49 protein-coding genes, 3 tRNA genes and 1 other RNA gene (1 of these 53 running past the window's edge) are annotated in these 57,671 nt (G+C 33.3%); 15 read left to right on the forward strand and 38 right to left on the reverse strand.

Annotated features, from left to right (window positions below):
- Positions 1-153 precede the first annotated feature (153 nt).
- The 9 genes from asnS to ftsH are packed head-to-tail and all read right to left on the reverse strand — an operon-like array spanning position 154 to position 11,253.
- Complete coding sequence (gene asnS / locus BLP60_RS07385; protein WP_092065593.1) at positions 154-1,527, reverse strand: asparagine--tRNA ligase; 1,374 nt, start codon at positions 1,525-1,527, stop codon at positions 154-156.
- Positions 1,528-1,541: 14 nt separating this feature from the next.
- The gene (gene priA, locus BLP60_RS07390) at positions 1,542-3,848 is read right to left on the reverse strand and encodes a replication restart helicase PriA (RefSeq protein WP_092065595.1); all 2,307 of its coding nucleotides are present in this window, start codon (positions 3,846-3,848) and stop codon (positions 1,542-1,544) included.
- Positions 3,849-3,907: 59 nt separating this feature from the next.
- A complete protein-coding gene (locus BLP60_RS07395; RefSeq protein ID WP_092065597.1) occupies positions 3,908-4,621 on the reverse strand; it encodes a hypothetical protein in 714 nt (237 codons plus the stop codon).
- A gap of 1 nt (position 4,622) precedes the next feature.
- Entirely contained in the window at positions 4,623-5,489 is an 867-nt protein-coding gene (gene galU / locus BLP60_RS07400) for a UTP--glucose-1-phosphate uridylyltransferase GalU (protein WP_092065599.1), read from the reverse strand.
- A 23-nt stretch (positions 5,490-5,512) separates the two neighbouring features.
- Entirely contained in the window at positions 5,513-6,862 is a 1,350-nt protein-coding gene (glmM, locus tag BLP60_RS07405; protein WP_092065601.1) for a phosphoglucosamine mutase, read from the reverse strand.
- A 10-nt stretch (positions 6,863-6,872) separates the two neighbouring features.
- Positions 6,873-7,775, reverse strand: coding sequence for a CdaR family protein (locus tag BLP60_RS07410; RefSeq protein WP_092065603.1), 903 nt, complete (start codon positions 7,773-7,775; stop codon positions 6,873-6,875).
- Between the two features lie 3 nt (positions 7,776-7,778).
- Positions 7,779-8,534, reverse strand: a complete 756-nt coding sequence (gene cdaA, locus BLP60_RS07415) for a diadenylate cyclase CdaA (RefSeq protein WP_092065605.1) — start codon at positions 8,532-8,534, stop codon at positions 7,779-7,781.
- The gene (gene folP / locus BLP60_RS07420) at positions 8,525-9,370 is read right to left on the reverse strand and encodes a dihydropteroate synthase (protein ID WP_092065607.1); all 846 of its coding nucleotides are present in this window, start codon (positions 9,368-9,370) and stop codon (positions 8,525-8,527) included. Before folP ends, cdaA begins: the two co-directional genes overlap by 10 nt.
- Before the next feature lie 14 nt (positions 9,371-9,384).
- Positions 9,385-11,253 carry an ATP-dependent zinc metalloprotease FtsH gene (gene ftsH, locus BLP60_RS07425; protein ID WP_092065609.1) on the reverse strand — a complete coding sequence of 623 codons (1,869 nt, stop codon included), beginning with the start codon at positions 11,251-11,253 and terminating at the stop codon, positions 9,385-9,387.
- A gap of 245 nt (positions 11,254-11,498) precedes the next feature.
- Here ftsH and BLP60_RS07430 point away from each other — a divergent pair.
- A tRNA-Sec gene (locus tag BLP60_RS07430) sits at positions 11,499-11,592 on the forward strand.
- Here BLP60_RS07430 and argH read toward each other — a convergent pair.
- From argH to BLP60_RS07455, 5 genes are all read right to left on the reverse strand, one after another.
- Positions 11,577-12,980 carry an argininosuccinate lyase gene (gene argH / locus BLP60_RS07435; protein WP_092065611.1) on the reverse strand — a complete coding sequence of 468 codons (1,404 nt, stop codon included), beginning with the start codon at positions 12,978-12,980 and terminating at the stop codon, positions 11,577-11,579. The genes BLP60_RS07430 and argH overlap by 16 nt on opposite strands.
- The gene (locus BLP60_RS07440) at positions 12,973-14,169 is read right to left on the reverse strand and encodes an argininosuccinate synthase (protein ID WP_092065613.1); all 1,197 of its coding nucleotides are present in this window, start codon (positions 14,167-14,169) and stop codon (positions 12,973-12,975) included. The genes argH and BLP60_RS07440 overlap by 8 nt, the downstream gene beginning before the upstream one ends.
- Before the next feature lie 65 nt (positions 14,170-14,234).
- Positions 14,235-15,134, reverse strand: coding sequence for an ornithine carbamoyltransferase (argF, locus tag BLP60_RS07445; protein ID WP_092065615.1), 900 nt, complete (start codon positions 15,132-15,134; stop codon positions 14,235-14,237).
- A 9-nt stretch (positions 15,135-15,143) separates the two neighbouring features.
- Positions 15,144-17,735, reverse strand: coding sequence for a M16 family metallopeptidase (locus BLP60_RS07450; RefSeq protein ID WP_159427707.1), 2,592 nt, complete (start codon positions 17,733-17,735; stop codon positions 15,144-15,146).
- Between the two features lie 116 nt (positions 17,736-17,851).
- Positions 17,852-18,232 (reverse strand): PilZ domain-containing protein, encoded by a 381-nt coding sequence (locus tag BLP60_RS07455; protein WP_092065619.1) that lies wholly within the window; start codon positions 18,230-18,232, stop codon positions 17,852-17,854.
- Between the two features lie 267 nt (positions 18,233-18,499).
- Between BLP60_RS07455 and BLP60_RS07460 the strand changes: the two genes are divergently transcribed.
- Positions 18,500-18,988, forward strand: coding sequence for a flavodoxin family protein (locus BLP60_RS07460; protein ID WP_092065621.1), 489 nt, complete (start codon positions 18,500-18,502; stop codon positions 18,986-18,988).
- 137 nt (positions 18,989-19,125) lie between these two features.
- Here the strand turns inward: BLP60_RS07460 and BLP60_RS07465 are convergent, their stop codons facing one another.
- From BLP60_RS07465 to BLP60_RS07505, 9 genes are all read right to left on the reverse strand, one after another.
- Positions 19,126-19,866 carry an amino acid ABC transporter ATP-binding protein gene (locus tag BLP60_RS07465; protein ID WP_092065710.1) on the reverse strand — a complete coding sequence of 247 codons (741 nt, stop codon included), beginning with the start codon at positions 19,864-19,866 and terminating at the stop codon, positions 19,126-19,128.
- Between the two features lie 9 nt (positions 19,867-19,875).
- Positions 19,876-20,880: an amino acid ABC transporter permease gene (locus BLP60_RS07470; protein ID WP_092065623.1), complete on the reverse strand. Its 1,005-nt coding sequence runs from the start codon at positions 20,878-20,880 to the stop codon at positions 19,876-19,878.
- Positions 20,881-20,948: 68 nt separating this feature from the next.
- Positions 20,949-21,764, reverse strand: coding sequence for a transporter substrate-binding domain-containing protein (locus BLP60_RS07475; protein WP_092065625.1), 816 nt, complete (start codon positions 21,762-21,764; stop codon positions 20,949-20,951).
- A gap of 16 nt (positions 21,765-21,780) precedes the next feature.
- Positions 21,781-21,951: a hypothetical protein gene (locus tag BLP60_RS10660; protein ID WP_092065627.1), complete on the reverse strand. Its 171-nt coding sequence runs from the start codon at positions 21,949-21,951 to the stop codon at positions 21,781-21,783.
- Positions 21,952-22,129: 178 nt separating this feature from the next.
- Positions 22,130-22,492: a transfer-messenger RNA gene (gene ssrA, locus BLP60_RS07485) on the reverse strand.
- 118 nt (positions 22,493-22,610) lie between these two features.
- Positions 22,611-22,687, reverse strand: a tRNA-Met gene (locus BLP60_RS07490).
- 58 nt (positions 22,688-22,745) lie between these two features.
- Positions 22,746-23,810, reverse strand: a complete 1,065-nt coding sequence (locus tag BLP60_RS07495; RefSeq protein WP_092065629.1) for a BMP family ABC transporter substrate-binding protein — start codon at positions 23,808-23,810, stop codon at positions 22,746-22,748.
- A 153-nt stretch (positions 23,811-23,963) separates the two neighbouring features.
- Positions 23,964-25,883, reverse strand: a complete 1,920-nt coding sequence (gene acs / locus BLP60_RS07500; protein ID WP_092065631.1) for an acetate--CoA ligase — start codon at positions 25,881-25,883, stop codon at positions 23,964-23,966.
- A gap of 167 nt (positions 25,884-26,050) precedes the next feature.
- Positions 26,051-26,896, reverse strand: a complete 846-nt coding sequence (locus BLP60_RS07505) for a LytR/AlgR family response regulator transcription factor (RefSeq protein WP_092065633.1) — start codon at positions 26,894-26,896, stop codon at positions 26,051-26,053.
- 198 nt (positions 26,897-27,094) lie between these two features.
- Between BLP60_RS07505 and BLP60_RS07510 the strand changes: the two genes are divergently transcribed.
- The 12 genes from BLP60_RS07510 (at position 27,095) to BLP60_RS07565 (ending at position 38,758) form a co-directional block, all read left to right on the forward strand.
- Complete coding sequence (locus BLP60_RS07510; RefSeq protein WP_092065635.1) at positions 27,095-28,831, forward strand: aldehyde ferredoxin oxidoreductase family protein; 1,737 nt, start codon at positions 27,095-27,097, stop codon at positions 28,829-28,831.
- Between the two features lie 56 nt (positions 28,832-28,887).
- Positions 28,888-29,109, forward strand: a complete 222-nt coding sequence (locus tag BLP60_RS07515; RefSeq protein ID WP_092065637.1) for a MoaD/ThiS family protein — start codon at positions 28,888-28,890, stop codon at positions 29,107-29,109.
- A gap of 4 nt (positions 29,110-29,113) precedes the next feature.
- Positions 29,114-29,881: a HesA/MoeB/ThiF family protein gene (locus BLP60_RS07520; RefSeq protein WP_159427708.1), complete on the forward strand. Its 768-nt coding sequence runs from the start codon at positions 29,114-29,116 to the stop codon at positions 29,879-29,881.
- 203 nt (positions 29,882-30,084) lie between these two features.
- Positions 30,085-30,690: an XTP/dITP diphosphatase gene (locus BLP60_RS07525; protein ID WP_092065640.1), complete on the forward strand. Its 606-nt coding sequence runs from the start codon at positions 30,085-30,087 to the stop codon at positions 30,688-30,690.
- Positions 30,691-32,514: a glutamine--fructose-6-phosphate transaminase (isomerizing) gene (gene glmS / locus BLP60_RS07530; RefSeq protein WP_092065642.1), complete on the forward strand. Its 1,824-nt coding sequence runs from the start codon at positions 30,691-30,693 to the stop codon at positions 32,512-32,514.
- Positions 32,514-34,235: an N-acetylmuramoyl-L-alanine amidase gene (locus BLP60_RS07535; RefSeq protein WP_092065644.1), complete on the forward strand. Its 1,722-nt coding sequence runs from the start codon at positions 32,514-32,516 to the stop codon at positions 34,233-34,235. The genes glmS and BLP60_RS07535 overlap by 1 nt, the downstream gene beginning before the upstream one ends.
- 110 nt (positions 34,236-34,345) lie before the next feature.
- A tRNA-Arg gene (locus tag BLP60_RS07540) sits at positions 34,346-34,422 on the forward strand.
- A 77-nt stretch (positions 34,423-34,499) separates the two neighbouring features.
- The gene (locus tag BLP60_RS07545; protein ID WP_092065646.1) at positions 34,500-35,084 is read left to right on the forward strand and encodes a YkgJ family cysteine cluster protein; all 585 of its coding nucleotides are present in this window, start codon (positions 34,500-34,502) and stop codon (positions 35,082-35,084) included.
- Between the two features lie 176 nt (positions 35,085-35,260).
- Entirely contained in the window at positions 35,261-36,538 is a 1,278-nt protein-coding gene (locus tag BLP60_RS07550) for a double-cubane-cluster-containing anaerobic reductase (protein WP_092065648.1), read from the forward strand.
- 15 nt (positions 36,539-36,553) lie between these two features.
- On the forward strand, positions 36,554-37,351 hold the full coding sequence (locus tag BLP60_RS07555; RefSeq protein ID WP_092065650.1) for an acyl-CoA dehydratase activase: 798 nt from the start codon (positions 36,554-36,556) through the stop codon (positions 37,349-37,351).
- A gap of 106 nt (positions 37,352-37,457) precedes the next feature.
- A complete protein-coding gene (locus BLP60_RS07560) occupies positions 37,458-38,285 on the forward strand; it encodes a molybdate ABC transporter substrate-binding protein (protein WP_092065652.1) in 828 nt (275 codons plus the stop codon).
- A 2-nt stretch (positions 38,286-38,287) separates the two neighbouring features.
- Positions 38,288-38,758, forward strand: a complete 471-nt coding sequence (locus BLP60_RS07565) for an HAD family hydrolase (protein WP_092065654.1) — start codon at positions 38,288-38,290, stop codon at positions 38,756-38,758.
- A 48-nt stretch (positions 38,759-38,806) separates the two neighbouring features.
- Here the strand turns inward: BLP60_RS07565 and porB are convergent, their stop codons facing one another.
- The 6 genes from porB to BLP60_RS07595 form a co-directional block, all read right to left on the reverse strand.
- Complete coding sequence (gene porB / locus BLP60_RS07570; RefSeq protein WP_092065656.1) at positions 38,807-39,739, reverse strand: pyruvate synthase subunit PorB; 933 nt, start codon at positions 39,737-39,739, stop codon at positions 38,807-38,809.
- On the reverse strand, positions 39,732-40,904 hold the full coding sequence (gene porA / locus BLP60_RS07575) for a pyruvate ferredoxin oxidoreductase (RefSeq protein ID WP_092065658.1): 1,173 nt from the start codon (positions 40,902-40,904) through the stop codon (positions 39,732-39,734). The genes porB and porA overlap by 8 nt, the downstream gene beginning before the upstream one ends.
- Positions 40,904-41,185 carry a 4Fe-4S binding protein gene (locus BLP60_RS07580; protein WP_092065660.1) on the reverse strand — a complete coding sequence of 94 codons (282 nt, stop codon included), beginning with the start codon at positions 41,183-41,185 and terminating at the stop codon, positions 40,904-40,906. Before BLP60_RS07580 ends, porA begins: the two co-directional genes overlap by 1 nt.
- Before the next feature lie 183 nt (positions 41,186-41,368).
- Positions 41,369-42,406: a hypothetical protein gene (locus tag BLP60_RS07585; RefSeq protein WP_092065662.1), complete on the reverse strand. Its 1,038-nt coding sequence runs from the start codon at positions 42,404-42,406 to the stop codon at positions 41,369-41,371.
- Positions 42,407-42,418: 12 nt separating this feature from the next.
- Positions 42,419-43,369, reverse strand: coding sequence for a tRNA lysidine(34) synthetase TilS (gene tilS, locus BLP60_RS07590; RefSeq protein WP_159427709.1), 951 nt, complete (start codon positions 43,367-43,369; stop codon positions 42,419-42,421).
- A gap of 57 nt (positions 43,370-43,426) precedes the next feature.
- Complete coding sequence (locus BLP60_RS07595) at positions 43,427-45,010, reverse strand: peptide-binding protein (protein WP_092065666.1); 1,584 nt, start codon at positions 45,008-45,010, stop codon at positions 43,427-43,429.
- Between the two features lie 130 nt (positions 45,011-45,140).
- Between BLP60_RS07595 and BLP60_RS07600 the strand changes: the two genes are divergently transcribed.
- Entirely contained in the window at positions 45,141-48,344 is a 3,204-nt protein-coding gene (locus BLP60_RS07600) for a DEAD/DEAH box helicase (protein ID WP_092065668.1), read from the forward strand.
- A 131-nt stretch (positions 48,345-48,475) separates the two neighbouring features.
- On the opposite strand, the gene BLP60_RS07605 is transcribed toward BLP60_RS07600, so the two are convergent.
- The 9 genes from BLP60_RS07605 to BLP60_RS07645 form a co-directional block, all read right to left on the reverse strand.
- On the reverse strand, positions 48,476-49,705 hold the full coding sequence (locus BLP60_RS07605) for an EAL and HDOD domain-containing protein (RefSeq protein WP_092065670.1): 1,230 nt from the start codon (positions 49,703-49,705) through the stop codon (positions 48,476-48,478).
- Between the two features lie 39 nt (positions 49,706-49,744).
- A complete protein-coding gene (argC, locus tag BLP60_RS07610; protein WP_092065672.1) occupies positions 49,745-50,791 on the reverse strand; it encodes an N-acetyl-gamma-glutamyl-phosphate reductase in 1,047 nt (348 codons plus the stop codon).
- Positions 50,792-50,793: 2 nt separating this feature from the next.
- Positions 50,794-51,189, reverse strand: a complete 396-nt coding sequence (locus tag BLP60_RS07615; protein ID WP_092065674.1) for a DUF1844 domain-containing protein — start codon at positions 51,187-51,189, stop codon at positions 50,794-50,796.
- Positions 51,190-51,243: 54 nt separating this feature from the next.
- On the reverse strand, positions 51,244-52,395 hold the full coding sequence (locus BLP60_RS07620; RefSeq protein WP_092065676.1) for a pyridoxal-phosphate-dependent aminotransferase family protein: 1,152 nt from the start codon (positions 52,393-52,395) through the stop codon (positions 51,244-51,246).
- A gap of 90 nt (positions 52,396-52,485) precedes the next feature.
- Positions 52,486-55,056, reverse strand: coding sequence for a DNA polymerase I (gene polA / locus BLP60_RS07625; RefSeq protein ID WP_092065678.1), 2,571 nt, complete (start codon positions 55,054-55,056; stop codon positions 52,486-52,488).
- Complete coding sequence (locus tag BLP60_RS07630) at positions 55,049-56,074, reverse strand: DHH family phosphoesterase (protein ID WP_092065680.1); 1,026 nt, start codon at positions 56,072-56,074, stop codon at positions 55,049-55,051. Before BLP60_RS07630 ends, polA begins: the two co-directional genes overlap by 8 nt.
- Positions 56,061-56,585, reverse strand: coding sequence for a bifunctional adenosylcobinamide kinase/adenosylcobinamide-phosphate guanylyltransferase (locus tag BLP60_RS07635; protein WP_159427710.1), 525 nt, complete (start codon positions 56,583-56,585; stop codon positions 56,061-56,063). Before BLP60_RS07635 ends, BLP60_RS07630 begins: the two co-directional genes overlap by 14 nt.
- Entirely contained in the window at positions 56,578-57,309 is a 732-nt protein-coding gene (cbiR, locus tag BLP60_RS07640) for a cobamide remodeling phosphodiesterase CbiR (protein WP_092065684.1), read from the reverse strand. Before cbiR ends, BLP60_RS07635 begins: the two co-directional genes overlap by 8 nt.
- Before the next feature lie 25 nt (positions 57,310-57,334).
- Positions 57,335-57,671, reverse strand: the final stretch of a protein-coding gene (locus tag BLP60_RS07645; RefSeq protein WP_092065686.1) for a UvrD-helicase domain-containing protein. It continues 2,744 nt past the right edge of the window; the window shows 337 of its 3,081 coding nt (coding positions 2,745-3,081); its start codon lies off the right edge, out of view; its stop codon occupies positions 57,335-57,337.

The raw sequence follows: 57,671 nt of genomic DNA on the forward strand, positions 1-57,671 counted from the left end.
AACTTGTCAATAACTTTTTTTCCACAACCCCAATCACCACTCCAACTCCAAAACAACTCTCTCCAACCCAACTCCATCCCCTCGTGGCGAAGGAGAGAAGATAAACTTTTTTTTATTTTTGTCAAGAAGAAAAAAAGTTTTTTTAAAATTTTTCTAAAACTCCAAACTTTTCGGTGTCCTAGGAAAAGGGATCACATCTCTAATATTACTTACTCCTGTTACAAACATAATAAGTCTCTCAAAACCTAAACCAAAACCAGCATGAGGTACGCTACCAAATCTTCTCAAATCCAAATACCACCAATATTCTTCTTTATCCAAACCAACTTCATCCATTCTAGTCTCTAGCACGTCTAGTCTTTCTTCTCTTTGACTACCCCCAACTAACTCACCCACTTTTGGAACCAACAAATCCATTGCTGCTACTGTTTTCTGATCCTCATTAAGACGCATATAAAACGCTTTAATCTCTTTGGGATAATCAAAAACAAACACAGGCTTTTTAAAATAGTCTTCTGTCAAATATCGCTCATGCTCAGTTTGAAGATCTAACCCATACTTAACAGGGAACTCAAAACTTCTTTTAGATTTTTGCAAAATATGAATAGCTTCACCATAACTAACTCTCTCAAAAGAAGAATTTAACACTAGATCTAATCTATTCTTAAGTTCTTTATCAAGGAATTTTGCAAACAACCCTATATCATCTTCACAGCTATTCATTATATATTCTACTAACCATTTTACCAAATCTTCGGCCAAGTCCATATCATCCTCAAGATCTGCAAATGCCATTTCTGGTTCTAACATCCAAAATTCAGCCGCATGTCTAGGAGTATTAGAATTTTCTGCTCTAAAAGTGGGACCAAAAGTATATACATCACCTAAAGCACAAGCTAAAATTTCTGCTTCTAATTGTCCTGAAACTGTAAGATGAGCTTTTTTACCAAAAAAATCTTGAGTAAAATCAATTTGCTTGTTTATCTTTTGTAAATCTAACGCTGTAACAGTAAACATTTCTCCTGCGCCTTCACAATCCGACCCAGTTAATATGGGAGAGTGAACATAAAAGAAGCCACGCTCATTAAAAAATTTATGAATTCCAAAGGCTAAAGCAGAGCGGACTCTATTAATAGCCCCATATTTATTTGTCCTAGGCCTAAGATGAGCTATTGTTCTCAAAAATTCATCACTATGTCTCTTTTTCTGAAGTGGATATTTATCTGCTGGAGCTTCGCCTAACAATTTAATTTCATTTACTTGAATCTCCCATTTTTGTCCTTTTCCTGGAGATTCAACCAAATCACCTTTAACACTTACAGCAGCACCTGTAGTAAACTTCGACAAACTATCTTTAGATATCACATCCCAGGACAATATCGCCTGAATATTCTTTAAGCAAGAACCATCGTTTATCTCCAAAAAAGAAAATCCTTTTGAGTCTCTTCTAGTTCTTATCCATCCCTTTATTACAATATCCTTTTGAGCATTTTCTGATCTTAAAGCCTGCAATACCTTGAGTCTCATCTTTTCCTCCTAAATTATAAAATGCTTACAGGATCTAAGTCCAAAATTAATTGGACTTGTCTTTTTTTACTTAATACTCTCTTGTCTAAAAGATTTGTTTTTAAATTTAGGAAAAAAGTCCTAATATTACTCCACTGTAAACTTTTAAGTAAAATATGATATCTATACTTAGAGTGCAAATAATAAATAGGAGCAGGAACTGGTCCTAAAACTTTGCCTTCAAAATTTTTAGCAAAAATCAAACACTGTTTAGTTAACTCATCCAAAAAAACATCTTTTTCTTCCCAATCACGAGCAAAACTCACCCTAATAAGCCCTAAATTAACAAAGGGAGGATAATCAAAGAGTTTTCTCTTTTTTAACTCTTGCTTACAAAAACCGATATAGTCTCCATTTTCCACAAAATTCCAAAAATCTAAGGCTTTATTTCTTGTTTGAATATAAACTTCTCCTCTTTTATCCCTCCTTCCTACACGTCCACAAAGCTGAACCAAAAGCTGAAACAATCTCTCTCTAGCCCTATAGTCAGGAAAATTCAAACCCAAATCACCATCTAAAACAATACCCAGAGTTACATTCGCAAAATCATGTCCTTTACTTAACATCTGCGTACCTATTAAAACTTGCCCCTCACCTCGCTCAAAAGATTGTAATATCTCTTTAAATTTATGCCGAGATTGAACTATATCTTTATCTAATCTCAAAATTGTTATATTAGGGAACTTTTTTTTCAAAAACTCTTCTATTTTTTCTGTTCCTTCTCCATAAAAAGAAAAATTAGAAGATTCACATACAGAACAAATAGGAGGAAATTTTATTTTAAATCCACAATAATGGCACATAAGACTATTATTTTTTTTATGATAGGTAAGACTTATATCACAAGAAGGACACTTGATTGTATTTCCACAAGAACTACAGTATAAAATAGGACAATATCCTCTCCTATTATGGAGAATTATTACTTGTTCTCCTTTTGTAATAACATCAGATAGTTTATCAAAAATCTTTTGAGAAAAAATATCTTTATTTTGCTTATTTTTTAAGTCAATAACAATAATTTTTGGTGGCAAACTTAGACCAAATCTCTTGTCTAGAGTATGTTTAAAAATATTACCTTGATTCGCAGAATAAAAAGTTTTTATATCTGGAGTAGCCGAACCTAAAAGTAATAATGCATTATTTTGCTTTGCTAAAAAATACACAATTTCTTTGGTTTGATAGTATATTCCTTGCTCTTGCTTATAACTTTCGACATGCTCTTCATCTACTATAATCAAACCCAATTTATAAAAAGGCAAAAAAATACTTGATCGTGTTCCAATTATCAAAGTAGGAGTATGAGAAGAAATATAAAAAATTCTCTGTTTCTCTAAATCAGGCAAGTTGCCAGTATAAAAATAAATATGTTTATAAGATAAAAGTTTTTTTAATCGCTGGAACATCCCCCAAGCAAGAGCAACTTCTGGCAAAAGTAAAATCGCACTTTTCCCTTGTTCTAGACATTTCTTTAACAAATGAAGATAAACAAAAGTTTTTCCACTCCCAGTGATACCATGTAATAAATGGGTTTCAAATTTATGTGTAGTTAAAACCTGCTCCATCTCTTTTGCAATATTATATTGAGAATTATTTAATTTATATTCAACAGAAGATAATCTATTTTGTAGTGTTTTCTCCTTAAAAATTACAATTAATCCTTCTCTTTCCAGTTTATCGAGAGATGAATATATATTTTTTTTTGCCAAAAAAGATTTAATTTCTGATATAGATAAGACATTATTCTCTTTTAATAAATCTATAATAGCTTGTTTTATTTTTCCTCTTATTTTTTTTACACTTTTATTTTTTAATTTTACCAAAAAATTATCACTATCTTTAAAAAAATAAACTTTTTTCTCCCGCCAATAAGTAATATATCGTGTATAATCAACATCTGAAGATAGTATTTTATCTACAGAATATACTTTTGAACCTATCCATATTTTCCGTGGTATTTTTTTAAAGATACTAGGTAAAACATTGGACAAAATTTGAGCAAAATTTCCTGCATAACGTTTAGACATATCTTCGATTAACTTAAAATATGTTTCAGAAATTAATGGATTCTCTAAAGGTAAAACAATCCTTTTTAAGTTAAATTCACAATCGCTATCTAGAAAACAAATACTTTGCACAATCCCAACACATATCCTTTTTTTACCAAGAGGTACAACCACTCTTGAACCTATCTTTAGGTCCGAAACTTGAACTTCTAAAGGAGGTAAGTAATCTAATTTTAAATAAGGAGAGTTTAAAAGAAATACTTTAACTACATCCATATGCCTTCAATTAAAAATATAACTGTTGATAATTAAAAAGGACCTTACAAATCTAGGATTTAAGGCAGCGAACGTAGAAGATTCAATAAAGGTTTACAAGATATAGGTAGAAAGCTACCCACTGCTGAGTATCTTGCATCAAACCATTCTCTAGAGAATTGAATATTCTGAGATCTTGTATTTATACGTCCCCATTTTATTTGAAACTTCCTAGAAAACGACAAATTAGTAATCCACCCCGAGGTAGGCAGATAATAATTACCTAAATATACAAAATCTCCCCACCCTAAAGAAACCGTTCCTAATCTCGCACCAAGAGGATAAAATCTCTCATTTGCTAAATAAAGACAAAAAACATCTTCTCCTATTTTAAGAGCCAACTGATCATTCCAACATACATATCGTTTCTTATTCCAACTCACTCCCAAGGACTTCCAAATTGTAGGAGAATAGAAAAAACAGTCTATTATACTCTGACTGGGGGCATTAGCAAAAGTGCTTGCTATTACCTTATGTCCATTTCTAAGACAAGCCCCCACCACCTGTAGTATACCATTTTTTAGTTCCACCCACTCTTCTAAAGATCTCTCTTGACTCTTCCAAATCCTTATACTCAGTGCAGGATTTTCCCACTTAATTTCACACTCTAGATACTTTAATTTTGAATATTGTTCTTGCCATTGTTTACTTATATCTTCAAATTTCGGGAAAAAAGCCTCTCCTTTTCCAAGGTTTAAAAATAAAATAACTATTAATAATAATATTTTTTTCATCTTAACAACTTAATAATTCTTTTAAACTATTTAATAATTCACTTTTTAATTCTTCATCTTTGAGTCCAAAGTAAATATTTGCGGTTAAATAGTCGACCCAGTCGCCAATATCAAATCTTTTCCCCGATACTTTTACAGCAAGTAAACGATTTTCTTTAGCTAAAAAATGAAGTGCGTCTGTAAGTTGATACTCTCCCTGACTATCTGGTTTAACCTGTTCTAAATATTCAAAAATATCTGGAGTTAAAACATATCTGCCCACTACTGCCAATCTAGATGGTGCATTCTCTGGTAAAGGTTTTTCATGAAGTTTTTTCACCCTAAATAAACCTGGACTAATCTCTTCTCCACCAATAATTCCATAATTGGATACCCTTTCTAAAGGCACCTCCATCACTCCCACTACAGGCATTTGTTCTGTCTTTGCAACTTCTATCAGTTGTTCAATGGCAGGAGAAGGACTAAAAATTAAATCATCACCCACTAAAACTGCAAAAGGTTCTTTTTTGACCACTTCTCTAGCACATAATACTGCATGTCCAAGACCGAGTTGCTCTTTTTGACGAACAGAAATAATATTAACCATCTCTGCTACTTTAATCACTTGATCAAGCAAGTCTTGTTTTCCTGCTCTTTTTAACACCATTTCCAAAGAAAGATTCCTATCAAAATGATCTTCCAATGCTCTTTTATTTTTATTAGTAACAAATACAACATCAGTAAGTCCTGCCATCATAGCTTCTTCAACCACGTATTGAACAGCTGGTTTTCGATAAACAGGTAACATTTCTTTTGGTATATTTTTAGTTGCTGGCAAGGAACGAGTACCCCATCCAGCCACAGGTATGACTACTTTTTCTATTTTCATTGTATCCCCCTTATGCTTTTATACTAAAGCAATTCTTTTTCTGCTATATCTACTAAATAATCCATCCATTTGTCCACTAGATTTAAATTTTCTGCTTCTACCATTATCCTTAAAACAGGTTCAGTACCTGAATATCTTAACAAAACCCTTCCTTTACCCTGCAATGATTTTTCAGCTTGTTGCAGAGCTTTACATATTTGTCTGCATTCACCTAAAGGCACTTTATTTTTTACATGTATGTTCTTAAGCTTTTGAGGAAAGGGGGTAAGAAGTTTCCTCCAATAAGATAATGGTTTGCCTGTTTTCAACATAATTTTTAAAAGTTGCAAAGCTGTTACTAAACCATCACCTGTAGTAGTAAAGTTAAGAAACACCATATGTCCTGACTGTTCTCCTCCTAATATATATCCACTTCTACACATCTCTTCTACTACAAATCTATCTCCTACAGGAGTTCTAACTAATCTTCCTCCTTTCTGTTCCATAAAAATCTCTAAAGCCATATTACTCATTACTGTGGCGACCAATGTTCTTTGCGGCAAAGCATCTTTTTCTAATAAATAATTAGCACAAATTGCCATAATCTGATCACCATCTAAAATGTAGCCCTCATCATCAACAGCAATAAGCCTATCTCCATCTCCATCCAGACAAAATCCAACATCAGCCCCAGTCTCTTGCACTAAAGAGGCTGTTACATCAGGATATAGTGATCCACATTTTTTATTTATATTGAGTCCATTAGGTTCTACTCCTATTTTTATAACCTTTGCTCCCAACTCCTCAAAGACCAAGGGAGCTACCTTATATGTAGCGCCATTAGCACAGTCTAAAACCACTTTTAAGCCATCTAAAGTTAAATCCTGAGAAAACGTATTTTTTAAAAAAACAATATACCGTCCAGGACTATCTTCTATCTTTATAGCCCTTCCTAGCAAATCTGATTTTGGAGTATTCCACTCTACATCTGGAGAAAGAACAAGTTCACTAATTCTATTTTCTATCTCATCAGACAATTTAAAACCTTTGGAGTCAAAAAATTTTATACCATTATCCATATAAGGATTATGCGAAGCTGAAATCACTACCCCTACATCTGCACGCATATTCCTGGTTAAAAAAGCAATAGCTGGAGTTGGCATAGGACCAACTAAAAAGACATCCATTCCTGAAGCACAAAAACCAGAAGTCAAAGCTGATTCAAAAATATATCCAGAAAGTCTTGTATCTTTCCCAATAACAACTCTATGTCTTTTCATTCCATTTCTAAAAATTTGTCCCACTGCCAACCCAACACGTAGAGCTATCTCTGGTAACATTGGGAATATATTTGCTTGTCCTCTAATTCCATCAGTACCAAAAAGTTTTCCCATTTATTCTCCCTTATTTTATGATTATCTTTGCACTCATTGGTTTTTTTTCTAAAATCAAAATATCTTTTGAACGCCTTACTTGTATAGGAAACTCATATTTACCTTTACCTTTATTTTGTAAATCAACAAATACTTTAAAGTCTTTTTTCCATTTATTTTCTTCCATTAAATAAAGTGGTACAGAAATATATAATCTACACTTCGATGGCTTAAGATAGATTTTCCTCTTTTTCAGTTTATTCTCAACAGAAATATTTCTTACTATCCAAAACTCCTTTCTCTTTGGAGATAACATAATTTTTACATCAACACTTCCTATTTCTGAGTTTATTTCTGGAAGCAAATCCAAAGGAACCATTTCCTCAAAAGAACACTTTTCAAAAGGATTAATTATTATTTTTTTCGTTTTTATTTTTTTAACATCATTTAAAATTTTACTTGGTCCTCTTACTAAAATTTTATTTGGAATAGATGAGACTTCTTCTACTTTAAAATATCTCTCAAAATGGCGAACAGAGGATTTCCAATCAACTACTACAGGTACATTTTTATGAGCTATTTTATCAATATTAATTTCTAAGCGAGGCGGAAGAAATGAAACAACTTCTACCGGTAAAGGTAGTTTAATAGCTTCTCCATCTAGCACTATTACGTTTTGTCCTATTTTAATTTTAGAAAGATCTAAACTATAACTATATTTACCTTGTTGTAATCTTTCTAAAACTGCCCTTGTTGCCCTTACCCTAACCTGAATTTTAGAAGGAAGACCTCCTGTTATAATATAATTGTTAGGTAAAGATTCAACTTCTAATGGCACTTCCATCCAATAATCGACTTTTTCTCTCCCACTTATTAAATACCAAACAAAAATAGCCAGTAAAAGAGCTAAAAGCTTATATTGCCAATTACGCATAACTTACCTTTCCAGTACAGTTTGAACGACTCTTCTTAGCCTAACCTCATCCAAAGCAGAAGTTAATTTGCCTCCTATAGCTACAGAAATTGTTCCTCTCTCTTCAGAAACAACAATAGAAACCGCATCACATTCTTCGGTAAGACCAATAGCAGCTCTATGTCTTGTGCCCAAATCTGACCTATGTTTAATACCCACAGCCAATGGCAACACACAACCAGCTGCCTCAATCTTACCTTTTCTTAAGATAACTGCTCCATCATGAAGAGGTGAACCAGGATAAAAAATACTCAACAATAATTCTTTAGATAACTTAGCCTTTACCTCAACTCCTCTTTCAATAATATCTCCCAAAGGGATATTCTTTTCTAATACTACAATAGCCCCTATTCTCTTTTCTGCCATTTTAACTAAAGCTAATACCAACTCGTCTAAAATTTTTTCCTCTATCTTCTCTTTAGAAAAAATTCTTTTGGCCCCTACTACAGCCAAAGCCCTTCTTATATCTTTTTGAAATAAGATAACAATAACCAAAAAAATATAACTTAAAAAATTACCCAAGAGCCAATGTAAAGTATAAAAACCAAACTCACCAGCTAAAAAATAGAATACTATAACAACTGCAAGGCCATAAATAACAGCAACAGCTCTTGTTCCTTTAACTAAAACTATAATCAAATAAAAAAGATAACTTACTATTAAAATATCTAATATATCTCGCCATGAAATAGTAATTCCACCAAAACTAATTACTGACATGTTAAAGCCTTTACAATTGTTAATGTATGTCTTGTTTCCTTAACTTCATGTACCCTATGAATATACACTCCCTTTTCAGCCATTAAAGCTGTAGCTACCTGAGTAGCCATTTGTCTCTTACCAACTTCAAGCCCTAACAATTTTTCCCACATAGATTTATTAGAAAGCCCCATAAAAATAGGTCTATCAAAGACAAAAAATTTTTCTATATTAGCTAGAATCGTTAAATTATGTTCTAGTAATTTACCAAAACCAATACCTGGGTCTAAGACAATATTCTCCTCTGGAACTCCTTGCTTGACCAATATATTTAGTTTTTTTTCAAAAAAAGCCTTAATTTCTTCTATAACATTCTTATAAAAAGGGCCATCTTGCATATTTTCTGGCCTACCTTTACTATGCATTAATACATATCCTGGTTTATACTCAACAATTACCTCTAAAAGTTCAGGATCAAATTCCCACGCAGAAACATCATTCACAATTTTTACTCCAAGTTCCAAGGCCTCTCTAGCTACCTGTGCTTTATAGGTATCAATAGAAATTATAGCCTCTGGATATTTTTCCATAGCAGCCTTAATCACAGGTAAAACCCTTTCTTTTTCTTCTTCAACAGAAACTCTTTTTGAATAAGGCCTAGTGCTTTCACCTCCTATATCAATAACATCTCCGCCTTCTTCAATAATTTGATCCACCCTTTTCATTGCCTTAGCAATATCCAAATATGCGCCACCATCATAAAAAGAATCTGGAGTGGCATTTAAAATACCCACAATTAAAAAAGGGGTAGTATCCAACCTACCCCCTCTAACTTTCCATATAGACTCTTTTCCCATACCTACCCCATGCCTTAGGAAATTTCAAAATCATCTTTTATTTTTTCCTCTTTTATCTCACTCTCCTTAGCAACATCTTCACTTTTATCCTGTAAAGGTTCTCCTTTTAATATCTTATCCACTTCCTCGCCAGTAAGAGTTTCCCGCTCTAAAAGAGCATTAGCTAAATCATGTAGTTTATTTAAATTCTCTTCTAATATTTTTCTAGCCCTCTGATATGCTTTTAAGACTACTCTCTTAACTTCTGCATCTATTTGCCTAGCAGTCTCTTCACTATAATCTTTATGATGTACAAGATCTCTTCCCAAAAAAATCTCTTGAGAATTATCGCCCCAAGCCAAAGGCCCTAAATTATCACTCATCCCCCATTCACAAACCATTCTTCTAGCCATTTTTGTAGCCCGTTCAATATCATTTCCTGCTCCAGTAGTAAGTTCTCCAAAAACAATCTCTTCTGCTACTCGACCGCCCATTAACACTGCCAAACTAGTTTCTAAATAAGTTTTAGAATATGTATGTCTATCATCAATAGGAAGTTGCATAGTAATCCCAAGTGCTCTTCCTCTAGGAATAATAGAAACTTTATGCACAGGATCTGCTTTGGGAGAAAACTTTGCCACCAAGGTATGACCAGCTTCGTGATAAGCTGTTGTCTTTTTTTCTTCTTCGCTTAAAATAATACTTCTTCTTTCCTTTCCCATTAAAACTTTATCTTTTGCTTGTTCAAAATCCTCCATATCCACCTTATCTTTTCCCAACTTAGCTGCATGTAAAGCTGCTTCATTAACTAGATTTTCTAAATCAGCACCTGAAAATCCTGGAGTACCTCTAGCTATAACTTCTAGATCAACATCATCTGCCAAAGGTGTTCTTCGCACATGAACCTCTAATATTTTTTTACGACCATTTAAATCTGGATTAGGGACCACTACCTGACGATCAAACCTACCAGGTCTAAGCAAAGCAGGATCTAATACATCAGGTCTATTAGTTGCTGCAATTAAAATAACCCCTTCATTTGCTTCAAATCCATCCATTTCTACTAAAAGCTGATTTAAAGTCTGTTCTCTTTCATCATGCCCGCCTCCCAGTCCAGCTCCTCTCTGTCTTCCTACAGCATCAATTTCATCAATAAAAATAAGACAAGGTGCATGTCTTTTAGCTTGAATAAACAAATCCCTAACTCTTGCAGCTCCCACACCTACAAACATTTCTACAAATTCTGAACCAGAAATGGAAAAAAACGGAACACCAGCTTCTCCAGCCACAGCTTTAGCTAAAAGAGTTTTACCTGTACCAGGAGGACCAACTAAAAGCACTCCCTTAGGAATCCTACCACCTAATCTTGTAAATTTTTTGGGATCACTTAAAAAATCAACGACCTCTTGAAGCTCTTCTTTTGCCTCTTCTACTCCTGCAACATCTTTAAAAGTAACCTTTATCTCTTCTTGAGTAATCATCTTAGCTCTTGATCTACCAAAAGAAAGAGCTTTACCACCTCCTCCTTGCATCTGACGCATAAAAAAGATCCACACCCCTATAAGAAGAATCATTGGAAACCAAGAAATAAATACCGAAATATACCATGGAGTCTCTTCTTGAGGCTGGGCTTCCACTTGGACCTTATTCTTTAATAGCAGCTGAATTAAATTGGGATCATTTGTTTTATACACATAAAAACGCTGGTTGTCCGTAAGTACGCCATTTATTTTTTCTCCCTGAATTTTGACTGCCAATACATCCCCATGCTTTACTTTTTCCACAAATTCAGAATAAGTAAGCTTTAATTGACCTGTTTGGGGCTGGTTAAAAAGATTAAACAAAACAACCATGACCAAGGAAATTACAATCCATAAGGCCAGGTTTTTAGAAAAACTATTCATTTATCCTCCATTAATAAAAAAATATTTTCTTAAATAATAAACACGTTATACCCAAAAATATCTATCTTCACCTTTCTTTAGGTCTTTTTTAAATAAAAATCTATTGCGTTTACTTTAAATTATTTCTACCATGTTGTCTATTTTAGAAAAAACGAGCCAAATCATCTCTTGGCACTATTTTTAAAAGACCTTAGAACAAACTCTTGCCAAAAAAAAAGTTTATCTTTATATTTATTTTTCTTGGTGGAAGCGTATCGTCACCGGTGTGGCGCCTGGACTTCAAATCCAGTGGACGGCCGAAAGGTCGTCGGTAGGTTCGACTCCTATACGCTTCCGCCATTTTTTTTTATCCATTCTTTAAGCAAATTAAGTTGAAATTCCACAGACTTAGGACCAGTTCCCCCTTTAATATTCCGTTTTTGTATCGCTTGTTTATAATCTAAAGCCTCAAAAACATCTTCTTCAATTTTAGAACATTCTTTTTTCATTTCTTCTAAAGATAGCTCTTCTAAACTTATATTTTTATTTTCTGCTAATTTTACTAACCGACCTGAAATATGATGAGCTTCTCTAAAAGGTACTCCCTTTAACACTAAATAATCAGCAAGTTCTGTGGCATTTAAAAAACCTTTTTTAATTGCTTTTAGCATATTTTGTTGTTGAAATTTTAACTTTAAAAACATCTCTTTCATTAAAATAAGAGACAATGAAATAGTTTTATGAGTATCTAAAAACGGCTCCTTATCTTCTTGCAAATCCCTATTATAGGTTAAAGGTAAACCTTTTATTACAGTAAGTAATGAAACCAAGTTACCATATACCCTTCCTGTTTTCCCTCGCATAATTTCAGCTACATCAGGATTTTTTTTCTGAGGCATAATGGAAGATCCTGTGGCAAATTCATCTGGAAGTAAAACAAAACCAAAACAAGGATTTGACCATAAAATAATTTCTTCACACAAACGACTTAAATGAGCCTGAATAACACTAGCAATAAAAAGACTTTCCAACACAAAATCTCTATCTGAAACAGCATCCATACTGTTATTAAAGGAAGCTCTAAATCCAATCTCTTTGGCTACAAAATCAGGATTTAAAGCATAGGCACTACCAGCCAATGCTGCTGCCCCCAACGGCGAAACCTCTATTCGCTTTAATGCATCTTGGATTCTTTCAAAATCACGTTTAAACATCCACGCATATGCTAAAAGATGTTGAGCTAAACTAATTGGTTGAGCAGGTTGCAAGTGAGTAAAACCAGGTAAAAGCGTATCTTTGTTTTTGGAAGCAACTTTGACTAAAGCTGTAATTAACTCTCTTAAATATTCTTGCCATTCTTTTACTGCCTTGGCTACATATAATCTAAAATCCAATGCCACCTGATCATTTCTACTTCTGCCTGTATGTAATTTTTTCCCCACATCACCAACTAATTCAATAAGTCTCTTTTCTATATTCATGTGAACATCTTCAAACTCTTTTTTCCACTCAAACACTCCAGTCTCAATCTCAGCCTTAATTTTCTCTAATCCTTGAATCAATAAATTAAGTTCTTGTGGAGTCAAAATCCCAATCTCTGCCAACATTTTAGCATGAGCAATAGAGCCCTGAATGTCCTCTTGGTAAAAATTAAAATCAAATTCCACAGATTGAGTATATTCCTCAACTAAAGGAGATTGATTGTTATCAAACCTACCCCCCCACAGTTTTTTCTCTTTTTTAGGCATTTTTCTTTGCTCCTAAAAACCTAAGTCCTTGTAAACGAATAAAGCCAGCAGCGTCTTTATGATTGTAAACTTCATCTTCTTCAAAAGTAGCTAAGTCTGACTGATATAAACTAAAAGGAGAACGTCTTCCCAATGGATAAACCCCACCTTTATATAGTTTTAACCTCACCTCTCCTGTTACTCTCTCCTGTGCTTTATCCATAAATTCCTGCAAAGCTTCCCTTTCAGGAGAATACCAAAAACCATTATAGACCATTTCTGCATATCGTGGGATTAGGCTATCTCTTAAATGCAAGAGCTCCCTATCTAAACAAATACCTTCTAAATCTTGATGAGCTATATAAATTATAGTTCCGCCAGGTGTTTCATACACTCCTCTAGACTTAATGCCCACAAATCTATTTTCTACCATATCAATTCTTCCAACTCCATGCTTTCCACCAAGTATATTTAAACGTTTTAATAAAGTAGCTGGTGATAAGTTTTCTCCGTTTAAACTTATAGGATTTCCTTTTTCAAAACCTAAGGTAATAATTTCTGGAGAATCTGGAGCCTTTTCTGGCGGAACAGTAAGCAAATAAGTACCTTCTCCTGCTTCCTGCCAAGGGTCTTCTAGTTCTCCACCCTCAAAAGAAATATGCAATAAATTTCTATCACAACTATACGGCTTTTCTTTACTAACAGGAATAGGGATACCATTCTCTTTGGCAAAAGTAATAAGTGCCTTACGCGAATTTAAATTCCATTCCCTCCAAGGGGCAATAGTTTTAATTTCTGGAGCTAGAGCCATAACAGTCAGTTCAAAACGGACCTGATCATTTCCTTTACCTGTAGCCCCATGTGCTATTGCTTGAGCTCCTTCCTTTTTAGCAATTTCCACTAAACGCTTAGCAATAAGCGGCCTTGCAATAGAAGTTCCCAACAAATATCTTCCCTCATAAATAGCTTTGGCTCGAAACATTGGAAACACAAAATCCCGCACAAATTCTTCTCTAAGATCTTCAATATAAACTTTACTTGCTCCTGTTTTTAAAGCCTTTTCTTCGAGCCCATCTAATTCTTCTTCCTGTCCTAAATCTGCAGTAAAAGTAATAACTTCACAATTATAAGTTTTTTTTATCCACTTTAAAATAACTGATGTGTCTAAACCACCAGAATAAGCCAAAACTACTTTTTTAATCTCTGACATATATCTTCCTCCACACAATTCTATAAAAAATCAAAGCTCCCTAATTGTCATGAACAAAAGTAATCTTACGAATAAACCCATTCTAAAATTGCCTTTTGCATATGCAATCTGTTTTCTGCCTGATCCCAAACTATAGAATTAGGTCCTTCTAAAACTTCTTCTGTAATTTCCTCTCCTCTATGAGCAGGAAGACAGTGCATAATTTTTACATCCTTTTTAGCTAACTTTAAAAGCTCTGAGTTAACCTGAAATGCACTAAATTTCTCTTGTCTAATCTCAGCTTCTTGTTCCTGTCCCATTGATGCCCATACATCTGTATTAATATAATCCACCCCTTCTACAGCTTCTTTAGGATCATTGGTACAAAATATTTTAGCTCCCATATTAAGAGCTCCACTTAAAATCTCAGGATCTGGTTCATAACCTTTAGGGCAAGCAATATTAAGTTGAAAAGGAAAATAAATTGCCGCATTTATCCAAGAATGAGCCATATTATTGCCATCACCTATCCAAGCAATTTTTAATTTAGAATAATCTGGTGTACGTTCAAAAATAGTCAAAAGATCACTCATTACTTGGCAGGGATGAAACATATCTGTTAAAGCATTAATAACAGGAATAGAACCATAAGAAGCTAAAACTTCTAATTTCTCCTGCTCAAATGTACGCACTATAAGACCATTCACATATCTTGATAACACTCTTGCAGTGTCCTTAAGAGGCTCACTTCTGCCTAATTGGCAATCTCTTGGGGTCATAAAAATAGTTTCTCCCCCCAGATGTTTAATACCAACCTCAAAGGAAACCCGTGTCCGTGTAGAAGACTTTTCAAAAATTAAAGCTAAAACTTTTCCTTTTAAAATATCCCCTTGCCATCTCTTTTCTTTTATTTCTTTAGCCCGATAAACTAGTTGTTCTGCTTCGCTAGGTTTTAAATCTAAAATAGATAAAAAATGACGCATTATTTTTCTCCTTTAAGGCTTGACTTCTACTAAATAAGAATCTTCTTTTTTTAAATACTTCTCTACAATTTCTTTGATTTCTTTCTGAGAAACAGTCTTTATTTTATTTACCATATTTTCATTAAAATTAACATTTAAACCATTTACCCATAACTCTGCCTTTTCCCTTGCTCTACTCAATAAAGCCTGTTTATCTCTATAATAATTCCCTTCATAAACATTTTGAGCACGCTTTAAATCCTCATCAGAAATTCCTTTTTCTTTTAATTCCTCAATGGTAGCGTAAAATCCGTCCAAGGCTTTTTTTTCTAATCCCTTATAAGTTCCAATGTAAAAAGCAAACAAGCCCAAGCGAGGGGTCTGCCATAGAAAAGAAGTTACTGTGTAACCTAAACCTTGTTTATCTCGAAGAGTTCTAAACAAAATCCCAGATTGACCACTTAAAGCTTTATTCAAAACTATAAGGCTTGGAGTATCTTTTGACTTTAAACCTGCGACTGGAAAAATTAATAAAATATGGCTTTGATTTCTTCCTTCCAGAGTCAAATCTAACTTATCCTGCTTACCCCATACAGCATTAACCTTTAAATCCCTTTTAGGAGAAAGAGATCTTTTTAAACTATTTACAAACTCATCTAAACTCTTTTCATCCACTTGCCCACACACAGAAATAACAAATGGATATTCTTTTTGCTGTTGCCAAAAATTTTTAACATCAGCAGCAGAAAACTTAGAGACTTTTGTTTCAACTCCTAAGTGATATAAAGAATATGGACCAGCTTTAAATAAAAACGGAAATAATTCCCTAAACAATAACCCTAGGGGTTGATCTTTTTTCTCTTCTATATCTGAAATCTGTTCTCGAACAGACTTAGTTACTTCTGAAGCTAAAAAAGAAGGCTCTAAAATTATTTGCTTTAGAAGAGAAAACATATCTCTGCTATATTTTGAAGGAAATTTGGACTTAATAAAAAAAGAAGTTCTACCTGCTGTGGCATCAATGTCGCTAGTATGTTTAGCCAAAAACTCCTGCAATTGTAAAAAAGAAAACTTCTTTGTTCCTCGCAACAGACAACGTGCAGTTAGTTCAGCCAACCCCTGGTTTTCTTTACTCAATAAAGCATCTCCACCTCGCCAGGCAATAGTAACCGCAGTATAAGGCAAAGTAGGATCATACTCTACAAACAAGGCCCTATTGTTACCTAAATCGATGTACTTTGTACCTTCTTGTCTAAGATTAAAATTAGACTGACCTTGTTTTTCCCTGGATAAAATAATTTTTTGCTGAAGATCTTGAGCAGTAATATCTACTTCTTTAGGCAACAACAATCCTGCATATAGTCTAGAAGGCAAAATATATTTTCTAAATACATTTTTTAACTCTTGCTTATTCAAAGCCTTAATTCCGTTTAAATACCCTTGTTCAGCTAAAAAATTTCCTTCAAAAAATTGAAAATAACCTAATTTATAGGCCATTCCTCCTAAAGTTTCTTTGGCTTCAAAGAGATCATTCTCCATATTAAGCTTAGCTTCTTCTATTTTCTCTTTACTTATTTCTTTCCAGTCAAAATTAAACAAAAAGTTAATAAATTTAGTCCAAAATTCATCTAATTTATCAGGATCAAGTGTAATACTAAAATATAGAGCACCTGTTCTATTTAACGACAAATTGGAACAAGAAATATCATCTACCAACCCTGTTTCATATTTAAATTTTTTATATAAAATAGAACTCTTATCCCCACCTAAAATATAGGCAAGGATATCTAAAGCTATTGAATCTTTATTATGCAAAGAAGTTGTAGGAAAAGCTACATCTAAATAAATTTTATTCCATGGTCCTTTCTGGACCTCAACCACAGGTCCCTTAATTTTAGAATCAAGGCAAGATAAATATAATTGTTCAGATTTTACATTTCTAAGAGCCCCAAAATATTTCTCTGCTTCTTCTACTACTTCTTTTGTTTTTACATTCCCACAAACAACTAAAAGCATATTTGAAGGTTGATAATGAGAAGCAATATAATTCTTAAGATCGTTAGAAGTAATGCTGCGAACAGTTTTCTTATACCCAATAATAGGTCTTGCATAAGGTGTTCCTTCAAATACACCTTCCTGAACCATTTTAAAAAGTTTTTGCCCTGGGCTATCTTCTCCTCTTTCTAGCTCTGCAAGAACAACACTCTTTTCGCTTTCCAAAGCCTTAGGGTCAAATACTGAACCAAAAATCATATCCTCTAAAACATCAAAAGAAGTTTTCCAGTGAGAAGCAGGCATATCCATAACAAAAACAGTATAGTCAAAACTTGTAGCCGCATTTAAATACCCACCAAGACTTTCAATTGTCTTAGCAATTTCTCCAGGCCCTCTCTTTTTAGTCCCTTTAAAAACCATATGTTCTAAAAGATGACTTATACCAGCCTGCTTTGGATCTTCATAAGCAGAACCTGTTCGAACGAATAAACGAACAGACACTAATGGGAAACGAGAATCCTCTTGAACTAAAACTTGCATTCCATTTGGCAAAACTACTAAATCTGCAGCTTTAGAAGAAGCTACAAAACACATCATAATCAGTACCCATCCTATAATCTTTTTACTCATAACTAAGCCTCCATATAGGCTTGAATAAAGCTTAAACTTTGACATTAAGTCTTAGATTTTTAAATGTCAAAAAAAACGTAAGTAATACTCACGAAACTGGTGAATAAAAATAGAAACTATAAATCTAGGTCTTTTACATCAAAGGCGGGATTAGTTAACTCTTCCTTTACCAAGTCAGGATCAGGAGCATAGAGCCTAATAATATTAAATAAATTTCTAAAAGAAACCTCATCCATCTTAATAAAATCAAAAGAAGCTCCTCTCTGTGTTTGATCAACAAATTTACTAATAACCTTTATCTCTACGCCTCCCCCTGGAGAAATAATGATTTTATATTTCTCTCCTTTAATTAATTTAACCCTTCCGCGCTTTAGATTTAAGAGTACTCCCTTTAAACTCAAATTTTTGGTCTCAGTAGAAAACCTTTTATTTTCAATATAAATCCACGCTGGAAGAGCCAGTTCTATCCTAATCCGTCTTCTTTGTTCCTTCCTCATATCATTAACCTCTTTTTAAAATTAGGTTTAGCTATTTCTAAGACATTCTCAATAAAAAGACAAATAAAAATCATCTTCAGTTCATTTCCGTTAATATTTTTTACGCAAACTTTTTTCAAATAGAATATTTTAATTTATCCTACTTGTTTAAAATTAAAATTTTAAATACATTTCTCAAATACTTATCCCTAAAATTACTTGGAAATTTAAATAATTGTTGCTATTAAAAAAACAACGTTTAAACAACAACTAAAAAAGGAGGGCTATATGCAAATATTAATTCTTTACTACTCCAAAGGAGGTAATACTAAAAAATTAGCGACTGCTATTGCAGAAGGAGTCAACAGTGTAGAGGACGTTCAAGCCATTATAAAAAACACAGCAGAAGTAAAAAAAGAAGACTTTTTAAACTCCGCAGGAATCATTGCAGGCTCTCCAGTCTACTTTGGAACAATGGCGGCAGAACTTAAAAAAATTTTTGACGAGTTTGTGTCTTTACGCAAAAAAATGGAAAATAAAATCGGAGCTGCCTTTGCCACTGCAGGCAATGACACAGGAGGCAAAGAAACAACTATATTCTCTATACTCCAGGCTATGATGATTTATGGCATGATAATTGTGGGCGATCCTATAAAAGCCACAGGCCATTATGGAGTAGCTTGCGTTGGAGCACCAAACGAAGAAGTTAAAAATAATGCAAAGTTATTAGGGATTAGAGTGGCAGAGTTGGCTAAAAAACTAAACAAAGATAGTTAAGTGCGTGCTGTATTCTCTTCTACTTGAAGACTAAACTTAAAAACTTCTTCAACAAATTCTCCTTTTTAAGCACATATATTATCATTAGTTATTAAAGTGTAACCAAGGGAATATTTTATTTTTCCCAATTACAACTATTATTTTCCACTTAAAATTTGCCCTAAAAACAATTTGGTTCTTTCTTCTTTAGGATTCAAAAATAATTCAGAAGGAATTCCTTCTTCTATAATTTGTCCTTCATCCATAAAAATAACTCTATCTGCCACCTCTTTAGCAAAACCCATTTCATGAGTTACAACAACCATTGTCATACCTTCTTGAGCCAAGCTTTTCATAACATCTAAAACCTCTCCTATCATCTCTGGGTCAAGGGCTGACGTTGGTTCATCAAAAAGCATCACTTTTGGATCCATGGCTAAAGACCTTGCAATAGCTACTCTTTGCTGTTGCCCACCAGAAAGCTGAGAAGGAAATGCTCTTGCCTTATCTTGCAAACCTACTTTTTTTAAAAGCATAAATGCTTTATCCTCTGCTTCTTTTCTTTTTCTTTTCCTAACAACCATCTGGGCCATTGTAATATTTTCTAAAACATTCATGTGAGGGAACAAATTGAAATTTTGAAAAACCATTCCCACCTCTGCCCGAATTTGATTAATTTCTTTTTTAGCTTGCAAAACATTTTTACCATCAATGATAATTTCTCCACTTTCTGGGAATTCAAGCCGATTTAAACAACGCAAAAAAGTACTTTTACCAGAACCAGAAGGACCAATAATAACTACCACTTCGCCTTGTTTAACTTTACAAGAAATATTCTTTAAGGCATGTAATTTATGAGGTACATAAAAAAATTTATTTAAATTTCTTACTTCTATCATTGCAAACACCTAAATAATCGCCTTTCTTTCTAAATACTGAACAAACATTGACAAGGTAAAGGTTAAAACTAAATATAAAAGAGCACACACTATCCACATTTCAAAAGGCTGAAGACTTGTTGTTACAATTTCTCTAGTCGCTTTTGTAAGTTCTCTAATAGATATAACACCTAATAAAGAAGAGTCTTTTATTAAACTAATAAACTGTCCTGCAAGAGGAGGTAAAATTCGTCTAAATGCTTGAGGCAATATAACTTTTCTCATAGCTTGACTATAAGACAGTCCTAAAGATCTAGCTGCTTCCATTTGGCCTTTAGAAACAGATTGTATACCTGCTCGTACAATTTCTGCAATATATGCTCCTGCAAAAATAGCTAATGAAATAACTCCATACCAGAGTGGAGAGATAGGCTCAAAACCATGTTTTGCTAAAATAGCATTTACTAACGTTCCCACTACAAAATACCACAAAAATATTTGCACTAAAAGAGGAGAGCCTCTAATAATTTCAATATAGGTAATAGCAAAATACCTACAAGCAGGATTTTTAGAAATCCGGGCTAATCCAGTAATTAAACCAATTATAATGCCTAAAACAATTGCCAAACAACTAACTTTTAAAGTTATAAAAAGGCCTATTAAAAAAAGTCCTGGTTTGCCTTTTTCATACCAGCCTATTTTATCTCCTGGATATACATAATCTCCTTCATCAAGAAGAATATTGCCTTTTGGAAATGTTACAACCTGTTTTTCTTCTCCTTTAATGCAAACTTTTATTGCATCTTTGGTTTCTTCTATCTTAATTATTTCACCTTCTATAGGAGATGTTATATTGATTTTTGCCTTATAGTAAAAATATTGTGGAATTCTATACCACCGCCATGTATATTCTACAGACTGAGAAGCAAAATACACAAGATATGAAACCAAAAAAATCACAAAGACAAAAACTGATTGCCAGAATAACTTATATCCACGGCTAAGAGGTCTTTCCATTCCACCTGAAAAATACATTTATCTCATCTCCTTAAAGCAATCTAAAAATCCTAGAGATGAAAATTCATCTCTAGGATTTTTCTCTTTTATTCAGAAATCTTTTTAAACCAATCAGTGCCTTTCATCCATTTATTATAAATACGTTCATATCTTCCATCATGTTTGATTTGGCGTAAAAAATTATTTAACCAATTTAAAAAGTCTGGATCTCCTTTTCTTATTCCAAAAGCTAAAGGCTCATAAGTAAAGGGTTTATCTAAATGAACCACCTTTCCTTCTCCATGTTGAGCCACAAAAACAACATTAAAAGGGAAGTCATATACAAAAGCATCTGCTCTACCATTTAAAACTTCTAATGCACCGTCTGCCTCTTTATCAAAAGATTTATACTTTGCCTTTGGAATATATCTTTTTACTGCCATTTCACCAGTAGTGCCAATACGAGACACAACAGTATATTTTGGGTTATTTAAATCTTTATAAGATTTTATTTTTCCAGCCAATTTTTTATTTAACAAAATACTTTGACCTACTACAATATAAGGATCAGAAAAGTTAATCTGAAGATTTCTTTGTTGAGTAACAGTCATACCACTTATAATAATATCAAATTTTCCTGTCATAAGAGCAGGAATAATCCCATCAAAATCTGTATTTACAGGAACAAATTTCACTCCCATTGCTTTGGCCATCTCTTTAGCCAAATCAATATCAAAACCAACATATCTTCCATTTTTATCTGTCATTTCAAAAGGCATATATCCTGCGTCAAATCCTACTCTTAATTCTCCTCTTTTTAAAATCTCTTCTAATGTAGATTTTTTAGCCAGTTCAGCATCTGCTCCAAAAACAGTTCCAGCCATTAAACACATTGCCAATAAAAAAAACAAAACTTTTCTCATAAATCTCCTCCTAAATTTAATATTTTCCTTCTACTAACACCTCTCTTATAACCATCTTAACTTTACAAACAGGACATTGAGGAATTTCTTCCTCAGGAAGATAAATAATCTTTGTCTGTTTGCAAATAGGACAAATAACCTCCACAGGCTCACGCTTATAACGGTCTTTTAAAATCTTAGTATCCATATCCACCTCCTCACTCCCTCGGAGGTCTTAAAATTTTGACTCAAGTTTGACAAGATTAAAAAAAAATTTTTTAAATTTAGTTAGTTTGGGGGTTGAGAGATTAATATAAGATTGTCTCAAAATAGATAACTTATAAAATTAAAAACAAAGTCTGAATTAATTAAAGATAAGATAAAATTGGTGGAGGCGGTGGGAGTCGAACCCACGTCCGAGAATGTTCGGTTCAAGGCTTCTACAGGCTTAGGTCAGGTTTTAAGTCTCGTTTTTGGATTTGCCCCTGACCAGGCGTCCAAAAACCAGCCCACTTTTATTTCACCAGTAGCTTTGTGGGCAAAAGCCACTAGCTAGCCTGAATTATCCGCCGTCTTTATTTCTCCCTCAGGCAAGGAAAAATAAAGACGCTGGCTTTAATTAAGCAGCCAGAGCGTATTCGTAATTATCGTTGGCATTTATTCGTTTGCTGCGTGTTTTACGAGGACCTCGCAGCACCTCGGCCTGCCACCTTGACCTCAACCATCCCCGTCGAAGCCGTTTCGCCCCCATATTAGGTGGGGAAATATTAAAGAACTATTTTAAATTAATACCTTTCCTATTCCTTGGCAAGAGCTAAAATAAATAAAAACTCCTGAAAGTTTAACTTTCAGGAGTTTTTTCTTCTTTGGTAGCGAGGGAGGGACTTGAACCCCCGACTCTGCGGATATGAGCCGCATGCTCTAACCAGCTGAGCTACCTCGCCGTCTTAAGAGGGATTCTCTTTTATCCTTTTTTTAAAAAAAATCAAGAAAAAATTTAGATCATTTTGTACTACCAACAACTCCCTGGACAAACCAGTCCATGCCTAAAAGCTCTTTATCAGAAGCAACTTGTCCTGCTGGAATTCTTATCTTACCTGTTTGGTCTGCAATTGGGCCTTTAAAAATCTTAAATTTTCCTGCAATAATCTGTTTCTTCACCTTTTCTACATCTTTTATTATTTTTTTAGGTACCATAGAACCAAAAGGAGCTAAATCTACTACTCCTTTTTCTAAACCATACCAAATCTCTTTACTTTTAAATTTTCCACCTTGGACTTCATCTACAATTTCTTTGTAAATAGGAAACCAATTCCATACAGCAGCTGTAAGATGAGACTTTGGCGCAAATTTTGTCATATCTGAATTATACCCAATAGAATATACGCCTGCTTCTTGAGCAGCTTCCTGGGTTGCAGGGGAATCTTGATGTTGAGTTAAAACATCTGCCCCTACACTAAGTAAACTTTTAGCAGCCTCTTTTTCTGTAGCAGGATCATACCAGCTTTTTACCCAGACTACTCTTACCTGAACTTTAGGATTTACATATCTAGCACCCAACGTAAAAGCATTAATCCCTCTAATTACTTCTGGAATAGGAAATGCTGCCACATATCCTAAGATATTGGTTTTGGTCATAGCTCCTGCTACCATTCCTGTAAGAAAACGAGCTTGATACATACGACCAAAGTATGTCCCCATATTAGGCCTAGTTTTAAATCCAGAACAGTGCATAAATACGATATGAGGATATTTAGAAGCAATTTTATACATAGAGTCCATATAACCAAAGCTTGTTCCAAAAATAATATCATATCCTTTACGCGCCATATTTAAAATTACTCGTTCAGCATCACTTCCTTCTGGCACAGCTTCTACATAAGCAGTAGAAACCCCTGGCATTTGTTCTAATTTTTGGCGTGCTTGATCATGGGCATAAGACCACCCTGCATCACCAATAGGTGACACATATATAAAACCTAACTTTAAATTTTTTTTAGCACCAAAACTTACAGAAGCAGTTAAACACAAACAACAAATTAAAAAAAATTTTAAAATCTTGTTCATCTATAACACCCTCCGTTCATTTTTTGCGTTGCTTTAACGAGCAAAAACCAGTTTGACAAGTCTTAAAATTATAGAATTTTTTTACAAAAAACAGAGAGGGCCTCTGTCTATATAGACAGAGGCCCTCTCTCACCACTTCGCCTCCCCTTATGGCTAATCTTCCAAAGTGGAAGTATCGCCCACATCTTCTCCAAGTTCTTGCGCTCTTAAAACTCTTCTCATAATCTTTCCACTTCTAGTCTTAGGTAACTTATCTCGTATCTCAATTCCTTTTATCACAGCCACAGGCCCAAGTTCTCTCCGCACATGAGATTTCAATTCTTTGATCAACTCATCAGTATCTTCTACTTCATATTCAGCACTAAGAATAATAAATGCTTTGGCTACTTCACCTTTAATTGGATCAGGAACACCAATTACTGCTGCTTCAGCTACTGCCTTATGAGAAACAAGAGCACTTTCTAATTCGGCAGTACCAACCCTATGACCCGCAATATTTAAAACATCATCAGAACGTCCTTGAATCCAAAAATAACCATCCTCATCTTTTCTAGCAACATCTCCTGCTAAATACCATCCAGGAAATTTTTCCCAATATGTCTTTTTATATCTCTCAGGATCATTATAAAGAGTCCTTAACATAGAAGGCCAAGGTTTTTTTATAATCAATAATCCCCCTTTTCCTGGTGGCAAAGAATTACCTTCTTCATCCACTACATCTGCAAAAATACCAGGCAAAGGCTTAGTCGCAGACCCAGGTTTTAATAAGGTAATCGGAAGGGGACTAATCATAAAAGAACCAGTTTCTGTCTGCCACCACGTATCCATAATAGGACATACTTCATTTCCTACGTTTTTATAAAACCACACCCAAGCTTCTGGATTTATAGGTTCACCTACTGACCCAAGGAGCCGAAGTGTAGATAAATCATGCCTTTTTGGATATTGAGAGCCAAACCGCATCAACATTCTAATTAAAGTTGGTGCAGTATAAAAAATAGTGATACCATAACGTTCAATCATATCCCACAATCTATCTGCTTGAGGATATAGTGGATGTCCCTCATACATAACCGTAGTTGTTCCAGCCATAAGCGGACCATATACCACATAACTATGTCCAGTAATCCAGCCTACATCCGCAGTACACCAAAAAATATCTGTTGGTTTTATATCAAAAACCCAAGTTAAAGACCGATGGACTCCTACCATATATCCACCGTGAGTATGCACTATACCTTTTGGTTTTCCTGTAGTCCCAGAGCTATACAACAAAAAAAGCATATCTTCAGAATCCATAACTTCTGTTGCACACTCAGGGCTTTCTTGCCTTACTAAGTCTTCATACCAAATATCTCTTGCATCAACCATTTCTACATCTACATTTGCTCTATGAACCACAATCACAGTCTCTACACAATCACAACTCTGAGTTAAAGCGTCATCTACAACAGACTTTAAATTTATCACTCGACCATTACGATAAAAACCATCAGCAGTAATAACTAATTTTGCCTTTGCATCTTGGATCCTATCTCTTAACGCCTTCGCAGAAAACCCAGCGAACACCATACTATGTACTGCCCCAATTTTAGCTACAGCAAGTAGAGCAATAGCTGTTTCAGGCAAAGGAGGCATGTATAATACTACTCTATCACCTTTTTTAATGCCTAATGCCTTAAGACCATTGGCTAACCTATTTACAGCTCTATAAAGTTCATAATACGTAAGTTTACGCGTGTCTCCTGGTTCTCCCTCCCAAATAAGAGCCAATTTATTTTTATTAACAGTTTCTATGTGTCGATCCAGAGCATTATAAACAATATTACACTTTGCTCCTACAAACCATTTATAAAAAGGAGCTTCAGAATCATCTAATACCTTGTCCCATTTTTTAAACCAACTTAATTCCTTAGCAGCGTCTTCCCAGTATTCTAAATAATTATCCTCAGCCTTTTTCATTGCTTCTTCATATTCTTGAGGATTAACATTTGCCTCAATTACCAACTGAGGTAATGGTCTAAACACTCTTTCTTCTTTTAGTAAGGCATCTAGAGCACCCTTGCTATCCATATTATTTCCTCCTTTTTACCATCGTCCATTTTTAACGGACTTTTGCTCACAATTTTATTTTCAAAAAAACCTGTCTTTTTCCTATAAATAAACTTTCCAAAAATAAACGAGTTTATCGACTAAAGGCTAAAAGATATGGTTAAATGGTTAAATGAATTTAAAATTTCTTAAAGACCCAATATCTCTTTTAATTCTCCTATTCTCCTTCTACTAATAGGTAGCTCTATCTTTTTCTTACCTGTGGTCCTAAGCATAAAGTTACTTCCAGGTAATGAAGCAATCTCGGTAACCAACTCTAAATTCACTAAATATTTCCTATGAATTCTAAAAAAATTGTATGGGCTTAACTTTTTCTCTAAATGCTTTAATCTATAAGAAGTTAAATAGCGTTCTGAAGTAGTATGAACATAACTATAGTCTTCATATGCCTCTACAAATACTATTTTATGATATGGGACTAAAATTAATTTTCCATCCTGATTTATAGGTAATTTTTCTATATCCTTGACTTTTCTATCCTTAAACTTCCAAGCCTCTTTTAATGCTGCTAAAATCAAAGCTTCTTCTTCATCCTTTAAATCTAAATGAACAGTATCATCATTATCTTCTTGTTTATCCATTTTAACTACATGTTCTGAAGAAAAATTTAGTTGAATCACTCTTTCAATACTTCTTATAAGCCTCTCTTGCAAAAAAGGCCAAAGAAGATAGTCTATAGCTCCAACTTCAAAAGCCTTAAAAGCAAAATGCTCTTCCCTAGCTACAAACACTATCTTCGGCCTTTGCTTGCGCTGATTTAAAATCTGAGCCAGTTCAAATCCATCAACTCCTCCAGGCAAATCAACACTTACAAAAAAAAGGTCATAGGGAATATTCTCTAGTAATGCTAAGGCTTCAAAAGCTGTCTTTGCCTCTCCTAAAATTTTAACTCTTTTTTCTTTTGCAAGAAAATCTCTTATACCTTGAGATATTTCTTGCTCTGGTATAACTAACAATATCTTTATTTCAGCCATAAATCCCTCTCCTTTTTTTCTATTAAAGAAAAAAAATCACTAAAAAGCAACTTTTAAAACACCCTTTTATCCTTAAATTTACCACCTTTGAACGATTTAAATTTTTCTTTTTAAAAAAGTAAGGAATATGATTGACGAATTCTTTTTTTATTTTTAAATAACTACTAAAAGTTTTTTTACACAATAAGGGGGTAAATTATGGCCAAGCTACTTAGAATTAACACCAAAACAAATGAGTTTAAGTTTGAAGATTTAAACGAAGAAATGAGCCTACTGGGGGGAAGGGCTCTTACTTCTAAAATTATCCGAAAAGAAGTACCTGCCACATGTCATCCTTTAGGACCAAGCAACAAACTGGTGGTTGCCACAGGTATTTTAAGTGGAACACCTTTAGCAAACTCAGGCAGAATATCTGTAGGAGGTAAGTCTCCTTTAACAGGCGGCATTAAAGAAGCAAATTCTGGCGGCACGTTTTCTCAAAAAATGGCAAAACTTGGAATTAGAGGCATTGTATTAGAAGACAAGCCCGAAAAAAAAGATTCTCCAAAAATCATCTATTTAAACAAAGATGGGGTACAGATTGAAAATATGCCAGAACTTGCCAATTTAGGCACTTATGAAACATGCGAGAAACTCTTTGCTAAGTATGGCAAGAAGGTTGGTATTTTGGTTATAGGACCTGCTGGTGAAAACTTAAGATTGGCTGCTTCTATTCAGTTTACAGATCCTAAAGGTCGTCCAGCAAGAGCTGCAGGCAGGGGAGGACTTGGGGCAGTTATGGGTTCTAAGGGCATAAAAGCTATAGTAGTAGACGATACGGACGCACCAGGTATAAAATTAAAAGACCCAGAAGCATTTAAAGAAGCTGCCAAACGTTGGGCAGAAATACTTAGAGGCCATGCTGTCACAGGTCAAGGTCTTCCATCCTTTGGAACTGCGATTCTTATCAATATTATTAACGAAGCAGGAGCTCTTCCTACCAAAAACTTTAGATCTGGCCGTTTTGAAAAAGCAGCTGAGGTTAGCGGTGAAAAAATGGCTGAACTTATTCAAAAACGAGGAGGAGTAGTTAAAGAAGGTTGTCATCCAGGTTGTATTATTCAATGCTCTCAAGCATACGTAGATGAAAATGGAGAATATATCACATCTGGCTTTGAATATGAAACCATTTGGGCAATGGGCCCCAATACTCTTATTGACAATTTAGACGACCTTGCCCAATTAGATAGGCTATGCGACGATCTAGGTCTAGATACTATTGAAACAGGAAACACTATTGCTGTTGCAATGGAAGGAGGAGTAATACCTTGGGGAGATGGTAAGGCTGCGCAAGAATTATTAAAACGAGTATATGACCCAAAAGACTATCTTGGCAGAATTATTGCTAATGGAGCAGCATTTACAGGAGAAGCTCTCGGTGTAGACAGAGTGCCTGTAGTAAAAAGGCAAGCCCTGCCTGCTTATGACCCCAGAGCGGTGAAGGGCGTAGGAGTCACTTATGCCACCACTCCGATGGGAGCAGATCATACTGCAGGATATGCAGTGTGTCAGAACATATTGAAAGTAGGTGGAGATATTGATCCACTAAAAAAAGAAGGGAATATAGAGGTATCTAAGAATCTACAAATTGCTACAGCTGCTATTGATTCAACAGGTTTTTGCCTTTTTGTAGCTTTTGCTGTTTTAGATACAGACGATGCTTTAGAAACAATGGCTAAACTTTTAAGTGCTAGAACTGGTAAAAATATATCAGTAGATGATATTGTAAATTTGGGTATAAGTGTTTTAAAGGACGAATATGCTTTTAATAAAGAGGCAGGATTTACCAAATCTAAGGATCAACTACCAGAATTCTTTAGCAAAGAGCCTTTACCCCCACATAATACTATTTGGGATTTTACTATAGACGAACTACAGGCAGCTAAGGTAGAATAAAAACTTTAAAGAAATTAAAAGGGGTTGGTATACCAACCCCTTGCTTTCATACTCTTATGTTAAAAATTAAATGCTTTGCAACATTAAATGAATACTCCCCTCCCCAAGGGAAACTCACCTATCAACCAAATATGACTGTAAAAGACGTCATACATACTTTAAAAATACCTCGTGAAGAGGTAAAAGTTGTTTTTGTAAATGGCAAACATGCATCACTTCAAACAAAATTAAAAGATGGCGATAGAATAGGAATATTCCCAGCAGTTGGGGGAGGATAAGTCTTTGGATAAAAGTTACTCTTTTCAAGAAATCTTAAATTTCAAAGATCCCAATAAAAAAATTAATTCTTTACTAAGTCAAAATATTTTTCCCCTTATATGGACAAGAAATTTTAAAGCTATTTCTGCAGCTCAGCAGAAAAAATTATTCCAAAGTACTGTATTCGTTATAGGGTGTGGTGGACTAGGAGGATATGTAATAGAACTTCTTGCAAGAATAGGTATAGGACAATTAATTTTTGCTGATGGAGATAAGTTCGAAGAAAGCAATCTAAACCGACAGTTAGGGGCAACGTTAGATAATCTGGGGGAAAATAAAGCCCTTGAAATGGAAAAAAGAATAAAACAAATCGCCCCTTTTTGCCAAACAACAGCTTTAGACTTTTTCCTCAATAAAAATAATATCATACCATATTTGGAAAGAAGCAATATACTTATAGACTGTGTAGGAGGAATAGAAATAAAGTCACAACTTATTAGTCTTGCTAAAAAATATAAAAAACCTCTTGTTATAGGAGCCATCGCAGGCTTAGAAGGTTTTGTGAGCAGCATTTTGCCCAGCTCAAAAACCCCCTTATCTTTTTTTCAAGGACAGACAAAAAAAAGTGCGGAAAATATTTTAGGTTCTCCTCCTACCACTGTAAGCCTAATCGCTACTCTCCAAACCCAAGAAACAATCTATTATCTTACTGCAAAAAAATTGACTCTTGTAAATAAAATTCTCTATCTCTCGCTAAAAACAGGCTTCGCGTTTTATAATTTTGAACTTTAAAATTCTTCACACTCAAACTAAACTCATTCTTCTTACCTTTTAAAGCTAGAGTTTTACTCCTGGCAAGAGAAATAAAAAATATAAGAAATGAGAGTGTTTTTAAGTCTATTTTAACTAAAAAAGCCAATAGGAGAAAAGTTGATTTACCTAAAAATTTCAGGCAAGAAGTTAATTCAGATAAATTACTTTTTTAGAGGTCAAACATGAAAATTGTACTTGCCACTACCAATAAAGGAAAAATTCAAGAAATAAAAAAACTTCTGCAGGACTATGACTTAACCTTACTCAGCTTAAAAGACTTTAAACTTGGCCCAATCCCTGAGACAGGCAAAACATTTAAAGAAAATGCGCTATTAAAAGCCCGCACTGTAAGCGAAAAAACAGGAGAAATAGCATTAGCTGATGATTCTGGACTAGTAGTACCTTATCTTAATGGAGAACCAGGAGTGTATTCTGCGAGATATAGTGGAGATAATGCCACAGACGCCCAAAATAACGCTAAGTTGCTAAAAAAACTTAAAAATACTTCTTTAAAAGATAGACAAGCTTTTTTTATCTGTGTAATCGCACTTTGGACACCTGGAGGAAAGCACTTTTGTGTAGAAGGAAAGTGGGAAGGTTTTATTGCCACTCATCCTAAAGGAGAGCACGGATTTGGGTATGATCCAATATTTGTAGATAAGCAAACAGGTTTGCACGCTGCTCAACTCTCTTTAGAACAAAAAAATAAAATTAGTCATAGAGCAAAAGCCCTTCAAGCTTTTTTAAAAAAATGGCCAGAATTTTTAAAAAATTTAAAGGAGTCCTAAATGTGTGGCATAATAGGTTATACTGGCCATAGGCCAGCTACTCCAATAATTATAGAGGGATTAAAAAGGTTAGAATATAGAGGATATGACTCCGCTGGGGTAGCCTTTTGCTTACAAAACAAAGTTCACGTTTTTAAAAGCCAAGGAAAATTAAATAATTTAGAAAATAAACTGTGTTCTCAGGAAATCTATCTTACCACCACTGGAATAGGACATACCAGGTGGGCTACTCACGGTTTACCTACAGAAAAAAATGCCCATCCCCATTTAAGTCAAAATAAACGCTTTGCCTTAGTCCACAATGGCATTATTGAAAATTTCAAAGAATTAAAACATTACTTAAAGGGCAAAGGGATCCAATTTAATTCAGATACTGATACAGAAGTCCTTGTTCAACTAATTGCTTATTATCATGAACAAGGCAAATCTATTTTAGATGCTATTTACGAGACTTTAAATCAAGTTAAGGGAAGCTATGCCTTTGCTTTAATAGAGTGTGCTCATCCTAATACTATTTGGGCAGGAAGACACTCTAGCCCTCTTATCTTAGGCATAGGACAAGGAGAAAATTTTATTGCTTCTGATATACCCGCATTTTTAAACTACACAAGGGAAGTTATTTTCTTAGAAGACAATGAAATTGTAGAGCTCACTCCAAGCACCTATCAAATATACTCTCTTAAAAATAAAAAAGGCATATCTAGAAAAGTTACTACTATTAATTGGGATATCCAATCTGCCCAAAAAAGTGGTTATAAACACTTTATGCTTAAAGAAATATTTGAACAGCCAAAAGTAATTCAAGATTGCTTGAGAGGAAGAATAGATGAATGCGAAAACACAGTCTTATTTTCAGAACTAGAAAATTTTCCTCTTCCTGCCAGACTAAATATAGTCGCCTGTGGTACATCATTTCATGCCGGAATGTGGGCAAAATATATATTAGAACAAATCGCGCATATTCCTGTAGAAGTAGATATAGCCTCTGAATTTCGTTATCGAAATCCACTCATCAATAAAAATGATGTTATTATGGTGATTAGTCAGAGCGGAGAAACAGCTGATACCTTAGCAGGTCTGCGGTTAGCAAAAGAAAAAAATGCCAAGGTAATTGGCCTATGTAATGTGGTTGGTTCTAGTATCGCCAGAGAAGCAGATGTGGTTATTTATACTCAAGCAGGTCCAGAAATAAGTGTGGCATCTACTAAAGCAATGTGTAGCCAAATGATAATGCTTTTTTTACTTTCTCTATATTGGGGAAATAAAAAACAACTCTTAACACCCAATTTTAAAAGTCAGTACATTGCCCATTTACTTGAACTTCCAGAACAAATAGAAACCAATCTTCAAATATTACACCAAAAAGCAAATCACTTGGCTCACAAGTATTCATGGGCTAACAGTTTTTTCTACTTAGGAAGAGGTTTAAACTATCCTTTAGCCTTGGAAGGAGCTCTTAAGTTAAAAGAAATATCTTATATCCATGCAGAAGGATATGCGGCAGGAGAGATGAAACACGGTCCCATAGCTTTAATAGATCCACAATTTCCCACATTTGCCTTGGCACCTGAAGATGAACTTTTACCTAAAGTGAAGTCAAACCTTGAAGAAGTCCAAGCTAGAGGAGGAAAAATTATCGCTCTAACTAACATAAACTCAAAATTAGAAGTAGATGATCCATGGATCATTCCAAATTTTAAATCTCCTTTTATTTCCTTTCTAATATTGCCCGCACTTCAGTTATTTGCTTATGAAATGGCAGTGTATTTAGGAAAAGATGTAGACCAACCACGTAATCTAGCAAAAAGCGTTACTGTAGAATAATGGACATAATAAAAAGACGATTTTTTATTATAACTCTTATAATATTTAGTTTAGTAATAAGTGCTAACTATAGTATTGCTTCTCTATCTACAAGTTATACAAAAGCAGTTCGCTCATTTATAAGACTACAAAAGAATTATAGAAAAGCAAAATACAGAGATAATTGGTTAAAATTAAAAAGAAAATTTTTAAAAATATATAAAGCAAACCCAAGAGGAAAAACAGCTCCTAAAAGTCTTTATTATATAGGTAGAGTTTATGAGGAATTAGGCAAAAGATCTCGTCTAACTTCTGATTTTATCAAATCTATAGATTACTACAGAAGACTAATACTTCACTTTCCAAAACATTCATGGGCAGATGATGCTCAATTTCATATTGCTAATATCTATTATAAATATTTAAAAGACACAAAACAAGCATATATAGAATTCTTAAAAGTTAGTTACAATTATCCAAAAGGGGATATGAAATATAAAGCAGAAAAAATTTTAAAAAAAATGGACGAAAAAAATCTGAAAAAAATAAAAAAAATAAAAATTTCTTCTTCTCCAATTATTAGTAATAAAAAAATTACATCTAAAAACAAAACAACTCGACTCACAAATATTAGACATTGGTCAAGTGATGAATATACTAGAGTTGTTTTAGATATAGAGGACAAGACAAACTACTTTTATAAACTTTTAAGTCCTGACAAAACTCTACAGACTCCTTATCGCCTTTTTATAGACTTAGAAAATACCACTCTATCTCCCAAAATACCCAAAGAAACTACAATTGCAGATGGTATCCTAAAAAAAGTTAGAGTTGCCCAGCATACAAACAAAGAAGCCAGAGTAGTCCTAGATATAGAATCGCTTAAAGATTATAGATTATTTTCTTTAACTAGTCCATTTCGAGTAGTTATAGATATTTATGGAGAACCTAAAAAAACAGTTTCTTCACCAACTCAAGTTCATATTTCAAAAAAACTACGAAAACAAATAGCTAGTCAAAATTTAATTGAACAGTTAGGTTTAAAAGTAAAAACAATTATGCTTGATGCAGGACATGGAGGAAAAGATCCAGGAGCTATTAGTCATGGTATAAGAGAAAAAGATATAAATTTAAAAATGGTTAAAATCCTGGGGAAAATGCTTGCAGCTAAAGGTTTTAAGGTACTTTACACTAGAACTAGAGATGTATTTATACCCTTAGAAGAACGCACAGCTTTAGCCAACTCCCAAAAAGCAGACCTATTCATATCTATTCACTGCAATGCCCACAGAAACCCAAAAGTGAGAGGATTAGAAATCTATTACTTAAACTTAACAAGATCAAAAGATGCTTTAAGAGTGGCTGCTAGAGAAAATGCTGTGTCAGAAAAAAGTATAAGCGACCTTCAGTTAATACTCACTGAATTAATGTTAAATTCTAAAATAAGTGAGTCTCGAGATTTAGCCAAGATTGTGAAAAAAAAGTGTCTATATAGGGCAAAAAAATATTATCCTTCTCTGAGAGATCATGGTGTAAAGGAAGCACCTTTTTATGTACTTATGGGTGCAAAAATGCCTGCTATTCTTATAGAATTAGGTTATATTACTAATTGGCATGATAGAAAAAAACTAACCTCTACTAAATATCTTCAAGAAGTGGCCAAAGGAATTGCAGAGGGTATCTTGAGATATAAAAAGGACGTGGAAAATGTAGCAAAGTTTAATGACTCGTATAAAGGATAGGATAATAAATCCTAGCTTATCTTTACTAATTTTAGGCCACAAGAATCAAATCTGGAAATTATTTTTTTATTGACGAAGAAAATTAAAAAGTATAAGAAATCTCTTCTCACGCGCCCGTAGCTCAGCTGGACAGAGCAGGAGCCTTCTAAGCTCTTGGTCGGGGGTTCGAATCCTCCCGGGCGCACCATTTTAGTTAAAAAGCTTACCTAAAAAGGTAAGCTTTTTTATTATATAAATATAAACTAACCTTAAAATTTAAAATAAATGCATTGTAAACGTTGCGCTAAATGCTGTCTTACCTCTCCCCCCACTCTTCACAAAGAAGACTTATCCCTTATAATTGAACAGAAAATACTAAAAGATAAGCTACTTGTATTAAGAAAAGGTGAAATCATATTTGATCATTTTAAGCAACAATATATTGTCTTAAAACAGGAACTAATTAAAATTGTTAGTACAAAATTAGGATGTTATTTCTTAAAAAATCAAAATTGTACTATTTATGAATATAGACCAATAGAGTGCAAGCATTTCTTCTGTCAAAACCAACAAAAAATTTTAGAAATAAAAGACAAAAATTTATTACAACGCTTTGATATTATAAATAAAAATTCAGCTATTGGCGAGCTCATATCTGAACATGAACAAAAATGCTCTTTACAATTGATAAAAAAACTTCTCAACACAAAACAATATTCTAAATTAGAAAAGATAATAGAGTGGGACGAATATTTAAGAAAATCTTTAAAAGACAAAATATCTATACCTGATAATCTACTCAATTTTTATTTCGGTCGTCCTGTAAAAGAAATAATAAATAACACCTCTCATCTAATCATTCACCTTTAGTATTAAATTAAACAATTCACCTTTGAGACTTACCTTGATTAAGTTTAAAATTTCCAATCAAATTCAATAAATTTTATCTATCAAATATCAATCAAATTATTATCTATTTCAATTTGCCAAATAAAAATACTCCAAATAAGTATTTTATTCTATATTCTTTAAAAGGGGGATACATAATGAATGATCAATACGCTGCCATGTGGGAAAAGCTTAATTTAGACTTAGAGGCCCACGATGCTTTATTAGAAGTTCTGGGAAAATTTTATAATGATATTTATCTTTCCCAAGAAAAAAGGCTTAGGGGTATGGAATATTTGGATTTTGTCCTTGCAGAAATACATGGATTACGAATAAAAGAATTAAAAGAAGCAAAAGAAAATGGACAAAAAATTATAGGAACCTTTTGTATTTTTGTCCCAGAAGAACTCACATTGGCAGCCAATGCTATTCAGGTTGGTTTATGTGCTGGAGCAGAAGCAGGTAAAGAAAAGGCTGAAAAACTTATCCCTAGAAACACCTGTGCTCTTATAAAATCATTTATAGGCTTCAAGCTAGCCAGATTATGTCCATTTACTGAGTCATGCGATTTAATAATAGGTGAAACCACATGTGATGGCAAAAAAAAGGCATATGAGGTATTTTCCCAATATGTACCAATGTATATTATGGAGGTACCTCAACAAAAATACCTTAGCGATCGGGAACTATGGAAAAATGAGGTGCTAAAATATAAAAATAAGTTAGAGCATATTACAAAAAACAAAATAACTCCTGACAAGCTCAAAAAAGCCATTAAAATAGTTAACGAGAAAAGAAAAGCATTACAGCGCCTTAATAAACTGAGAAAAGCTATCCCAACTCCTATTTCTGGTAGAGATGTGCTACTAATTAATCAAATTAGTTTTTACGATGATCCCCTTCGTTTTACTAAAAAAATAAATGAACTTTGTAATGAGTTAGAAGAAAAAATAAAAAAACAAGAAGGAATAGTATCTCAAGACACTCCCCGCATTCTCCTTTCTGGCTGTCCTATGGCCGTACCCAACTGGAAGCTACCTTATATAATAGAAAGTTCAGGAGCAATAATTGTGGGAGAAGAGTCTTGTATTGGCACTAGAAACACAAGAGATTTGGTAGATGAATCTGCTGAAACTTTAGATGAAATGATAGATGCTATTGTAGATAGATACCTTAAGATAGATTGCGCCTGTTTTACACCTAATCTAGAACGTATAGAGCATATTATTTCTCTAGCTAAGGAACTCAAAATAGATGGCGTTATTCACTATAATCTTCTTTTTTGTCAACCCTATGCTCACGAAAGCATTAAGATAGAAAATATTTTACGTGAAAAGAATATTCCTATTCTTTCTATTGAAACTGACTATAGTATGGAAGATGTTGAACAATTAAAAACAAGAGTAGAAGCATTTATAGAAATGATTACTCCTTAAGAAAAGGGACGGCCAATGGCAGTAGCTGGTATAGATATAGGCTCTCGATCGATAGAAATTGTAGTTTTAAAAAAAGATAAGGTTATTTTTCAAAACAAACTGCCTACAACCTTTAACCCATTAGATCAATTGAAAAAAATAATTAAAGGAATAAAATTTAAACTAATAGTAACTACTGGATATGGAAGAGAGCTAATAAATAAAATCCCTTTAACATGTCCTATTTATACTATTACTGAAATTAAGGCCTATGCTTTAGGAGTGTACCACCTATACCCTAACGCCAAAACAATCCTAGATATAGGAGGCCAAGATACAAAGGCTATTTCTTTAGCGTCCAATGGAAAAGTAAAAAATTTTGAAATGAATGACCGTTGTGCTGCTGGAACAGGAAAATTCTTAGAATTCACAGCAAGTATATTTCAAATACCTATCCAAAAATTTGGTCATTATGCATTAAAGGGTAAAATAGCTTTACCTATAAATAGTATGTGTACGGTCTTTGCAGAAACAGAAGCTGTATCCCTTATGGCAAAAGGTGAAGCTCCTGAGAATATTGCCCTTGGCTTACACAAATCGATTGTAAAAAGATCTATTAATATGCTAAAAAGAGTTGGTTTGAAAACTCCTTTAATTTTTGCAGGAGGAGTAGCCAATAACCCCTGCGTAGTGCATTTGCTAAAAACAGAGCTAGATATCTCCCCCATAATTCCCCCAAATCCTGACACAATAGGAGCACTTGGAGCGGCATTATGGGGGAGATCCCGTTTCAATAGAACTCAAAAAAATAGTTTAAATTTAAAAAAATCTTAAAAAAATTATAAAAAATGGACATAATTGACAAAAAAAATTATAAATTTAATTTTAGAAATCCATCGTCCTTTTAACCTTAAACAAAAATTAAATAAAACTACACACAATGAGTTTACCTATAATACCAGATCAAAGAAAAGACGATCTTCATAATCTACATCTTTTAGATAAAGCAGACTTTATTCTATTTTTAGCTGGTAATCAATTTATGCTAGCTAAAGAACTTATAACTAATTTTCAAAAAAAATATCCTGAAATAAAAAATATTTTTTATGAAACCCTTCCTCCTAAACTAGAGTTACAACAAATTCTAGCTAATGGAGCTAAGTTTCAAAATAAAATAATTCCTGGAAACCCAGATGTATATACCTCTGTATCTATTGAAAATATGCAAATTTTAGAAAAAGAAAATCTAATTTTCAAAGACTATTTCATTTATGCACATAATAAACTAAGCCTTATGGTACCAAAGGGAAATCCTAAAAAAATTAAATCTGTATATGATCTAGCCAGAACAGATATTACTATATCTCAACCAAATCCAGAAATAGAAGATATCGCTCAATATACCATTAATATGTACCACCAAGCAGGAGGAAAAAATTTAGTCAAAACGATTATGAAGGAAAAGGTAAAAGAAGGAAAAACTATTTTTACTACAGTTCACCATAGAGAAACCCCAAATAAAATTTTAAAAGGAGAGGTAGATGTAGGTCCTGTATGGCATACAGAAATTTTAAACGCCCAACAACAAGGATTAGAAATAGAAGGAGTAGAAATACCTTCTCCTTTAAATCAAGAAACAGAAGTAAATTATTACGCATGTCTTTTAAAAAAAGCTAAAAATATCGAAAATGGCAAAAGATTTTTAACATTTCTAAAATCAGATGTAGTAAAAAATATTTATACCAAGTATGGATTCATACCTGAATAATAATGTTTAAAGTAAATATACCAGGGCATGGTCTACTATTATTAGAGCATCTTGTCTTAGATTTTAATGGAACTCTAGCCATTGATGGTAAAGTAAAAACTGATGTTATAAATAGTTTATCCACTCTCTCAAAATATTTCCATATTCATATTTTAACAGCAGACACTCATAATAATGTAAAGCAATATTTTAGTAATACAGATTATAAAATCCAAATTATTTCTTCTCACGAACAAGTCAAAGCAAAACTAAATTTTATTCACCAGCTAGATCCTAATAAATGTGTAGCTATAGGTAATGGATATAATGATTATCTTATGCTTCAAAAGGCTAAACTAGGTATTGCGGTCTGCCAAGAAGAAGGGTTGTATTCAAAAACATTATTAGCAGCAGACATAATAGTACCCCACATTTTAGATGCCTTTCATTTATTTATTCATCCTCTTCGTCTTATAGCTACTTTACGAAACTAAAAGAGCGACCACAAGGGTCGCTCTTAATATTGAAGTTAGCAACACAATCTACTCTAGTTCACACAATTTTTTTAACTTCTCAAAATTTTCTTTTACCTTCTCTTGAATAAAAGCAATATCGTCTTCTTTAAGATGCCTAAATCTGCGTTGAAGGTTAAGATATTCCTCAACTGGTTTTAACTCTTTCCTGGGTTGAGAAAGCTTAAATTTTCCATACTCTACTTCAAATAAAGGAAAAACTCCTGTTTGCACAGCTAATTTAGCGATAGTAATACTTTGATCTGGTCTACTTCTCCAACCAGTGGGACAAGGAGAATAAATTTGAATATATGCTGGTCCCTCTACAGCAAGAGCTTTTCTAACCTTATTCATTAAGTCTAAATGATAAGCAGGACTTGCTGTCGCTACATAAGGAATATCATGAGCAGCAGCAATCATAGCTACATTTTTTTTCCAAGTATATTGCCCCTTACTTTTTTTTCCTGGAGGAGAAGTAGTAGTAGCAGCACCAAAAGGGGTTGAACTGGAACGCTGAATTCCTGTATTCATATATGCTTCGTTATCTAAACATACATATAAAAAATTATGTCCTCTTTCTAATGCCCCTGACAAAGATTGTAACCCAATATCAGCAGTTGCCCCATCACCAGCAAAAGCAATTACATTAGGACGATTTTTAAGCTTTCCCTTCTTTTCCAAAACTTTTAAAGCAGCTTCTATTCCTGAGGCTACAGCAGCAGTATTTTCAAAAGCCACATGAATCCAAGGAGTTTTCCAAGCTGTTTGAGGGAAAGGAGAGGTAACAATCTCCATACACCCTGTTGCATTAGCCACAATAGTATTTGGTCCTGCTGCTTTCATTACCATTCCCATGGCTAAAATTTCACCACACCCCTGGCAAGCTCTATGACCAGAAGCAATTAAAGATTCAGTTGGAATATTTTTTGCCGTTATTTTCTCAAATTTTATTTCTCTAGTCATCTTCTCTTACTCCCCAAATTAAATATTCGTCTTTATATTTACCTGTTTGCGCTAACTCATACATTTGTTTAAATTCATCTCTAGTAACATCTCTCCCACCAAGACCACAAATAAAATTATAAATTTCAGGTCTAGAACTCTGTTTATATAAAGTAGCTTTTACTTCACTCGCCACAGGTCCGTGATGAGCACCAAAGGAAACAGCTCTATCTATAACTATAATCTTTTTAGCGCCAGCAATTGCCTCTAAAAATTCTTCCTCAGGAAATGGACGCCATAACCTAATTCTCACTTGCCTAGCTTTTACCCCATCTGTATTTAACTCATTTAAAGCAGACATAACTGTTTCACCCAACGACCCCATGGTAATAAAAACTGTATCTGCTTCTTTAGGCCCATTTTCTTCTATAACTTTATACTTTCTACCAAACATTTCTTCCCACTCTGTAAAAACCTGCTTCACAATACTTTTACTACCCAGTAAAGCCATTTCTTGTTGTTTTTTAGCTTCAGCATAAATTTCTGGAACTCCCACAGGCCCCATAGTAACAGGCTGATCCACATCAAGTTTTAACTGTGGCTTATAAGGAGGCAAAAATTTATTTATATCCTCCTGAGATTCTATCTCTATAGGCTCAATCATATGGGTTAAAATAAAACCATCCATATTTACACCAACAGGGAGCAATACTCTCTTGTCTTCAGCAATCTTAAACGCTATTATAGTTAAATCAAATATTTCTTGTCCATTTTCTCCAAACAATTGAATCCATCCTATATCTCTTTCTGCCATAATATCAGAATGATCATTCCAGATAGAAATAGGACCAGATAAAGAACGGTTAGCAATAGTCATAACTATAGGTAATCTTAAACTTGAAGCAATAAATAAAATTTCATGCATCAAAGCTAGCCCCTGAGAGGAGGTAGCTGTATAGACCCTTGCTCCCGTAGCCGAAGCCCCTACTGCAGCACTCATGGCAGAGTGTTCTGATTCAACAGGAATAAAAGCTGCTTCAAGTTCCCCATTTGCTACAATCTGAGAAAGCTCTTCCACAATATGCGTTTGAGGAGTAATAGGATAAGCTGCAATAACATCTACATTGGCCAATTTTACAGCCTCTGCCACAGCTAAAGATACTTCTGTTCCTATTCTTTTAGTCATTATTTTTCCTCCAATTCCATAGTTAACGCCTTTTTAGGACACTCATTTGCACAAATACCACACCCCTTACAATAATATAAATCAGCCCTAAAAAAACCATCTTCGTCTTGATGAATACAAAATTCAGGACAATATATAGCACACAAACCACATTTAACACATTTTTCTTCATCTAAAATAGGCAGCTCTGTCCTCCAATCACCTGTTTTTAGTTCTGAGGCATTTCCAGGACTGGTTATAGTTGTTCCAAGGGCCAATGACTTCCAATCAGGATAGATCATCTTTCTTCCTCCATAAATTTTAATATAGACAAAAATTTAACCAACTTCTTAATATACATCCTTAGACCACATTTATAACTAAACAACTAAATTACTATTACTTTTTCCTTTATATCCTATATACTTTTAGAACTAAATAAAAATTTTTATTTAATATTTTCGGTAAATGGTTAAGACAAACTCTTAAAAATCACTTTTTATCTGTTTTTGTAAAAATTTTCCTGTTTCTTTAAGCAATTCTGCTAAATTTTTTATTTCAGTAAAGGAAAATTTATCCTGGTCTAATCGTCTATACAACCAAAAACAAAGATATAGTTTATCCTCTCTAGTGATCTGTTTTAACTGTAATCTTGCTAAGATTTTCCTTTTTAAATATTCTCTAGCAAAAATATTTTTTTTAATTAAATTTCCTAATCTCTCTTTTTGGCTAACATCTTTTTCTTCCAATTGCCAGTATTGCTGGTAAACTTTTATTAAACGCCTTTGAATTAAAAAATAATTTCTAATGTCTTTCATGTAAGATTCATAAGAATTTAAAAAAAGATTTATAACCTCAGAATAGGAAAGAAGTAAATTAGATAAATTTTTATAAAATATCTTTTTATCATAGTTAGAAATATTTTTATTTTTAACTAAACTATCTAATTTTAGTTCAATATTCTTAAAAAATAAATTATTTATTATTGGCGTAATATATTTTAAAAAATAACTATCTAAAACATATTTTAATACCCTTCTCCTACTTTGAAGAATATTTTTAGAATCAGTCCGGAATCCTTTTAAATCTATACCAAAATACAAATTAAGTTGTTTTAAGCTAAATTTAAATCTTTTTTCCTTAAAATCATAGTTTTTTATTAGAAAATTAGCTGCGATATTAAAGAAACTTTCATCCACAATAGAATCTTTTGGTAATGTATCGTATCTTGGTTTTATATTCTTTACAGAAGAGGTTGAATTATTAAAAATAATATTTTGTTCACCCTTAATTATGCTCTCATCTTCACTATTATTTTCTTTTGAAAAATCTATTGTCTTTTCCTCTTTAGGAAGAACATCTAGTCCATATATCCTCTGTTTATCTACAGGAGAAACAAGTTTATTTCCAGGTTGTTGAGGGGAACCTCCTTTTTTAGAAAAAAAAGCCTTTTCCACTCCTACATATACTCCCATTCCTAAAAACAAACAAAACACTATCAAAATTAATTTACTAATGCGCATATCATTTTTCCCCTAACCTTTTAAAAAGCTCACGGTCTCGTTGTTTAATAAAACCATTTTGTTACCAGGAAACTCAACTCGCTTTCCTACTTTACGAGTAGAGAAAAGTTCTTCTAACTTCATTACATTATCAAACAATACTTGCCCAGGACCAAGTTGTTTTAAGCACTGAGAAAAAATACGCATTCTTTCTCCTGGTAAAAATAACTCTAACTCCTTTCTATTTATCTCTATTTTATTTTCAAAAATTTTTGGTTTCAACTTTTCAATTTTTGCTTGCCAGTCGTGTCTATCAATTTTTGCTGCCTGCCACAATCTAAAAATATTTTTTAAAAAAGAAGGGTTTTCTTTACAAAATAACGGTAGAATCGTATGTCTAACTCTATTACGTAAAGTATCCAGTTGAAAATTACTTTTGTCTATACAAAAATTCTGATTTAACATCTTTAAAAAAGATTTAATTTCATCTTTAGATAAAAAAAGTAACGGCCTCACTATTTTATCTTCTTTTAAATAAACATCCATTCCTCCTAAGGCAGGCCAACTAGCACCTCTTAACATCCGTATTAATACATCTTCTGCCAAATCATTTAAATGATGACCTAGAGCAATTAAGTCGCAATGTCTTTTTTGGGCAAACTGCTTTAAAATAAAATAACGAATATTTCTACCCGTCTCTTCTATACCTCTGTGCGTTTTTTTAGCTAGAAGACCTATATTTGTCCTAAGAATATGGGGCTCAAACTTCCACCTTTCTGCAAAATTTTGAATAAATAATTCTTCCTGAAATGCTTCTTCTCTAAGACCATGATTTAGATACAATGCTTCTATATTTAAAGAGCAACGCTTTTTTAAAAGAGACAAAATAACTGCCAAAGCTGTTGAATCTGGACCTCCTGAAAGAGCAACTAATATTTTTTTACCTATAAAATCAACATGATAACGCTTTAAAAAGCGTTCCACTCTTAAAACCAAATGAGCACATTTGGGAGGAATTGTCTGTAAAGTATACATGTATTTTTAAGGAAGAAAAAATGTCTGTTGTTTCTTGGGCACCCACCAACGAATAAAATTATAACTAATACCTGCTGGAGCAGGCTTAATATTTTTAAACCTTTTATTCACAATTGGTAAAGACATGGGGACATACAAAAAACAATATGGTTGTTCATAATGCAAAATTTCTTGCATTCTATCGTAGATTTTTTTTCTTTTCTCTATATCCAAAGTTTCCCTTCCCTGTTCTAGCAATCTATCCACTTCTTTATTTTTAAAGCCCATAAAGTTAAGTCCACCTGGTACAGCCTTTGATGAGTGCCACACATCATATAAATCTGGATCCTGAGGAATTGTCCAACCCAAAAGAACCGTATCAAATCTGCCTTTATCTATAAAATCATGAATAAAGGTAGCCCATTCAAGAGTTCTAATTTTCACCTTAATGCCTATTTGAGCCAATCTATATTGAATAATAACTGCTGTTTTTAAACGAAGGCTATTGCCTTGATTAGTAAGCAATGTAAAAATAAATGGTTTACCATCTTTTTCTAAAATTCCATCTCCATCAGTATCTTTAAAACCAGCTTCCAGTAAAAGGTGCTTTGCTTTTTTAGGATTATAAGGAAACTCTTTAATTTTATTATTATAAACCCATGTACCAGGTTTATAAGGCCCAATAGTTGGCTTACCTAAGCCCAACAAAACACCCTTTATTATTTCTTTCTTATCCAAAGCTAGGGCAATAGCGTGTCTTACTCGAATATCTTTAAAAAAAGGATGGCGTAAATTGTATGCCAAGTAGGTATAAGAAAACGATAAGTATCTATACTTATTAAATCTATTTTTCCAAAAAGATCCTTTTGTTTGAAAAATATATTGAAGAGGATTGAGTTGCATCAAGTCTAAATTCCCAGCTTTTAACTCTAAAAACATTGTACCTATATCTGGAATAATTCTATAAATTACTTCATCTAAGTAAGGCCTGCCTTCAAAATAGTTTTTATTCACATCTAAAACGAGTCTTCTACCACTTTCCCACTTCTTTAGAAAATATGCCCCTGCCCCTAAAGGATTCCTTGCATATTTAGTGGTTAACAAATTCTCTTTTTCTAAAACATGCTTTGGCAAGATAGATATACCCCAAGAAGGAAGTGCCTGGGCATATACCTTAGGATATTCAACCTCAAACTCATAAGGCGACAAAATATTAAATTTTTTTACTAATTTAAAATCCTCTCCATAAGCTGTTGGAGTTTTTGGATCTATCATTAATTTATAAGTAAAATATACATCTTCAGCAGTGAGAGGCTTCCCATCAAACCAAAAAATATTTTTCCTGAGTTTAAAGTATATCTTTTTCCCACCATCTAAAATCTTAAATTCTTGCGCAGCCCACGGAACCAACTTTAGTTCTTTATTATATTTAACAAGACTTACATAAATTAAGTCAGCAACATCATGGGAAACAGTATCTGAGGCTAAAGGAGGGATAAGATTACTAGGTTCACCCATTATTCCTAAAATAATTCTTCCTCCAAAATCAGCTCCACGAACTAATGGGGCAAAAGTTAAAATTAATATTGTTACTAAAAAAAACTTTTTCATTTTAATAAGTTAGCCTCATAAAATTTTTTTTAAAAAAATTTTTTTCAAATCTTGAAAAAAAAAAATAATTTGCTTAAATAGACACGTTGTCTCTTGCTTATCATTTTGAACTGAAGGAGTTGTAGGGTTAATGGTGAAAAATGCTGAGAAAAAAGTCAAAGAAATTTTAGAAAATTTTGTTAAAGAAAATATACCCGAGTATATTTACGAAAGCGCAAAAGAGCTTGCAGCTCAAAAAGAATTAAAAATTAATATTAAACAGCATAGCGACTTTGTAGAGTTAGAGGGTCAAGTTCAAGGAGAAGAATTTCAAGTTTATAATACAGAAATCTCTCTTAACTTAGATCTAGAGTCTGTTAATTACTACTGTAATTGCCCTGACTCATTTGCAGGAATATGCAAGCATGTAAGTGCAACCATAATCAAATATTTAAACTCCTTACAAGGTGACGAAGAAAAAAATACTGTTGTAATAAGCACGGATTGGAAAAGCACTTTTAAAAATTATTTTGCCACCCAATTAGAACCTGAAGCTGGTCAACACTATATTGTATATAGATTTTTTCCTGAAATAGGTCGTCTCCAGGTGGAGTTCTTTAGGGCAAGACAAAATAAGTCTGGCTTATCTTCTGTTCTCAATCCTATTACCTTAGAACAAATTATTAGAAATCCAGAATGGTGTGAAATTTCTCCAGATCTTCCAGCTGTGGCAGAACAAATAGGACAATATCTTGATTACTATGGGCATAAAGTAGAAATTCCTTATGGGCTGATGGGCTGGTTTTTTACTACTATTAAAAATGAATATTATTTATTTTTTGAGGAAACAGAACAACCGGTTAGAATTTTACCAGCTCCTATGAAATTACAACTTCGTCCTAAACTTACTGAAGATGGACTCTCTTTTGAAGTTATGTTGGGTAGAGAAGGCAAAATTCCCTTTGCCATTGAAGGAGAAAATGTTTTCTTTTTTGGGGAAATGCCTCTTTGGGTATTTTGGAAAAATACCTTTTATCCTGTGCATACAGGTCTTCCACCCAGCCTAATTAAAGAATTAGTCACCAAACCTCCAATTATTCCTCATAAAGAAATCTCTGAATTTCTAGATAGAGTATGGACTCAAATTCCAGCGTCTGATCTCTTTGAACAAGAAAAATTTTTAGAACGAATGGCTCCTATTTTTGTAAATGCTACTTATAATCCGAAACTATTTCTCGACGAGGAAGGCAGTTTACTAACCTTGCAGATTCAAAATATATACGAAACAGAGCATGGAGAATTTACTTTTCCAGGTCCAGATCCAGATCTACAAACAGGTAGTTATCAATTTGAAGGAAAATCCTTTCTAATCCGCAGAGATCAAGAAAAAGAGGGAGAACTTATTAGCAAACTCTTAAACTTAGGATTTCAGGCTAGGAGCAACTCTCTATGGTTCTTAGAACCAGAAGAAGCTATAAACTTTTTATTAGACGAATATCCAAAACTTATTCAAGAATATAGAGTTTATGGAGAAAAAAATCTCAGCAGATATAAAGTTAGACTTTCGCCTCCAAAGGTAGTTGCAAAAGTTGAAAGTAAAGAAGAAAACACTTGGTTTAATGTAGATATAATGGTTGAATACGATGATATTTCTGTGCCTATTGAAAAAATATGGAAAGCATGGACTCAAGGGAAACGATATGTTCAATTAAAAGATGGCTCTTACACTAGTTTGCCAGAATCTTGGTTAGAAAAATTGGGGCACAAGCTCCAAACTATGGGCTTAGATCCAGAAAAAGGTCCCAAAAAGAAATATGCACACCATGAGGCGCCTATTATAGACAAATTAGTAGAAGATGTAGATGAGTTAAAAGCAGATTCTTTCTGGGACGAATTAAGAGAAAAAATACATACTTTTAAAGAAATCACAGAAATATCTCAACCCAAAGGACTTAATGCGACCTTAAGACCCTACCAATTACAAGGTTTAAGCTATTTAAACTTTTTATACGAGTATAAATTTGGAGGAATCCTTGCAGACGAGATGGGCTTAGGAAAAACCATCCAAACTCTATCTTTTTTACAACATCTAAAAGAACATGGATTAAAAGGTCCCCATCTTATTGTAGTTCCTACTTCTGTCTTGCCAAACTGGGAACGGGAAGCAGAAAAATTCGTTCCTACAATGAAACGTTTGGTTATCTATGGTTCCAAACGAGAACATCTATTTCCCCAAATAAAAGATGCTGAGCTAGTCCTAACTACTTATGCTCTTTTACGAAGAGATTTAGAAAATCTTCTTCCATATGAGTATGCAAGTATCATTTTAGATGAAGCGCAAAACATAAAAAATCCCAACACCATTACAGCAAAGGCTGTACGAAAACTAAATTCTAGATTTAGACTTTGTCTTTCTGGAACTCCAATAGAAAACAACCTGTTAGAATTATGGTCTCTTTTTGAGTTCCTCATGCCAGGATTCTTAGGCTCCCAACACGCCTTTCAAAAAGGATTTGTCAAGCCTATAAAAGATGGGGATTTAGAAGCTTTAGGATATTTAAAAAATAGAGTTAAACCATTTATTCTAAGAAGAACCAAAGACCAAGTAGCTAAAGATCTCCCACCAAAAGTGGAAAATGTATACTACACAGCACTTTTGGACGAACAAATGGAATTATACGCATCCTTAGCCAAAAAATTAAAAGAACAGGTCTTACAAAGAGTGGAAGAAAAAGGCATTGCTGGGTCACAAATGTCTATTTTGGATGCTCTCCTCAAACTTAGACAAATTTGTTGTCATCCAAGGCTCTTAAAATTAGATATGCCTGGTTTAAATACCAATTTACCTTCTGGTAAATTTGAAGCATTTAAAGAATTGGTGACTACAATCATTGAAGATGGACACAAAGTGTTGGTCTTTTCCCAGTTCGTTCAAATGCTCCATATAATTCGTTCTTGGCTCTCTATAAATAAAATCCCTTTTGCTTATTTAGATGGCTCAAGTAAAGATAGATTTGACCAAGTAGATAGATTTAACAATGATCCTAATATTCCAATATTTCTTATCTCCTTAAAAGCAGGCGGAACAGGACTTAACCTTACATCTGCAGATTACGTAATCCACTATGACCCTTGGTGGAATCCTGCAGTTGAAAATCAAGCCACAGATAGAACACACCGTATAGGACAAACCAAACAAGTTTTTGCCTATAAAATGATTTGTCAAAACACTGTAGAAGAAAAAATTCTAAAACTACAAGAACAAAAAAGAGGTGTTGCAGAAGCAATAATTCCAGGACAAAGTGCAATTCAAAGCCTAACAAGAGAAGATCTAGAGATGTTATTTGAAGTATAACTACCTAAAATAAAACAAACGTTATTATTTCAAATTCATAATATAATAACACAAAAGAATGGTTTATTTTGATAAATCACTCAAAAATAACAAAAGTGGAGTAAAGTGAAAAAATTTTTGGTAGTTAATCTTTAAGACTCTAAACAACACATTAAACTCTTAGCCCACTCATAAGCCTGATTGGCTACTGAAGCAGAAAGAGAAGGTTCTATCTTTAAAATTTTTAAAATTTTTCTTATCTTAACCCAATATCCTCTTTCAACTGCTTCTACTAAATCCAGCCAAATATGATAAGGATGAGTTAGCAATAACAACCCATCAACAATATCTTCTTCCAAAGGCAATTCTTCCAGGATAGCCTTTAAGCTTCTGCCCAAAAGCACATCTAAATAAGAAAGCAAGCCTAAAAGAAAAAACTTTTCTTCTTTATCTTTGCCTAATTCTAATTCTTTAGCCAAAAGCTGCAAAAATCTTCCTCTAAAAGCAGAGAAAAACACAACTTCTCGTTTTTTATCATCAGCACTAAAATCTGCTAAAATTGCAACTCTAAGCCACTTTTTTAATTTATCCTCTCCTAAATAGGCAAGGGCTCGAGAAATACTTTCAACTTTTTGCCTTAAACCAAAATACGGAGAATTAATATATTTTAATAATCTATAGGTAATTGCTACATCTTTTCTTATAATTTCTTCTAATCGACGAAAACTAATTTTAGAATGACTTAGTTCTTTTAAAATATCTAATTTACTTAATTGAGAAGAAGATAACTTATGTCCTTCTAAAATTTCAGGTTTACTAAAAAAAAATCCTTGAAAATAATTAAACCCCAGATTTAAACAAAACTTTAACTGCTCTTCTGTTTCTACCTTTTCTGCTAAAAGAATCTTACTTTGTTTTTTTAAATCAATAACAATATCTTTAACCTTTGTAGGAGAAAGAGCCAGAATATCAACTTTTACAATATCAGCTATTTTTATAAGAGGAAAAAATTCTATCTGACCTACATAATCATCTACAGCTAACAAGTAACCATTTGCTTTTATTTGGTTACATACTTCTAATATTTTAGACCCTGGAGTAACATTTTCTAAAATCTCTATTACAGTATTTTCTGTGGGAAGAAGTTCAAAAACTTTATCCAATAAAAGCTTTTCTGAAAAATTAATAAAATATTTATAAGATTTTTCTGGTTGGTAAACTAAATTCAGACCATCAATAATTACTCTACTTGTAGCCTGCTCATCATCTATCACACCTGCTTTATTTAATCCTTTACAAGAACGGAACAAAACTTCATAACCTAAAATCTTTTCTTTATCATTGAAAATAGGTTGCCTTGCAATAAAAATACTTTCTAACATCTTTTACAACTAATAAAAGTTACATTCCCCAAATACATATTAAGGGATCAGAGGAGCAGAAACAGAAAATCCAGTATCTTCTTCAAATCCAACCATTAAGTTAGCATTCAATAGTGCTTGCCCTGAAGCTCCTCTGCATAAATTATCAATTGCAGAAACAATAATCAGTTGCTCTGTTTTTTGATCTATTACCAAGCCTAAAGCACAGCTTATTGTTCCTCTAACCCAACGCACCTGAGGCAATACACCATCTTCCAATACCTTAACCCACTTTTTATGTCCATAAAACTCTAAATAACAATCTCTTATTTTATCAATTTTAAGTTCTTTTGTTTTTACATAAACAGTAGTTAAAATCCCCCTATTAATAGGAAGAAGATGAGTACTAAATAATATTTTTATATTTCTTCCAGCAGCTAAACTACACTCTTGTTCTATTTCTGGACTATGTCTATGTTTCCCTATATTGTAGGCAAAAAAATTATCATAAACTTCGCAAAATAAAATATTCTCCTTGGGTGAGCGTCCTGCTCCTGTAGTTCCAGATTTAGAATCAATGATAATTTCATTACTATCAATAAGGCCTGATTTTAAAGCAGGATAAAGAGCCAAAATCGCTGAGGTTGGATAACACCCAGGATTAGCAACTAAACGAGAATTTTTTATCTTAGAAGCATATATTTCAGGGAGACCATATACTGCCTCTGACATTAAATCCCACGCAACATGTTTTACTTTATACCACTCTTCATAAACTTGTTTATTTTTAAGCCTAAAATCAGCACTCAGATCTACTACTTTTTTACCAGCTTGGATTATTTTTTGGGCTAATTTCATAGCTGTACCATGAGGAACAGCTAAAAAATATAATTCTATATCTGCATCAAGACCATCTTTCTCTATATCCGTAATAATAAGCTCAGAGAATTTGTCTGCAAAAGGAAATACCTCTTTTATTTTTTTACCTCTAAGTTTCCGAGATGTAGCTTGTTTTAATTCAAAAAAAGGGTGAGTGCATAATAAACGCAAAAGTTCTATACCTGTATATCCACTAATCCCTACAATTCCTACGTTTATCTTACCCATTTTTAACCTGCCTTTTGAACGTATTTCATCCGCAAATCAAATAAAACATCTCTTAATAGTTTTTCTTCTTGCACAGTTAAGTTCCCTTTTGTTTTCTCTTCTAATATCCCTAACACATCTATTGTATGTTTGGCTAAGGCCAAATTAGGCTGTGTTTTTCCACTTTCTGGTTCTGGAACTTCTCCTAAATGAACAAGGGCAGAAGAGCTTAAAGAAATAATAAAAGTTGAAAAATCAACTTTTGGAAAATGCAATTCTTTATTCTTTGAAGCTTCTTCATAATCATGAGCCATCTTTTTTTCAGCTAATTTCCTAGCCTCACTTTCAGATGGTTCATCATCATCTAATTTTACTCTTCGATCATTCACAATAATTTTTTCTTCATTTTTCTCACTCATATACCTTCCCTCCTTAATTTAACAACAAGCTACCTAATAATATAATCTTACTGTTTAACTTTCCTCTAAGGTCTTAAAATATATGTCCATTGCTCGCTCTATAAAATTCCTAGCTCCACTAACTCCCCCTGCTTGAACAAAAGACTTTTGTAAGGCATAAAGACAACCTGCAAGATCAACATAATCTACATATCCCATATGACCTATACGAATAATTTTACCTTTTAAAGGTCCTTGGCCCCCAGCTAATACATAACCATATTTTTCTTTTAAAATAGACAATACTTTTGAAGCGTCAAGACCAGCAGGCATTTTCACTGCAGTTAGCCCCCAAGTATAATCTTTTAAAGCAAGTAATTCTAAGCCAATTAACTTTACGCCCTCTCGAACCATTTCTGTAAGGGCTTTTTGTTTTTTATAAATATTTTTAAGCCCACATTCACGAAAATAACGAAGACTTTCTTGTAAACCAACTAATAAATTAATAGAAGAAGTATACGCTGTTTGACATTTTAAAATACTTGCATGTTCTTTTAACAAATCAAAATAAAATCCTCTTTGTTTAATTGTTTTTACCTTTTCCAAAGCCTTTTTACTTAAAGAAATAAAAGCAAGTCCTGGTGGCAACATAAGTCCTTTTTGAGATCCTGTAAGTAAACAATCTATTCCCCATTTATCCATAGGACATGGAGATATTCCCACAGCAGAAATACCATCGACTACGCTAATAATGCCTTTTTTTTGACATAAATTAGCCACCTCTTGAATAGGATGAAGCACTCCTGTAGAAGTTTCAGAGGCTTGAATCAAAACACCTTTAATAGATTTAAATTTCTCTAACACATCACTTAGTTTATTAATCTCTACAGCTTCACCCCATTCTACTTCTAACCTAACCACTTTTAAACCACGCTCTCTTGCAATCTCTGTCCAGCGCTCTCCAAATTTTCCTGCCTCCACCACTACTACTGTTTCACCAGGAGAAAACAAATTATTCACAGCAGCCACCATTGCTCCTGTTCCAGAACTACTTAAGATCAATACAGGCTCTTGAGTACCAAAAAGATATTGCAATCCTTTTTGCACATCCTGTAAGATCTTTTTAAACTCAGGCTTACGATGATGGATCATATCTTTGGCCAAACTTAACCGCACATTCTCTGGTAAAGGAGTTGGCCCTGGGGTAAGCATTCTTGTTTTTTTCATCTTCTCTCCTTAGAATAGAAAATATTTATTATCTTTTATCAAATCCTAGCCTAATATAAAAATCAATAGACTTTTAAACAATCGTTTAATTTAGTGGGCTTCTTTCCAATTTGGACCTATACCTAAATCAACTTTCAAAGGAACTTTTAAGGGATAAACCTGTTCCATTAATTCTTTTACTCTCTTACCTGCCTCAAAAGCAACGTTTTCTGGAACCTCTAATAAAAGTTCATCATGAATTTGAAGAATTTGTCTTGCATTCAATTTATACAATAATGCATCCTTTTCCACCAATAACATTGCCTTTTTTATAATGTCTGCAGCTGAACCTTGAACAACCGTATTAATTGCCATACGCTTAGCTTGAGCAACTAAATGTTCGTTCCTAGAGTTAATATGGGGAAGGAGACGCCTACGACCAAATACTGTGGAAACAAACCCATGTGTTTTAGCAAAATTTTCAACTTTTTGATAAAATTCCTTTACTCTGCTTAGCTTTTCAAAATAAACTGTAATAAACTGTTTGGCTTCTTTTAAGCTAAATCCTAATTCTCTTGCCAACTTTTGAGGTCCCATTCCATAAAGCAAACCAAAATTGATAGTTTTTGCCTTTCTTCTGTCATCAGGCGTTATTTGTTCTTTTGACTTAGAAAAAATTAAACACGCAGTAGCAGTGTGAATATCTTCATCTCTATTAAAAGCCTCTAACAAGACAGGATCTTCTGAAAGATGAGCCAATATCCTCAGCTCAATCTGAGAATAATCTGCAGAGATTAATTTGTAACCATTGGGAGCAATAAAACACTCTCGCACTTTTGGCCCATATTCTCCTCGAATAGGGATATTTTGCAGATTAGGATTACTACTAGAAAGCCTTCCTGTAGCAGTAGCTAATTGATTGAAAGTTGTATGTAATCTTCCATTAATATCTACCTTCTGAGGTAAAGGTTTTAAATAAGTAGACCTCAATTTTTCTAATCTCTTATATTTTAAAACCAGTTCAACAATAGGATGAGCTTGCCTAAGCTTTTCCAAAGCTGCTTCTGAGGTAGAAAAAAAACCAGAAGCTGTCTTTTTTTTGCCTTTTAATTTTAGGTCTTGAAATAAAACTGCACTTAACTGTTGAGTAGATCTTATATTGAATTCTTTACCTGCTAAAACATATATCTTAGTAGTCAATGAATCTAATTCTTGCTGTACTAAGTTTAAAAATTTATTAAATTTTTGTTTATCGATTAAAATGCCTCTTTTTTCCATTTCTACTAGAACGGCACTAAGAGGCTGTTCTAATTTTACAAGCAAATCTTCTAACTCTACAGCTTGAATCTGAGCTAAAAGATGCCTTCCAACTTCTAAAACGGCCAAAGCCTTTCCTTGAATTGATATTCCTCTATCCTGTTCTAAACTTTTTTTTAGTCTGGAAAAAGAGTAATCTCTTTGCTCAGGATTTAAAAGATACGCACAAAGACTTAGATCATACCATTGAATACTTAACTCTAATATATTAGGAAATCTTTTTAAAATAGGTTTTAATTGAGGACAGAAAACAACTTTCTTCTGAAGAAGGGGAAATAATTCTGATAAATCAAATAATATTTCAAATTCTTCTTTATCATTACTCAAAAATACTCGCCCTTTCTCTAGAAAAAGACCTAACTGTGAAGGCAAAGATAATATTAAATCTTTTTCTTCAACACGCTTTATTTTAAATTCATTGGTATTCTCTTTGAGATTATTATCTCTTGAAAAGATAGGTAACCCCTTTGGAACAATAGATGTTTTATTTTCCAAGTTTAGTTCTTTTAAAAAAGAAAAAAATTCATATTTTTCACAAAATTTTTTTAATTTTATATGATTTATCTTTTCTACTTTAAGGTCTTTTAACTCTATATCTAAACAAGCATCTGTTTTTAAAAAAGTAAGCTCCCTATAAAGATAAAGGTTATTAAAGTTGCCTTTTATTTTTTGTTGTTCTCTTTTTGTTAAACTTAAAAAATTTTCTTCAAGTAGTTCGAGCGAAGAAAATTTTTGTAAAATTTTTTGAGCTGTTTTTGGCCCTATTCCTGGAATACCTGGGATATTATCGCTACTATCTCCCACTAAGGCTTGAAAGTCAGGCCATCGGTTAGGAGAAAATCCCCATTTTTCCTTAAAATCACTGTGGGTGATTATTTTAGATTCTTTTCCCCCTGGATCCCAAATAACTACATTTCTATCTAAAAGCTGAAACAAATCTTTGTCTGAGCCAACTATTACTATAGGATATTGCTCTTTAAAACGCTTAGTTAAACTAGCGATGCAATCGTCAGCTTCCACTCCTTCTGTTATCCAAGAAGAAATTCCAAGTAATTTTAATCCTTCAAGCAAAGGTGGAATCTGCACAGAAAGAGGCTCTGGCATCTTTAATCTATTGGCCTTATACTCAGAATAAATTTTGTTTCTAAAGGTAGGGCCTTTTCCATCCACAAAAAAACCCAAATAATCGGGCTCTTCTTCTCTTAAAATTTTTAAAGCTAATTTTAATACAATAAAAATTACATTGGTGGGAAAACCATCAGACCTAGTTAAATTGCGATAAGCATAGAAGGCGCGATAAATATAAGAACTTCCATCTATAAGAAAAATAGAAGGGCTAGACCATTTAAACTTCTCCTTAAGCATTCTCTTTTTGACCTTCTTTTCCGGATTTTACTTTTCTACTTTTCTTCCGCACATGATAAAATCTTTGCCATAAAAATTGTTGGGGATGAACACCATTTAAGTTCTCTAAAGGAACTTCTGCTCTAGCCATAGCCCTATGTCCACCAGCAGGACCATAATCTGAAAACATCTTCATCGCTAATTTTCCCATATCTCTCCTCAATCCGTCTCCTCTAAAAATAACCACTAACTTATTATCATATACTCCTCCAACCATATCCCAGGAAATATTGTGAATTTGGAGAAAAAAATCAGCTAAAATTACCAAAATATCAGGAGATTCCACATTACCCAAACATACTCCAAGCCCATTACCTAAAAATTTTAATTTGCGGAAAGCCTGACAAAAATATTTAAGCCAGTCTTTATGAAATTCGGACCTAATAATCTTTTGAAGTAATAATGAATTATAAAATTTTGTTAGATATTTAAAAGCCTTAATATCTGTTTCAGCAAAAGGTCGTTCAAAACTTTGTGTATCTGTTTTAATACCGTAAACCAAAGCAGTCGCTAATAATTTGCCCGGTCTTATTTTTAAATTATAAAGATACTCGGTTAAAATAGTAGCATTTGCTCCATAATCTGGTCTGATATCTTGAAAATCTGCCTCTACAGGATGTTCAGAAGATAGCGGATGATGGTCAATGACTATAGAAAAATCAATTTCTTGAAAGCTTGGATGATGATGCGGTTGAGAATCCACCAGAGCAAACCGATCATACTGAACAATCAAATTAGAAGTTACTTTTTTAGTAGGTATGCGCAATAATCTTATCATAGCTAAATTATCTGGTCTACTAATCTCATTAATATGCCCAATACCTACATCTAAAACTCTCCTGGCCATAATCCTTTTTAAAGCCAAAGCAGAAGAAAGGGCATCTGGATCAGCATTAATTAATATTAGCCATCTCTCTTGTTTATCCAGCAAATTTAATAGCTGAGGAATCTTATCTGTGAGATTTTTAAAATAAGCCATTTTCCTTATCTTCCTTATCCTTTAATATAACAGGACACCCTGCTACTACCAAGTAAACTTTACTACATAACTGAGCAAGTTTTTGATTAAATTCTCCACACTCTCTTACAAGTTCTATATCAATATTTACAGGCAAAAAACCCAAACTCATTTCACTGCTTACTAGCACTACATGTTCTCGCCTATTTTTCAAGTTCTTCCAAAAAGAAGATAAAATTTGCTCTTTATTTTTCAATTTCACTATAGAAAAGAACCAGAAGTCAAGCCCTTCGATTAAAAGACTATCCAAATCCAAAGGTAAGTTTGCTATTCTTGCGCCCAAATCATGACCAGATTCAAAAACTAAAATATCTTTATCTCGCTCTTTTCTATGTTGTAAAATCTGCCTCTTAAAGTTAAAATCCAAACTCTTAGCAGTAACAATTAATCCTCTTCTACCTTCTTTCTTTAACAGGCTTAAAGCAAACTTTGATTTTCCACTCCTTACCCCACCAAGAACTAACTCAAACAAATTTAACCCCCAAATCTTTTTGTTTTTTTCTTAATATTCTTAAGGAATTCAAAAAATCCTTTTTGTTAAACAATTCCAAAACAATTTCAGTTTGGTCAGATATGTTAGTTAGAATCTTTTTAAAAAAATTCCAGCCTGCGTCAGACAAAAAACTTAAATCATAATGACGTTCACACGTCTCCTTACCATAAAAATGAAGTAATTTCACCCGTTTCCAAAATCCAGACAAGTGTAAAATACTCTCTTGGCCATAGGCCAACATATGGCCAATATCAAGGCAAACATTTACCCCTGTACCTAAGACCACAGGCCAAAGATCTACTAAATCTATACCCTTAATATTTTCAATTAAAAGATCTTCTGCAATCCCGCCTAAGTCTACCCACGTATCAACAAACTTTTGCAATTTCTCTTTTTCTTTAGGTGGATGCAAAACTCCACTCCAAGGAGATAAAAATTTTACTTTTTCCCATAAACTAAAACATATTTCAGCTTCATAACATCCATCTTTTTGCCATTTTAAATCTAAAGGGAAATGAATATGATAACGAAAAGGAAAGTTTGCTAAAGACAAAGGTAAATCTTTCTCAGTATATTCCAAACAAGCCTTAGTTTCAAAAAAAGCTAAATAAATACCTGAAACATATTTTTGTAAAAACAAACAATTTTTTTCTATAGTTGCAGGCAAAACATAGGAAGGAGCACTTAATAAAAAGGTTTTCATCATCAGGCAATTACCAAATAAAAAATTAAAACAACTTATTTTGCTTCTCTTTACGCTTTATTTGTCTTTGAGGCTGTTTGATGATAAAAAGGTTCTTATTAAGAAGACTTAAAAACCTAGAAGAAGGTAGGGTCAATTTTTTACCATATATTTTCCTAGTTTTAGCAAAACTTAAAAACAAATATTTTCTAGCCCTTGTTATACCTACATAAAACAGTCTTTTTTCCTCTTCTTCTGCATTAGGCTCTACTTCTTCTGTTTCAAAAAGCTTACTCACACCAACAAAAGGAACAATACCATCCTCTAAACAAGGTAAAAATACTGCTTCAAATTCTAACCCTTTACTAGCATGTAGAGTCATT

Origin of the sequence: Desulfonauticus submarinus (assembly GCF_900104045.1) — a bacterium.
In the GTDB taxonomy this organism is placed as follows: Bacteria; Desulfobacterota; Desulfovibrionia; order Desulfovibrionales; family Desulfonatronovibrionaceae; genus Desulfonauticus; species Desulfonauticus submarinus.

What these genes read in the sequence shown, in the direction of transcription:
- asnS (WP_092065593.1), bottom strand. Translation starts at nt 1,527, where the DNA reads ATGAGACTCAAGGTATTGCAGGCTTTAAGATCAGAAAATGCTCAAAAG.
- priA (WP_092065595.1), bottom strand. Translation starts at nt 3,848, where the DNA reads ATGGATGTAGTTAAAGTATTTCTTTTAAACTCTCCTTATTTAAAATTA.
- BLP60_RS07395 (WP_092065597.1), bottom strand. Translation starts at nt 4,621, where the DNA reads ATGAAAAAAATATTATTATTAATAGTTATTTTATTTTTAAACCTTGGA.
- galU (WP_092065599.1), bottom strand. Translation starts at nt 5,489, where the DNA reads ATGAAAATAGAAAAAGTAGTCATACCTGTGGCTGGATGGGGTACTCGT.
- glmM (WP_092065601.1), bottom strand. Translation starts at nt 6,862, where the DNA reads ATGGGAAAACTTTTTGGTACTGATGGAATTAGAGGACAAGCAAATATA.
- BLP60_RS07410 (WP_092065603.1), bottom strand. Translation starts at nt 7,775, where the DNA reads ATGCGTAATTGGCAATATAAGCTTTTAGCTCTTTTACTGGCTATTTTT.
- cdaA (WP_092065605.1), bottom strand. Translation starts at nt 8,534, where the DNA reads ATGTCAGTAATTAGTTTTGGTGGAATTACTATTTCATGGCGAGATATA.
- folP (WP_092065607.1), bottom strand. Translation starts at nt 9,370, where the DNA reads ATGGGAAAAGAGTCTATATGGAAAGTTAGAGGGGGTAGGTTGGATACT.
- ftsH (WP_092065609.1), bottom strand. Translation starts at nt 11,253, where the DNA reads ATGAATAGTTTTTCTAAAAACCTGGCCTTATGGATTGTAATTTCCTTG.
- argH (WP_092065611.1), bottom strand. Translation starts at nt 12,980, where the DNA reads ATGCCTAAAAAAGAGAAAAAACTGTGGGGGGGTAGGTTTGATAACAAT.
- BLP60_RS07440 (WP_092065613.1), bottom strand. Translation starts at nt 14,169, where the DNA reads ATGTCAGAGATTAAAAAAGTAGTTTTGGCTTATTCTGGTGGTTTAGAC.
- BLP60_RS07450 (WP_159427707.1), bottom strand. Translation starts at nt 17,735, where the DNA reads ATGAGTAAAAAGATTATAGGATGGGTACTGATTATGATGTGTTTTGTA.
- BLP60_RS07455 (WP_092065619.1), bottom strand. Translation starts at nt 18,232, where the DNA reads ATGAGGAAGGAACAAAGAAGACGGATTAGGATAGAACTGGCTCTTCCA.
- BLP60_RS07460 (WP_092065621.1), top strand. Translation starts at nt 18,500, where the DNA reads ATGCAAATATTAATTCTTTACTACTCCAAAGGAGGTAATACTAAAAAA.
- BLP60_RS07465 (WP_092065710.1), bottom strand. Translation starts at nt 19,866, where the DNA reads ATGATAGAAGTAAGAAATTTAAATAAATTTTTTTATGTACCTCATAAA.
- BLP60_RS07470 (WP_092065623.1), bottom strand. Translation starts at nt 20,880, where the DNA reads ATGTATTTTTCAGGTGGAATGGAAAGACCTCTTAGCCGTGGATATAAG.
- BLP60_RS07475 (WP_092065625.1), bottom strand. Translation starts at nt 21,764, where the DNA reads ATGAGAAAAGTTTTGTTTTTTTTATTGGCAATGTGTTTAATGGCTGGA.
- BLP60_RS10660 (WP_092065627.1), bottom strand. Translation starts at nt 21,951, where the DNA reads ATGGATACTAAGATTTTAAAAGACCGTTATAAGCGTGAGCCTGTGGAG.
- BLP60_RS07495 (WP_092065629.1), bottom strand. Translation starts at nt 23,810, where the DNA reads ATGAACAAGATTTTAAAATTTTTTTTAATTTGTTGTTTGTGTTTAACT.
- acs (WP_092065631.1), bottom strand. Translation starts at nt 25,883, where the DNA reads ATGGATAGCAAGGGTGCTCTAGATGCCTTACTAAAAGAAGAAAGAGTG.
- BLP60_RS07505 (WP_092065633.1), bottom strand. Translation starts at nt 26,896, where the DNA reads ATGGCTGAAATAAAGATATTGTTAGTTATACCAGAGCAAGAAATATCT.
- BLP60_RS07510 (WP_092065635.1), top strand. Translation starts at nt 27,095, where the DNA reads ATGGCCAAGCTACTTAGAATTAACACCAAAACAAATGAGTTTAAGTTT.
- BLP60_RS07515 (WP_092065637.1), top strand. Translation starts at nt 28,888, where the DNA reads ATGTTAAAAATTAAATGCTTTGCAACATTAAATGAATACTCCCCTCCC.
- BLP60_RS07525 (WP_092065640.1), top strand. Translation starts at nt 30,085, where the DNA reads ATGAAAATTGTACTTGCCACTACCAATAAAGGAAAAATTCAAGAAATA.
- glmS (WP_092065642.1), top strand. Translation starts at nt 30,691, where the DNA reads ATGTGTGGCATAATAGGTTATACTGGCCATAGGCCAGCTACTCCAATA.
- BLP60_RS07535 (WP_092065644.1), top strand. Translation starts at nt 32,514, where the DNA reads ATGGACATAATAAAAAGACGATTTTTTATTATAACTCTTATAATATTT.
- BLP60_RS07545 (WP_092065646.1), top strand. Translation starts at nt 34,500, where the DNA reads ATGCATTGTAAACGTTGCGCTAAATGCTGTCTTACCTCTCCCCCCACT.
- BLP60_RS07550 (WP_092065648.1), top strand. Translation starts at nt 35,261, where the DNA reads ATGAATGATCAATACGCTGCCATGTGGGAAAAGCTTAATTTAGACTTA.
- BLP60_RS07555 (WP_092065650.1), top strand. Translation starts at nt 36,554, where the DNA reads ATGGCAGTAGCTGGTATAGATATAGGCTCTCGATCGATAGAAATTGTA.
- BLP60_RS07560 (WP_092065652.1), top strand. Translation starts at nt 37,458, where the DNA reads ATGAGTTTACCTATAATACCAGATCAAAGAAAAGACGATCTTCATAAT.
- BLP60_RS07565 (WP_092065654.1), top strand. Translation starts at nt 38,288, where the DNA reads ATGTTTAAAGTAAATATACCAGGGCATGGTCTACTATTATTAGAGCAT.
- porB (WP_092065656.1), bottom strand. Translation starts at nt 39,739, where the DNA reads ATGACTAGAGAAATAAAATTTGAGAAAATAACGGCAAAAAATATTCCA.
- porA (WP_092065658.1), bottom strand. Translation starts at nt 40,904, where the DNA reads ATGACTAAAAGAATAGGAACAGAAGTATCTTTAGCTGTGGCAGAGGCT.
- BLP60_RS07580 (WP_092065660.1), bottom strand. Translation starts at nt 41,185, where the DNA reads ATGATCTATCCTGATTGGAAGTCATTGGCCCTTGGAACAACTATAACC.
- BLP60_RS07585 (WP_092065662.1), bottom strand. Translation starts at nt 42,406, where the DNA reads ATGCGCATTAGTAAATTAATTTTGATAGTGTTTTGTTTGTTTTTAGGA.
- BLP60_RS07595 (WP_092065666.1), bottom strand. Translation starts at nt 45,010, where the DNA reads ATGAAAAAGTTTTTTTTAGTAACAATATTAATTTTAACTTTTGCCCCA.
- BLP60_RS07600 (WP_092065668.1), top strand. Translation starts at nt 45,141, where the DNA reads ATGGTGAAAAATGCTGAGAAAAAAGTCAAAGAAATTTTAGAAAATTTT.
- BLP60_RS07605 (WP_092065670.1), bottom strand. Translation starts at nt 49,705, where the DNA reads ATGTTAGAAAGTATTTTTATTGCAAGGCAACCTATTTTCAATGATAAA.
- argC (WP_092065672.1), bottom strand. Translation starts at nt 50,791, where the DNA reads ATGGGTAAGATAAACGTAGGAATTGTAGGGATTAGTGGATATACAGGT.
- BLP60_RS07615 (WP_092065674.1), bottom strand. Translation starts at nt 51,189, where the DNA reads ATGAGTGAGAAAAATGAAGAAAAAATTATTGTGAATGATCGAAGAGTA.
- BLP60_RS07620 (WP_092065676.1), bottom strand. Translation starts at nt 52,395, where the DNA reads ATGAAAAAAACAAGAATGCTTACCCCAGGGCCAACTCCTTTACCAGAG.
- polA (WP_092065678.1), bottom strand. Translation starts at nt 55,056, where the DNA reads ATGCTTAAGGAGAAGTTTAAATGGTCTAGCCCTTCTATTTTTCTTATA.
- BLP60_RS07630 (WP_092065680.1), bottom strand. Translation starts at nt 56,074, where the DNA reads ATGGCTTATTTTAAAAATCTCACAGATAAGATTCCTCAGCTATTAAAT.
- cbiR (WP_092065684.1), bottom strand. Translation starts at nt 57,309, where the DNA reads ATGAAAACCTTTTTATTAAGTGCTCCTTCCTATGTTTTGCCTGCAACT.